58 protein-coding genes, 1 tRNA gene and 1 pseudogene (1 of these 60 running past the window's edge) are annotated in these 57,671 nt (G+C 33.9%); 29 read left to right on the forward strand and 31 right to left on the reverse strand.

Going from position 1 to position 57,671, the window contains the following annotated elements; translation table 11 throughout:
* Nucleotides 1-3 precede the first annotated feature (3 nt).
* The 5 genes from ICJ83_RS09605 to ICJ83_RS09625 all read left to right on the forward strand — a co-directional run bounded on the left by ICJ83_RS09605 (nucleotide 4) and on the right by ICJ83_RS09625 (nucleotide 4,483).
* A complete protein-coding gene (locus tag ICJ83_RS09605) occupies nucleotides 4-408 on the forward strand; it encodes a RidA family protein (RefSeq protein WP_188230168.1) in 405 nt (134 codons plus the stop codon).
* Nucleotides 408-1,847 carry an aldehyde dehydrogenase gene (locus ICJ83_RS09610; RefSeq protein ID WP_188230169.1) on the forward strand — a complete coding sequence of 480 codons (1,440 nt, stop codon included), beginning with the start codon at nucleotides 408-410 and terminating at the stop codon, nucleotides 1,845-1,847. Before ICJ83_RS09605 ends, ICJ83_RS09610 begins: the two co-directional genes overlap by 1 nt.
* A 76-nt stretch (nucleotides 1,848-1,923) precedes the next feature.
* Nucleotides 1,924-2,706 (forward strand): SDR family oxidoreductase, encoded by a 783-nt coding sequence (locus tag ICJ83_RS09615; RefSeq protein ID WP_188230170.1) that lies wholly within the window; start codon nucleotides 1,924-1,926, stop codon nucleotides 2,704-2,706.
* 106 nt (nucleotides 2,707-2,812) lie between these two features.
* A complete protein-coding gene (locus ICJ83_RS09620) occupies nucleotides 2,813-3,349 on the forward strand; it encodes a 3-hydroxyanthranilate 3,4-dioxygenase (protein WP_188230171.1) in 537 nt (178 codons plus the stop codon).
* A 120-nt stretch (nucleotides 3,350-3,469) separates the two neighbouring features.
* Nucleotides 3,470-4,483, forward strand: coding sequence for an amidohydrolase family protein (locus tag ICJ83_RS09625; RefSeq protein WP_188230298.1), 1,014 nt, complete (start codon nucleotides 3,470-3,472; stop codon nucleotides 4,481-4,483).
* Nucleotides 4,484-4,537: 54 nt separating this feature from the next.
* On the opposite strand, the gene ICJ83_RS09630 is transcribed toward ICJ83_RS09625, so the two are convergent.
* From ICJ83_RS09630 to ICJ83_RS09640, 3 genes are all read right to left on the reverse strand, one after another.
* Entirely contained in the window at nucleotides 4,538-7,387 is a 2,850-nt protein-coding gene (locus ICJ83_RS09630; RefSeq protein ID WP_188230172.1) for a thioredoxin-like domain-containing protein, read from the reverse strand.
* A 74-nt stretch (nucleotides 7,388-7,461) separates the two neighbouring features.
* Nucleotides 7,462-8,217 carry a LytR/AlgR family response regulator transcription factor gene (locus tag ICJ83_RS09635; RefSeq protein WP_188230173.1) on the reverse strand — a complete coding sequence of 252 codons (756 nt, stop codon included), beginning with the start codon at nucleotides 8,215-8,217 and terminating at the stop codon, nucleotides 7,462-7,464.
* Nucleotide 8,218: 1 nt separating this feature from the next.
* Nucleotides 8,219-10,222 (reverse strand): sensor histidine kinase, encoded by a 2,004-nt coding sequence (locus ICJ83_RS09640; RefSeq protein ID WP_188230174.1) that lies wholly within the window; start codon nucleotides 10,220-10,222, stop codon nucleotides 8,219-8,221.
* 148 nt (nucleotides 10,223-10,370) lie between these two features.
* On the opposite strand from ICJ83_RS09640, the gene ICJ83_RS09645 reads away from it, so the two are divergent.
* On the forward strand, nucleotides 10,371-11,012 hold the full coding sequence (locus ICJ83_RS09645; protein ID WP_188230175.1) for an O-methyltransferase: 642 nt from the start codon (nucleotides 10,371-10,373) through the stop codon (nucleotides 11,010-11,012).
* A gap of 15 nt (nucleotides 11,013-11,027) precedes the next feature.
* Here ICJ83_RS09645 and ICJ83_RS09650 read toward each other — a convergent pair whose 3' ends face one another.
* The 6 genes from ICJ83_RS09650 to ICJ83_RS09675 form a co-directional block, all read right to left on the reverse strand.
* The gene (locus ICJ83_RS09650; RefSeq protein WP_188230176.1) at nucleotides 11,028-12,107 is read right to left on the reverse strand and encodes an endonuclease/exonuclease/phosphatase family protein; all 1,080 of its coding nucleotides are present in this window, start codon (nucleotides 12,105-12,107) and stop codon (nucleotides 11,028-11,030) included.
* A 182-nt stretch (nucleotides 12,108-12,289) separates the two neighbouring features.
* On the reverse strand, nucleotides 12,290-12,577 hold the full coding sequence (locus ICJ83_RS09655; RefSeq protein ID WP_188230177.1) for a Sec-independent protein translocase subunit TatA/TatB: 288 nt from the start codon (nucleotides 12,575-12,577) through the stop codon (nucleotides 12,290-12,292).
* Between the two features lie 110 nt (nucleotides 12,578-12,687).
* Complete coding sequence (locus ICJ83_RS09660; RefSeq protein ID WP_188230178.1) at nucleotides 12,688-14,994, reverse strand: M1 family metallopeptidase; 2,307 nt, start codon at nucleotides 14,992-14,994, stop codon at nucleotides 12,688-12,690.
* A gap of 108 nt (nucleotides 14,995-15,102) precedes the next feature.
* The gene (locus ICJ83_RS09665) at nucleotides 15,103-15,606 is read right to left on the reverse strand and encodes a DUF6702 family protein (RefSeq protein ID WP_188230179.1); all 504 of its coding nucleotides are present in this window, start codon (nucleotides 15,604-15,606) and stop codon (nucleotides 15,103-15,105) included.
* Between the two features lie 60 nt (nucleotides 15,607-15,666).
* Nucleotides 15,667-16,467: a carboxypeptidase-like regulatory domain-containing protein gene (locus ICJ83_RS09670; protein WP_188230180.1), complete on the reverse strand. Its 801-nt coding sequence runs from the start codon at nucleotides 16,465-16,467 to the stop codon at nucleotides 15,667-15,669.
* A gap of 88 nt (nucleotides 16,468-16,555) precedes the next feature.
* Entirely contained in the window at nucleotides 16,556-17,353 is a 798-nt protein-coding gene (locus tag ICJ83_RS09675; protein ID WP_188230181.1) for a carboxypeptidase-like regulatory domain-containing protein, read from the reverse strand.
* Nucleotides 17,354-17,598: 245 nt separating this feature from the next.
* Here ICJ83_RS09675 and pepE point away from each other — a divergent pair, with 245 nt between their 5' ends.
* Entirely contained in the window at nucleotides 17,599-18,306 is a 708-nt protein-coding gene (gene pepE / locus ICJ83_RS09680) for a dipeptidase PepE (RefSeq protein WP_188230182.1), read from the forward strand.
* A 136-nt stretch (nucleotides 18,307-18,442) separates the two neighbouring features.
* Here the strand turns inward: pepE and ICJ83_RS09685 are convergent.
* Nucleotides 18,443-18,515 (reverse strand) — tRNA-Gly (locus tag ICJ83_RS09685).
* A gap of 367 nt (nucleotides 18,516-18,882) precedes the next feature.
* Between ICJ83_RS09685 and ICJ83_RS09690 the strand changes: the two genes are divergently transcribed.
* Entirely contained in the window at nucleotides 18,883-19,341 is a 459-nt protein-coding gene (locus ICJ83_RS09690) for a GNAT family N-acetyltransferase (protein ID WP_188230183.1), read from the forward strand.
* Between the two features lie 61 nt (nucleotides 19,342-19,402).
* Here ICJ83_RS09690 and ICJ83_RS09695 read toward each other — a convergent pair whose 3' ends face one another.
* Nucleotides 19,403-19,792 carry an ankyrin repeat domain-containing protein gene (locus ICJ83_RS09695; RefSeq protein WP_188230184.1) on the reverse strand — a complete coding sequence of 130 codons (390 nt, stop codon included), beginning with the start codon at nucleotides 19,790-19,792 and terminating at the stop codon, nucleotides 19,403-19,405.
* 248 nt (nucleotides 19,793-20,040) lie between these two features.
* On the opposite strand from ICJ83_RS09695, the gene gpmI reads away from it, so the two are divergent.
* The 5 genes and pseudogenes from gpmI (at nucleotide 20,041) to ICJ83_RS09720 (ending at nucleotide 24,469) form a co-directional block, all read left to right on the forward strand.
* Nucleotides 20,041-21,558 (forward strand): 2,3-bisphosphoglycerate-independent phosphoglycerate mutase, encoded by a 1,518-nt coding sequence (gene gpmI / locus ICJ83_RS09700; RefSeq protein WP_188230185.1) that lies wholly within the window; start codon nucleotides 20,041-20,043, stop codon nucleotides 21,556-21,558.
* Nucleotides 21,559-21,611: 53 nt separating this feature from the next.
* Nucleotides 21,612-22,015 (forward strand): annotated as a pseudogene (locus ICJ83_RS09705) (BT0820 family HAD-type phosphatase).
* An 80-nt stretch (nucleotides 22,016-22,095) separates the two neighbouring features.
* On the forward strand, nucleotides 22,096-22,914 hold the full coding sequence (gene map / locus ICJ83_RS09710; RefSeq protein WP_188230186.1) for a type I methionyl aminopeptidase: 819 nt from the start codon (nucleotides 22,096-22,098) through the stop codon (nucleotides 22,912-22,914).
* Nucleotide 22,915: 1 nt separating this feature from the next.
* On the forward strand, nucleotides 22,916-23,698 hold the full coding sequence (locus tag ICJ83_RS09715) for a DUF3050 domain-containing protein (protein ID WP_188230187.1): 783 nt from the start codon (nucleotides 22,916-22,918) through the stop codon (nucleotides 23,696-23,698).
* Nucleotides 23,699-23,704: 6 nt separating this feature from the next.
* A complete protein-coding gene (locus ICJ83_RS09720; RefSeq protein WP_188230188.1) occupies nucleotides 23,705-24,469 on the forward strand; it encodes a class I SAM-dependent methyltransferase in 765 nt (254 codons plus the stop codon).
* On the opposite strand, the gene ICJ83_RS09725 is transcribed toward ICJ83_RS09720, so the two are convergent.
* The gene (locus ICJ83_RS09725) at nucleotides 24,470-25,444 is read right to left on the reverse strand and encodes an FAD:protein FMN transferase (RefSeq protein ID WP_188230189.1); all 975 of its coding nucleotides are present in this window, start codon (nucleotides 25,442-25,444) and stop codon (nucleotides 24,470-24,472) included.
* Nucleotides 25,445-25,822: a Na(+)-translocating NADH-quinone reductase subunit F gene (locus ICJ83_RS09730; protein WP_188230190.1), complete on the reverse strand. Its 378-nt coding sequence runs from the start codon at nucleotides 25,820-25,822 to the stop codon at nucleotides 25,445-25,447.
* 121 nt (nucleotides 25,823-25,943) lie between these two features.
* Between ICJ83_RS09730 and ICJ83_RS09735 the strand changes: the two genes are divergently transcribed.
* From ICJ83_RS09735 to ICJ83_RS09765, 7 genes are all read left to right on the forward strand, one after another.
* A complete protein-coding gene (locus tag ICJ83_RS09735; RefSeq protein ID WP_188230191.1) occupies nucleotides 25,944-27,383 on the forward strand; it encodes an SLC13 family permease in 1,440 nt (479 codons plus the stop codon).
* Between the two features lie 74 nt (nucleotides 27,384-27,457).
* Entirely contained in the window at nucleotides 27,458-28,219 is a 762-nt protein-coding gene (locus tag ICJ83_RS09740; RefSeq protein ID WP_188230192.1) for a DUF6090 family protein, read from the forward strand.
* Nucleotides 28,220-28,229: 10 nt separating this feature from the next.
* Nucleotides 28,230-28,997 (forward strand): DUF6090 family protein, encoded by a 768-nt coding sequence (locus ICJ83_RS09745; protein WP_188230304.1) that lies wholly within the window; start codon nucleotides 28,230-28,232, stop codon nucleotides 28,995-28,997.
* The gene (locus ICJ83_RS09750) at nucleotides 28,990-29,688 is read left to right on the forward strand and encodes a DUF6090 family protein (RefSeq protein WP_188230305.1); all 699 of its coding nucleotides are present in this window, start codon (nucleotides 28,990-28,992) and stop codon (nucleotides 29,686-29,688) included. The genes ICJ83_RS09745 and ICJ83_RS09750 overlap by 8 nt, the downstream gene beginning before the upstream one ends.
* Nucleotides 29,681-30,481, forward strand: coding sequence for a DUF6090 family protein (locus ICJ83_RS09755; RefSeq protein ID WP_188230306.1), 801 nt, complete (start codon nucleotides 29,681-29,683; stop codon nucleotides 30,479-30,481). Before ICJ83_RS09750 ends, ICJ83_RS09755 begins: the two co-directional genes overlap by 8 nt.
* A 239-nt stretch (nucleotides 30,482-30,720) precedes the next feature.
* A complete protein-coding gene (locus tag ICJ83_RS09760) occupies nucleotides 30,721-31,179 on the forward strand; it encodes a Na(+)-translocating NADH-quinone reductase subunit F (RefSeq protein WP_188230193.1) in 459 nt (152 codons plus the stop codon).
* A 571-nt stretch (nucleotides 31,180-31,750) separates the two neighbouring features.
* Entirely contained in the window at nucleotides 31,751-32,341 is a 591-nt protein-coding gene (locus ICJ83_RS09765; protein ID WP_188230194.1) for a c-type cytochrome, read from the forward strand.
* 65 nt (nucleotides 32,342-32,406) lie between these two features.
* Here the strand turns inward: ICJ83_RS09765 and ICJ83_RS09770 are convergent, their stop codons facing one another.
* The 11 genes from ICJ83_RS09770 to ICJ83_RS09820 all read right to left on the reverse strand — a co-directional run bounded on the left by ICJ83_RS09770 (nucleotide 32,407) and on the right by ICJ83_RS09820 (nucleotide 44,362).
* Nucleotides 32,407-34,266, reverse strand: coding sequence for a DUF7619 domain-containing protein (locus tag ICJ83_RS09770; RefSeq protein ID WP_188230195.1), 1,860 nt, complete (start codon nucleotides 34,264-34,266; stop codon nucleotides 32,407-32,409).
* A gap of 35 nt (nucleotides 34,267-34,301) precedes the next feature.
* On the reverse strand, nucleotides 34,302-35,714 hold the full coding sequence (locus tag ICJ83_RS09775; RefSeq protein WP_188230196.1) for a T9SS type A sorting domain-containing protein: 1,413 nt from the start codon (nucleotides 35,712-35,714) through the stop codon (nucleotides 34,302-34,304).
* Nucleotides 35,715-35,747: 33 nt separating this feature from the next.
* On the reverse strand, nucleotides 35,748-36,407 hold the full coding sequence (locus tag ICJ83_RS09780; RefSeq protein WP_188230197.1) for a hypothetical protein: 660 nt from the start codon (nucleotides 36,405-36,407) through the stop codon (nucleotides 35,748-35,750).
* Nucleotides 36,408-36,450: 43 nt separating this feature from the next.
* The gene (locus ICJ83_RS09785; RefSeq protein ID WP_188230198.1) at nucleotides 36,451-37,776 is read right to left on the reverse strand and encodes a hypothetical protein; all 1,326 of its coding nucleotides are present in this window, start codon (nucleotides 37,774-37,776) and stop codon (nucleotides 36,451-36,453) included.
* Between the two features lie 33 nt (nucleotides 37,777-37,809).
* On the reverse strand, nucleotides 37,810-38,049 hold the full coding sequence (locus tag ICJ83_RS09790) for a hypothetical protein (RefSeq protein ID WP_188230199.1): 240 nt from the start codon (nucleotides 38,047-38,049) through the stop codon (nucleotides 37,810-37,812).
* Between the two features lie 151 nt (nucleotides 38,050-38,200).
* On the reverse strand, nucleotides 38,201-39,508 hold the full coding sequence (gene nqrF, locus ICJ83_RS09795; protein ID WP_188230299.1) for an NADH:ubiquinone reductase (Na(+)-transporting) subunit F: 1,308 nt from the start codon (nucleotides 39,506-39,508) through the stop codon (nucleotides 38,201-38,203).
* A 4-nt stretch (nucleotides 39,509-39,512) separates the two neighbouring features.
* Nucleotides 39,513-40,256 carry an NADH:ubiquinone reductase (Na(+)-transporting) subunit E gene (nqrE, locus tag ICJ83_RS09800; RefSeq protein WP_188230200.1) on the reverse strand — a complete coding sequence of 248 codons (744 nt, stop codon included), beginning with the start codon at nucleotides 40,254-40,256 and terminating at the stop codon, nucleotides 39,513-39,515.
* Between the two features lie 41 nt (nucleotides 40,257-40,297).
* A complete protein-coding gene (locus ICJ83_RS09805; protein ID WP_188230201.1) occupies nucleotides 40,298-40,945 on the reverse strand; it encodes an NADH:ubiquinone reductase (Na(+)-transporting) subunit D in 648 nt (215 codons plus the stop codon).
* A gap of 4 nt (nucleotides 40,946-40,949) precedes the next feature.
* On the reverse strand, nucleotides 40,950-41,702 hold the full coding sequence (locus ICJ83_RS09810) for a Na(+)-translocating NADH-quinone reductase subunit C (protein ID WP_188230202.1): 753 nt from the start codon (nucleotides 41,700-41,702) through the stop codon (nucleotides 40,950-40,952).
* A 2-nt stretch (nucleotides 41,703-41,704) separates the two neighbouring features.
* Nucleotides 41,705-42,931, reverse strand: a complete 1,227-nt coding sequence (locus tag ICJ83_RS09815; RefSeq protein ID WP_188230203.1) for an NADH:ubiquinone reductase (Na(+)-transporting) subunit B — start codon at nucleotides 42,929-42,931, stop codon at nucleotides 41,705-41,707.
* A gap of 75 nt (nucleotides 42,932-43,006) precedes the next feature.
* Entirely contained in the window at nucleotides 43,007-44,362 is a 1,356-nt protein-coding gene (locus tag ICJ83_RS09820) for a Na(+)-translocating NADH-quinone reductase subunit A (protein WP_188230204.1), read from the reverse strand.
* 171 nt (nucleotides 44,363-44,533) lie between these two features.
* Here ICJ83_RS09820 and ICJ83_RS09825 point away from each other — a divergent pair, with 171 nt between their 5' ends.
* The 3 genes from ICJ83_RS09825 (at nucleotide 44,534) to ICJ83_RS09835 (ending at nucleotide 46,509) form a co-directional block, all read left to right on the forward strand.
* Nucleotides 44,534-45,784 carry a type IX secretion system plug protein gene (locus tag ICJ83_RS09825; RefSeq protein ID WP_188230205.1) on the forward strand — a complete coding sequence of 417 codons (1,251 nt, stop codon included), beginning with the start codon at nucleotides 44,534-44,536 and terminating at the stop codon, nucleotides 45,782-45,784.
* 107 nt (nucleotides 45,785-45,891) lie between these two features.
* On the forward strand, nucleotides 45,892-46,278 hold the full coding sequence (gene apaG / locus ICJ83_RS09830; RefSeq protein ID WP_188230206.1) for a Co2+/Mg2+ efflux protein ApaG: 387 nt from the start codon (nucleotides 45,892-45,894) through the stop codon (nucleotides 46,276-46,278).
* An 18-nt stretch (nucleotides 46,279-46,296) separates the two neighbouring features.
* A complete protein-coding gene (locus ICJ83_RS09835; RefSeq protein WP_188230207.1) occupies nucleotides 46,297-46,509 on the forward strand; it encodes a putative signal transducing protein in 213 nt (70 codons plus the stop codon).
* 7 nt (nucleotides 46,510-46,516) lie between these two features.
* On the opposite strand, the gene ICJ83_RS09840 is transcribed toward ICJ83_RS09835, so the two are convergent.
* Genes ICJ83_RS09840 through ICJ83_RS09845 form a run of 3 tightly spaced genes read right to left on the reverse strand, consistent with a single transcriptional unit; the run spans nucleotide 46,517 to nucleotide 48,229 of the window.
* The gene (locus ICJ83_RS09840; RefSeq protein ID WP_223154685.1) at nucleotides 46,517-47,266 is read right to left on the reverse strand and encodes a DUF6695 family protein; all 750 of its coding nucleotides are present in this window, start codon (nucleotides 47,264-47,266) and stop codon (nucleotides 46,517-46,519) included.
* Entirely contained in the window at nucleotides 47,263-47,511 is a 249-nt protein-coding gene (locus tag ICJ83_RS17160; RefSeq protein WP_223154687.1) for a DUF6695 family protein, read from the reverse strand. The genes ICJ83_RS09840 and ICJ83_RS17160 overlap by 4 nt, the downstream gene beginning before the upstream one ends.
* Nucleotides 47,501-48,229: an NRDE family protein gene (locus ICJ83_RS09845; protein WP_188230208.1), complete on the reverse strand. Its 729-nt coding sequence runs from the start codon at nucleotides 48,227-48,229 to the stop codon at nucleotides 47,501-47,503. Before ICJ83_RS09845 ends, ICJ83_RS17160 begins: the two co-directional genes overlap by 11 nt.
* A 147-nt stretch (nucleotides 48,230-48,376) precedes the next feature.
* Between ICJ83_RS09845 and pruA the strand changes: the two genes are divergently transcribed.
* Together pruA and ICJ83_RS09855 are read left to right on the forward strand one after the other, a co-directional pair.
* Nucleotides 48,377-50,005, forward strand: coding sequence for an L-glutamate gamma-semialdehyde dehydrogenase (gene pruA / locus ICJ83_RS09850; RefSeq protein WP_188230209.1), 1,629 nt, complete (start codon nucleotides 48,377-48,379; stop codon nucleotides 50,003-50,005).
* Between the two features lie 129 nt (nucleotides 50,006-50,134).
* A complete protein-coding gene (locus ICJ83_RS09855; RefSeq protein WP_188230210.1) occupies nucleotides 50,135-51,094 on the forward strand; it encodes a tetratricopeptide repeat protein in 960 nt (319 codons plus the stop codon).
* A 2-nt stretch (nucleotides 51,095-51,096) separates the two neighbouring features.
* On the opposite strand, the gene rsmG is transcribed toward ICJ83_RS09855, so the two are convergent.
* A complete protein-coding gene (gene rsmG / locus ICJ83_RS09860; protein ID WP_188230211.1) occupies nucleotides 51,097-51,726 on the reverse strand; it encodes a 16S rRNA (guanine(527)-N(7))-methyltransferase RsmG in 630 nt (209 codons plus the stop codon).
* 144 nt (nucleotides 51,727-51,870) lie between these two features.
* On the opposite strand from rsmG, the gene ICJ83_RS09865 reads away from it, so the two are divergent.
* From ICJ83_RS09865 to ICJ83_RS09880, 4 genes are all read left to right on the forward strand, one after another.
* Nucleotides 51,871-52,971 carry a fatty acid desaturase family protein gene (locus tag ICJ83_RS09865; protein WP_188230212.1) on the forward strand — a complete coding sequence of 367 codons (1,101 nt, stop codon included), beginning with the start codon at nucleotides 51,871-51,873 and terminating at the stop codon, nucleotides 52,969-52,971.
* A 19-nt stretch (nucleotides 52,972-52,990) separates the two neighbouring features.
* Nucleotides 52,991-54,175, forward strand: coding sequence for a pyridoxal phosphate-dependent aminotransferase (locus ICJ83_RS09870; protein WP_188230213.1), 1,185 nt, complete (start codon nucleotides 52,991-52,993; stop codon nucleotides 54,173-54,175).
* Nucleotides 54,176-54,455: 280 nt separating this feature from the next.
* Nucleotides 54,456-54,617 carry a DUF1328 family protein gene (locus tag ICJ83_RS09875; protein WP_188230214.1) on the forward strand — a complete coding sequence of 54 codons (162 nt, stop codon included), beginning with the start codon at nucleotides 54,456-54,458 and terminating at the stop codon, nucleotides 54,615-54,617.
* A gap of 53 nt (nucleotides 54,618-54,670) precedes the next feature.
* A complete protein-coding gene (locus ICJ83_RS09880) occupies nucleotides 54,671-54,847 on the forward strand; it encodes a hypothetical protein (RefSeq protein ID WP_223154689.1) in 177 nt (58 codons plus the stop codon).
* 570 nt (nucleotides 54,848-55,417) lie between these two features.
* On the opposite strand, the gene ICJ83_RS09885 is transcribed toward ICJ83_RS09880, so the two are convergent.
* The 3 genes from ICJ83_RS09885 to trkA all read right to left on the reverse strand — a co-directional run.
* Entirely contained in the window at nucleotides 55,418-55,558 is a 141-nt protein-coding gene (locus ICJ83_RS09885) for a hypothetical protein (protein ID WP_188230216.1), read from the reverse strand.
* A 200-nt stretch (nucleotides 55,559-55,758) separates the two neighbouring features.
* On the reverse strand, nucleotides 55,759-57,252 hold the full coding sequence (locus tag ICJ83_RS09890) for a TrkH family potassium uptake protein (RefSeq protein ID WP_188230217.1): 1,494 nt from the start codon (nucleotides 57,250-57,252) through the stop codon (nucleotides 55,759-55,761).
* A gap of 24 nt (nucleotides 57,253-57,276) precedes the next feature.
* Nucleotides 57,277-57,671, reverse strand: partial view of a Trk system potassium transporter TrkA gene (trkA, locus tag ICJ83_RS09895; RefSeq protein WP_188230218.1) — the 3' end only. The gene runs 955 nt beyond the window's last position; only the last 395 of its 1,350 coding nucleotides appear in the window; the start codon falls outside the window, past its right edge — the gene reads right to left on this strand; its stop codon occupies nucleotides 57,277-57,279.

Raw genomic sequence — 57,671 nt, forward strand, 5'->3', positions numbered from 1 at the left:
ACTATGGAAAACGAACATGTTACACCTCGAGGTGCCTATCCACATACAAAACGTGCAGGCGATTTTATTTTTGTTTCCGGAACCAGTTCGCGCCGTCCGGACAATTCGATTGCCGGTGTTGATATTATCGACAATATGGGCACAAAACAATTAAGTATTGAAACACAAACACGAGAAGTTCTAAAAAATATTGAAAGAAATTTAGCAAAGGAAGGTGCCTCCCTTCAAGATGTTGTAGATGTAACAACTTTTTTAGTTAATATGAATGATTTTGCTGGTTACAACCGCGCTTACGCAGAGTTTTTTAACACAGAAACCGGGCCAACAAGAACCACAGTTGCTGTGCATCAACTACCTCATCCCGATTTGGTTATAGAGATTAAAGTTATGGCGTATAAAAAATTATAATGCTTAAAGTACAAAACTATATAAACGGTAATTTTCACGACCCTCTGTCAGATGAATGGCTAGATAACTACTGCCCTTCCGATGGTAAAATTTATGGCATAACACCAAATTCATCTCGAGAGGATGTTGAAAACGCTTATATAGCGGCGCAATCCGCCTTCCCGGTTTGGTCTCAAACTACGTTAGAAAAGCGAAGTCAGATTTTACTAAAGATTTCAGAATTATTAGAAAATAATTTACAAGAATTTGCAGCAGCCGAAAGTAAAGATAACGGCAAGCCTATCCATGTTGCAAAAAGTATTGATATCCCTCGTGCAGCAAGTAACTTTCGCTTTTTTGCACATGCTATTACGCAATTTTCAAGTGAAAGTCATCATACAACTGGCGAAAACGCGATTAATTTCACATTGCGACAACCACTTGGTGTAGTGGGCTGTATTTCACCGTGGAATCTTCCGCTCTATTTATTTACATGGAAAATTGCTCCTGCCATTGCTGCTGGTAATTGCGTAGTTGCAAAACCCAGTGAAATCACACCAGCAACTGCTTTTTTGTTAGGTAAACTATGCAACCAAGCTGGACTACCCAAAGGCGTCTTAAACATCGTTCATGGTTTAGGGAAAACAACCGGACAAGCCATTATTAAGCATCCAGACATTAAAGCCATCTCATTTACGGGAGGCACCAAGACAGGAACCCATATAGCAAGCGTGGCCGGCCCCATGTTTAAAAAAATGTCGTTAGAACTCGGTGGTAAAAATCCTAATATCATCTTTGCCGATTGCGATTATAATAACATGCTTGAAACTACAGTCAAGTCTTCATTTGCAAATCAAGGACAAATATGTTTATGCGGCAGTCGAATTTTTGTTGAAGCCAGTATTTACGAAAAATTTAAGGAGGATTTTGTAAATAAAGTCAAAAAATTAAAAATAGGACATCCTTCCAATAATGAAACTGATATTGGTGCCATCGTGTCTAAATCTCATTTAAATAAAATTTTAAGCTATATTGATTTCGCCAAAAAAAATCATAACATTTTATCTGGTGGTCATGTCGTATCTATTAAAAATTATGAAAACGGTTACTACATGGAACCAACAATTATAGAAGTAAACAGTAATGACTGCGACTTAAATCAGGAAGAGATTTTTGGCCCTGTAGTTACCATTATACCATTTGAAAAAGAAGATGAGGTACTTCAAATGGCGAACCAGGTAAAATATGGCTTATCAGCCACCATCTGGACCAACGATTTAACACGAAGCATGCGTTTAAGTCACCAAATAGAGGCTGGAGTCGTTTGGGTAAACACATGGATGTTACGCGATTTACGCACACCTTTTGGAGGCACAAAAGCATCAGGTGTTGGTCGCGAGGGCGGATTCGAAGCCCTGCGATTTTTTACTCAATCTAAAAATGTATGTATAAAATATTGACATAAATAGAGACTTTTAACCAGTTTTACATCCAAATAACTAACTTAAAAAGATCCCTGTTAGCACAGGAAAGCCTATGAATTTAAACTTAAAAAACAAATATGCTTTAGTATGCGGTAGTACTGCAGGAATAGGAAAGGCCACCGCTTTGGCTTTAGCCGAAGAAGGTGCTACTGTAACTTTAGTTGCCAGAAATAGAGAAAAACTAAAACAAGTAATTAGCGAATTACCTCAGGATAACAAACACGATTTTATAGTTGCCGATTTCTCAAACCCCAGAGACTTACAAGAACAGGTTATTAAATACATTGAAAATCATCATGGGTTTCATATTTTAATTAATAATACTGGAGGCCCCCGAAGTGGTGAAATAATAAATGCAAGCTTAGATGAATTTGAAAACGCTTTTATTCAGCATGTAAAATGCAATCATGTTTTAGCACAATCTACAATTCCGTTTATGAAAGAAGCCGGTTTTGGTCGTATTGTAAACATCATATCTACGTCGGTCAAAGAACCAATTCCTGGGCTTGGCGTGAGTAACACTATACGTGGCGCTGTTGGAAACTGGAGTAAAACGTTGGCAGCAGAAGTTGCTGCTTTTGGTATTACCGTAAACAATGTATTACCTGGTTTTACGGAAACCGAAAGACTTAATGAAATCATTCAAATAAAGGCAAAAAATGAAGAACGCAGTTTTGAGGACATGGCTGAAATAATGAAAAATTACACCCCTGCCAAACGTTTTGCAAAACCCGAAGAAACGGCCAACGCCATTGTATTTTTAGCTAGTGAAGCGGCAAGTTATATTAATGGTATCAATGTGCCTGTAGATGGTGGACGAACAAAAAGTTTGTAACTTTAATAACAAATAATCGCGTTAAGGATTGAGGTTTTGTTGGAGCTCCTTGCAAAGAGCGACTACCGAAAGCCTGCCCGAAAGGGAACGCCAAAAATAAATAATAATGAGCAAATTAGTTTCTCCTTTAAATTTTAAAGACTGGATTGAAGACAACCGACACCTGCTAAAACCGCCTGTTGGTAATAAAGTGGTTTGGAAAGATGGCGATTTTATTGTCATGGTTGTTGGCGGACCAAACAGCAGAAAAGATTACCACTATAATGAAACTCCAGAGTTTTTCTATCAAATTGAAGGTGATATTGTGTTGAAAATTATAGATAACGGAACGCCTAAAGATGTCCACATAAAGGAAGGCGACATCTATTTATTACCTCCTAAAGTTCCACATTCACCTCAGCGCGGTGCAAATACTGTAGGTTTGGTTATCGAATACAAGCGGCCAGAAGGCATGAAAGATGCCCTGCTTTGGTTTTGCGAAAACTGCACGACCAAACTTTATGAGGAAGATTTTGCATTAGAAAATATTGAAACTGATATGCCTAAAATATTCGACAAATATTACGGAGATCTTGAAAAACGTACTTGCCCAAATTGTGGCAAAACGATGGCCCCTCCAAAAAAGGTAAAGATTGACCAATAAAGCTTAATACATTGAAATTTTTGAATCTTTAAATATTCAATTGTGAACAACAAAAAAAGCAAACTTCGAATAAACGGACACTCCCACTTACTTCCTTACCCTGAGGAAATACCAGATTTTATGCGCAAAAAAGGCATTTTTTGGGTGGATAAAGACCGAAAATTTATGCTACAAAAAGATTGGAAACGCCCGGTAACAGATTCCAGTTTCTTTCTACATGAAAAACTGGAGTGGATGGAGCGTTTTAATATCGATCATGCCGTGGTTTTAAACCTATCACAACTTTATGGTAACGGTTTACGGGTTGAAGAAATGAAACAAGCCCTGCGTTTTCAAAATGATTTTAATGCGCGTATTCAGCATCAGCACCCAAGTAAATTTACTTGTGGTTTTGTTGTACATCCTGGTTTTGTGCGCAGTGCGTGTTGGGAAATTGAACGTTGTGTAGAAGAAAACGGCATGAATTTATTGTGCTTACCAACCCATTACATGGACACCATTGGAACCTGGCGTTGCATTTTTGATGAAGAAAACGAACCCATTTTCGAACTCGCCAACAAATATAATCTTGCTGTTGAAATTCATCCGTACGACGGTGAAAAATTTATAAAACTGGAAAACACCTCATGGCGTTTTCACCTCATCTGGATGTTAGCGCAATGCGCCGATGCTTATCATTTTTTAACCTTGAATGGGTATCAGGAAAAATACCCAAATATGCGTACCTGTTTTGCTCATGGTGGACAGTTAGCTCAAATTAACTTAGGGCGACGTATTCAAGGCTTTGATGGCAGACCAGATTTGTTTGAAGGCAAGCACCACCCCAGAAAGGCTGTGGGGCATAAAAACATCTTTTTCGATACTCTGGTACACGATACTGGTTCGTTGGAATTACTGATTAAAAACCAAGGCGTTAATCAGGTGCTTATGGGCCTGGATGACCCATACCCTCTTGGAGAAATGGAAAGTATTAAGCAATCTTCGTACCCTGGTAAAATATTAGACTTAGCGATAGAACGAAAAATTATTTCGGAGCACGACCGAGATGCGATTTGGCAAAACAATGTAATTCAATGGTTACATGGTGACGACGAGGTTGCAAAGCAAAAATTACTTGAACGTATTTTAGCATAACTACAAAAGGCTGGTTTTAACCAGCCTTTTGTCATTCTTAATTACAATGTAACCTTATTTTAAATATTTCTCAAACAGTGGTTTTACCGTGTTTGGCATTCTTAAATCACTGGTATTACGCTTAACAATATTACCTTCCTTATCAATTAATAAATAATGAGGTATTCCAGTGATATTGAATTTCGATTTTAAATAATTCCATTCGTCTGTAGAGACGCGGTAATGTTCTCCTTTTATATTTGGAATCATGTTGTTATAAGTATTCTTTGGAGAAGAGGGATCGGTGATATAAACAAAAACCACATCTTTATCTTTCAATTCTTCTTTTAAGGGTTTGATTCGCTCCATGCCCGAACGACAAGGTCCGCACCAGGTGGCCCAAAAATCAACAAACACCACTTTACCTTTGTATTTTGAAATAATGGCATCGAATACTTTATCGGCTTCGGTATTCGGAACTTCGTTATTTACATAATCGGTTTTCATTTTATTAGCTTCAATTTTAGCTTTTAAAGCTTCATTTTCGATTGTAAAAACGGTTTTAATAAAAGAATCTTCCACAAAACTTTCGGCTTCTGTTATTTCTTCTTCTGATAACGGCATATAATTACGACTTAAACTTCCAAGTATTACCTGAGCAACCATAACGTCGGCACTAAAATTAGAACCAAAATTTTCCTTTATGTTTTGTAAATTTTGATTACGGATTTCCTTTTGAACATAGTTATCTGAATAGGGCTTATATTTTTTTAAAAAATCTGTATTTTGTTTATTTCTTGCTTCTGTATAAAAGGTCTTAGCCTTTTGACGTTCATCTTCTGTTAATAAATCTTTACTGGCCATTTGCACCGCTATCTCTTCTTCTGTAAATTCTACATTTACGCCTTCAGATTTCCCAAAAGATTGAATAATATCGAAATCTAAAGGGGTTTTAAATACTTCCTTTCTTTTTTCTGGTGACAGCTTATTATAAATCGCGCCCAGCTTCATGGAGTAACTTCTAAGTATATCCTTATTAGAATTATTAAATTCTTCTTGCTTCTTAATAGCAGATGCATAATCCTTTTTAAAATTAATTTGCTCTAAAAGTAACGCTTCTTCGGCTGGGGTTAATAAGACACCTTGAGCTTTTAATATGACTCCTAATTCCTCTACGTCAGGATGCTTTACACTCATTTCTTTTCTTAAAAATCTTAAAAATCGTAATCGGTTTATGAATGTCGTATAACTACTTGTTAGTATAGCTTGCTTATTATTTAAAACTTCTGGCGTAATAAAATCAATATATTCCTTATTCATCGCTGAAGCTTCGTTGTAAGGTGTATTTCTAAACATATCATAACTTAAAGCCACTTCATAAAACCTATAATCTAATTTAAGTTTCATTAAATTATAAGCTGTTTCGCTCAAAAATTGCGTTTTATAAACACTATCCAACTGTTTTTTTTGATTTTCAATAACGTTATGGCATGCCTCTTTGTACTCGTTAAGGTTTAACTGGTCTGCCTGCTTTTGAAGACTTGCCATTTCTCGAGTGAAAACTAAAAAGCTTAAACTTGAAAAATCGGTATTTAATTGTGCTAAATCGCCCATAAAAAAGCCCTCGCCTTTTTTGCCACTATGAACGAGTTGCCATGTTTCTTTACCGGGTTCAATAAAAATAGCATTATAATACTGTGGTAAACTCACATAAACCATTTGTAAATGATAACTAGGGAAACTAACGGAAAAACTACCATCGTCGTTAATATTTATGAGATAAGAATCCTGTTTTCCTGTAAACACATTATTTACAGATACAGTTCCGGTTTGTCCTTTACTCTTATCGAAATTTCTAATGATTCCAGAATAAGTGGCTATACCCTGCTTTAATATATTTTCTGAAATATTGGTTTCTTGAACCCCCGATTTAAATTCCGGATTATTAATTTTTGTTAAGCTGCAGGTTATTAAATTCTTTTTATCGGTTCCAAAACTTACGATACCGTCGGGTTGCATTTCGGCATATATTGTTTTCTCCGCTCCATTCTTTTCTAAAGTCAACACATACCTTTTGCCTTTATGTTTAACTTTTTTATAGTTCCAAATGGCTTTATCGATTATAGCGTGATTGTAGTAAAGACTGTGAGACCACAAATTAGAGCCATCGGCTTTAAGCCAGTTTCCTCTTAATTCTGTTGGAACAATAGAATTAACAACAGCTTCTGGATTATCTGTTAATTCATTTGGATAATCAGGGTGCGATTTAAAGTAACTACCACCACCAGCTACATGACGTATCAAAAAAATATAATCTTTATTACAAACCCTAAGATGAAATATATCGTAATCCTCACCATGCTTTACTAAAAACCGATAGGTAGAAAACTTGCCTTCTCCATAATAAAATACACTTTCAATGTTATAATTTTTACCTGCATACCATATAGAATTGTTTTCTATATTGAACGTAAGTGCGTTATGGTTATTGGTAGCATACCATTTTTTCTTTAAATCCTCAGAAATTTCATGAATTGAAATATATTTACCTGTTTGGCTGTTTTCTTGTTTTGTGTAAATTATCGCGGGACGATTTAAAAATTTTAATCTTATAGAATCCTTACTTAAAATTTCTAAATTATAAGTTCCTTGTAAATCTGGCCCATTTATTTCAGGTTTTACTTCATAAACAGCACTGCTAATTTTACTAACAGTTTGATATTTACAAGCTCGAAAGCCATACTCTATAAATTCTGGGTTTATAAGTAGTTCATTATACGATCTTCGGTCCCCTGAAAGATTACTCCACTCTCCATATAAATAATCAGGTAATTTTGTTCTTTCTTGATTTTGAGAAAACCCAAAATTTGTAAAACATATTAGTAAAAGACATAATACGTTTGTTCTGCTAAAAGTTTGTTGCATTTATTATTATATTGATTTATACTTATTATTAATTACAAAAACGTACAAGATATATTTTTTGTAGTAAAAAACAACTAGTTTTCTATCCAGTTCTTAATATTTTGTAAATAACTTCTTCCAGAAGTTATTTGTGTAGTTGATTTATTTACTAGTTTAATAGTATACCGACTGTTAAAATACTTTTGAATTTCTTGGACATATTCGGTATTGATGATAATACCCCGATGAACACGTAAAAAATAATCCGGCAATTTTTCTTCCAGTTTTAACAAAGATTGTTCGGTTAAAAACTTTCCTTTTGAAGTATACACCTGTACGTAGCGCTCGTCGGATTCGAAATAGGTAACATCTTCTAATTTTATAAACACCAACTTATCATCTTTTTTCACAGTGATAGACGTCATGACTTTTTCGTCTTTCTTGTCGGTTAAAGTTTTAACCAGTTCTAAAAGTCTATGAGTGTCATTGGGTGTTCCTTTAAACCGTTTTAGTTTTTCAATCGTTTTATCTAAACGTTCCAGACGCACTGGTTTTACCAAATAATCGACACTATTGGTTTCAAACGCCTGAAGCGAATATTGGTCGTAAGCTGTACAAAAAACCACCATGGGCATATGCGCAAGATTTTCTAACAGTTGGAATCCGGTTAAACCTGGCATTTCAATATCTAAAAAGATTAAATCTGGTTTTAAGGTATCTATTAGCTCCTGCGCTTCAATTCCAGATGAAGCTTCGGCAATAATTTCGATAGCGTTTGAAAAGTTTGACAACAACTTTTTTAATCGGATTCTTGCTGGTGGTTCGTCGTCTATAATTATGGTTCTAAACATGCTATTCATCATTTAAATCCTTTTGTTTAATGGTTATGCTAATGTGCTTTTCCGGAGTATTGTTCCAACTTAACTGGGCTTTATTGCCATAACTGAGTTCCAGCAAATCGTAAACCGATTGCAAGCCGTGACCACTAACCAATCCTTCTGGAAACTCAGGGCCGTTATCAGTTACTTTTATAATGATTTGATGATTTTCTTTTTTTATGGACAATCCAATGCAAGCCTTTTTCTGAACTTTAGATGCGCCATGTTTTACGGCATTTTCAATTAAAGGTTGAATCAAAAATCTTGGTATTTGAAAACCTTTTAAACGTTCGTCGCATTCAATTTTGAATTGAAGTCGGTCACCAAACCGAATTTGCTCCACTTCCAGATAATTATTAACCATTTCCAGTTCGTCTTTAATGGTGCTAAACTTTTCACCTTTTCGGTTTATGGTGTATTTAAATAAATCGGAAAGCGCCAATGCCATATGTTCGGTTTTTTCACCATCTACGGTTGCCAATCCGGCAATAGAGTTTAATGCATTGTATAAAAAATGCGGATTGATTTGCGAGTGTAACAATTTTACCTGTGCGTTTGCATTGAGTTCCCTTAACTTAGTTAACTCTAGATCTTTTTGTTTGACTAAGTTTTCTGAGAAGTGATTGAGGTAGATTAATAGTCCTCGGCCTAAGGCCAAAATAATGGTTAATATAAATGTTGGTAAATAAAACTCTACAAAACCATCACTTACATCACCATCTAAACCCTTAATTATCAACACTATTCCAATTGGTATATTGAAAACCACTAACGTTAATATCACCTTGAAAATCAATTTCATGGTAAAAAATTCCATTTTATCAATCATGAACTTTTCAATGATTCTAAAAACTAACGCACTAAATAAGGCAAATAGAATTGTAAAAAGCCATACATATGCAAATTTTTCAAGTGAAGGTAAATCATTCCTAATTTGAGTTAAAGTATGTAAAATAACAACAACATCCACATAACATAAAAGTACAACCGTTATGGGAATTAGATAGTCTAAATATTGGTATTTAAACTTGTCTTTTTTATAAAAACTAACATACATAAGAAAAATAAAAACCGAAAAAACTATGATTGCAGCCCAAACTTTCTTAGCTGTAAAATCCTTATTTATAAAATTATTAGCATAACGCCATGTATATCTCGATTTCAAATAGTCTTTAAACTGTTTTATAAAATCATCCTCATATAGCTTATTTAATAAAAATTTATCTTCTTCAGTAAATACAGCTGTTTCTGGTATATAAGACTGTCTATAAAAAACTCCTGTTATGTCGTTTTCTTTATATTCTGCATCATCATGAGGGTAAACATAACACAATGTTCTAAGCATCTCATATTTAATATACTTCTCTCTTTTCTCTTTTGGTAATTCGTCTTTTAAATTAAACCATACCATATTAGGAAAATAAATATAATGCTCCATTCTTAATGGATTTGTTCGCTCGATACTACTACCATCATCAAATACGGTTGTTATTCTTTCCCTATAATTTATCTTGTCATCATTATTACCTCCAAATCGTAATCGAACTGTAATTAAATTTAATTTGTTAAAAGGGATATTTTTTCCTAAAAACTCTTTGTTTCTGTTTTTAGATTTAAAACGTTCGACTCTGAAATCATCTAAAGACTTTCCTATATAATTAGAAAATATGTCTATTGTTCTGTTAGGAATTACAGAACGTAACTCTTCAATGACACCTCTCACAATTAGACTATCTTCTGCTGTAGCAGATTCTATGTCAAATAAAATGGGATAATGCTTATTTAGATAATCTACCTTATAAACAAACTCTCCTTCTCCTTTTCCACTATACAAACGTTCTTTAATAAATTCCCAATTAGTATCTAATGTAGTATTCGATTTTCTAAACCTATATGGATCATTCCTTGATTTAGAATCTTTTAAAATAAAAACAGGAACAGCTATAAGTATAGCAAGTAATAGGATAAGTTTCTTCATGGTAGTAAATTTAAATATTTCTGCATCAAAGAAAACTTACAGGTACAGAAATAAAAAGGATATTCGGGCGAACTGCAAATACGGTTATTAAACTGCATTTTCATTTAAAATATCCTATTTTTGCAATCTGTTTTAAAAGCACACCCATATGTATTTTTTACCTGAAGATTTAGATGATTACGTCGTTGCACATTCTGAAAACGAACCGGAATTATTGCAACAGCTCACTCGTGAAACCTACCAAAAAATATTGCAACCCATTATGCTTAGCGGGCCTTACCAAGGTCGTGTACTAAGTATGATTTCAAAACTAGTTCGTCCTAGAAATATTTTAGAATTAGGCACATTTACAGGGTATGCCACGCTTTGTCTGGCAGAAGGCGTTCAAAATGATGGTGAAGTACATACCATTGATGTTAATGAGGAATTGGTTGATTTTCAGCGTAAATATTTTGATAAATCGGCGTACGGCCATCAAATTTTTCAGCATTTAGGCAGTGCTATCGATATAATTCCGTCACTGAATAAAACTTTTGATTTGGTTTTTATTGATGCCGATAAGCCTAATTATGTGAATTACTTTCATTTGATTATCGATAAATTAAACCCGGGAGGCATCATCATTTCAGACAACGTCTTGTGGCATGGTAAAGTGGTTGAGCCTTTAGACCCAAAAGATCACTCAACTAAAATTGTACTGGAATACAACACGCTTTTAAAAGAGGATCCAAGAATTGAAACCGTTTTATTACCCATTAGAGATGGGCTAACGATTAGTAGGAAAAAGTAATAGTGAACACGTACCTTATGGAGTATTAATACCTCTATCACCTGTTTCTTTTTTACCCTTTTTAATCATCCTGTTCATTTCAGTTTTTTCGGTAGTATCTATCGGTTCAATATCATTATTTTTTAAAATTTCCTTGTTACTGGTTATTGAAAACCGGCAATATAATGGCAAATGATCCGAGCCTATATGTTTTAACGTTTTAAATGTATCGACCATAATGTCGGGCGAATGAAAAATTTGATCTAAAGGAATTCTAAACCATTTGTATTTAGCGTGAAATGTTGTTACAAAACCACGTCCTTTTCGAACATCAATAAGTTGAGACGCCTTTTGAAACAATCGATTTGTATATCCCCATGTTACTTGATTAAAATCTCCCGAAACCACAACCGAACCTTCTAACTGCCTGATGCGTTTCGCTATGCTCATAAGTTCGCCGTCGCGTTCTTTGGATGTTGGTTCTTCTGTTGGACTTGGTGGTGGCGGATGTACTCCAAAAAAATGAAATCGATAACCTTCTTCAGTTTCTAAAAATGCTTCAATACTAGGGATATCTTCCGACACGAAGTAATTCGTTTTAATCTGTACTACTTTTAAATTCGTGTAAAAATGCATGCCGTAAGTATTGGAAAGCGGAATATTATGATGATTTGCGTAAAGCCTTTCAATGGGTTTCATACCATGCTCCCAGGCTTTATCAGTCTCCATAGTTAATAAAATATCTGGGGCAACCTGATTTACCAAATCAATTAAACCGTTATAATTTTTATTAAACTGATACACATTAAAAGCAATTAAAGAAATAGGTTTTGATTTTTTCTGAAATGAAGGTTTATGCTTTTTATACAGCACGGTGTAAGGCAAAAAATGTGTGGTAAGGTAGCTATTTACTAAAATTAAAAGAATAATTAAAACGCTTACATAATGGGATTCCTTAAGCAAAAACATTCCAAAAAGAATCGTTACGCTAATTAAAACAAACAAATGAAATTTCATAAAATCAACACCTCTCACGAGCCAATGCTGATTTTTACTTAAAGGTAGTAAGGCAGCTACAATAAGGAGTATTGATATTATGTAGAAAAGGGTTTGCATAAGTATTTCTTACCCTAATGTAATATTTTATAGTAACAAAATAAACACAAATTAAAATTAAAGTTAGAATCCATGCAAAATGGAAATCCAAAATTTGAAAAATGGAAAATACCTTTTTAACAAAATCCAGAAAATTAATTGAATTTTTCGAAATTAGTGAAAGTAAAAAACGTTATTGGATGTTACTTTTGGCGCTTTACCGAACCAGCAAAATCTTCAACATCATCTTTTACACTGTCTATTTCCTTTTTAATGTCGGAAACCATAGAAGTATCGATGCCACTATTTTCGGCGCCTTTGGTTATTTCGTGTTTAATATCGTTGGTTGCGTTTTTTATGGTACGCATTCCTTTACCTAAACCACGTGCAATTTCAGGAAGCTTATCGGCTCCAAAAACCATAATAGCAATAAATAAAATAAATGCTATTTCTGCCCCGCTTATAAATAAAAATGTTGCTTGTTGTATCACGTTACAAATATAGTGAGTTGTTTGGCAGATTAAAAAATATTATTGAGGTAAAATATGTTAAGAGTTTCGTTAAAAAAAAACCAACGCGTTTGCGTTGGTTTTTTCTAAATTTATGATTTAATCTTTTGTTTAAACTGATCAAATTCTGTTTTTACTTCTTTTTTAGGCCATATATTGTTTGTTGTATCAACATCGGCTGTTTCTTCTTTAGGATCAATTTCGATACTTACAATTTCCTTATCAGAGGCAATAGCTTTACTTACTTCGTTATCATTAAGTCTCCAAATTTGAGCAGGATAAGTTACTGTTTCCGATGTGCCATCAGCATAGGTATATTTTGCAATAATTGGCATAACTAAACCTCCTGGCTTTTCAAATGTGATATTATAAAAGTACTTTGGCTCTTTAATATTTTTACGTTCTTCTGGGGTAAAATTATCCATTAAGTACTCATTTAAAGATGTAGAATTTTCAACAACAGTACCATCTCTTAAATCTTCAGAGTAGTCCTCACTGCCTTCTTCCACCATAAATACTAAAGGCACTAAATTATTTACAGAACGTCCCGTTTTTGCTAAATAATCTTTTATGTATTTGTTAGGTTTAGATGATACAAAGTATTTTTTAACGTCTTTAATACCTATATCAACCCAATCGGTGGTGTAAAACCATCCTCTCCAGTACCAATCCAAATCGAATGCCGAAGCATCTTCCATGGTTCTAAAGAAATCTTCTGGGGTCGGGTGTTTAAACATCCAACGCTGAGCGTACTCTCTAAAGGCATAATCAAACAATTCTGGCCCCATAACGGTTTCTCTCAAGATATTTAATGCCGTAGCTGGCTTACCGTAAGCATTGTTACCAAACTGATACACATTAATACCTTTACTCATAATAGGCGCAATGAAATTTTGGTCTCCCCCCATATAAGGTACAATCATTTTTGCAGGACCGCGATCCGATGGAAAATGGTCATGTCCTGGCGATAAGGCTTCTGGATATTTTTTACCAAAATCCTGTTCTGCCACATATTGAACAAACGTATTTAATCCTTCATCCATCCAAGTCCATTGACGCTCATCACTGTTTACGATCATTGGGAAGAAATTGTGTCCTACCTCATGGGTAATTACTCCCATCATGCCGTATTTTACACGGTCGCTGTACGTACCATCTTCTTCAGGTCGTCCGTAGTTCCAACAAATCATAGGATACTCCATACCCTGCTCTTTAGCGTGTACCGAAATAGCTTTATGATATGGATAGTCGAATGTCATTCTTGAATAAGATTCCAGAGTGCTTCCAACTACTTTTGTAGACCAATCGCCCCATAATGGGTTTCCTTCTTTAGCATATAATGATACTGCCATAACATCACGATCTCCAATTTTCACGGCCATCATGTCCCAGATGTATTTTCTAGATGTAGCAAATGCGAAATCGCGAACATTTTCTGCTTTTAATTTCCATGTTTTTGTTTCCTCTGAAAACTGACTTTCTTTGGCTGTTGCTTCTTCTTGAGTAACAATAACCACAGGCTTATCGTATGATTTCTTTGCTTGCTCATAACGCTCCATCATTTTCTTAGAGAACACGTCTTTACGATTCATTAATCGCCCTGTACCATCTAAGATATGATCCGCTGGAACTGTAATGTTAACTTCGTAATCTCCAAATGGTAAAGCAAATTCCTCACGTCCCCAGAATTGTGTATTCTGCCAGCCTTCAACGTCATTATAAACCGCCATTCTTGGAAAAAATTGCGCTATAATGTATGTTCTATTACCATCCTTTGGGAAGTACTCGTATCCTGAACGTCCGCGTCCATCAACATGGTCGTTTATATTGTACCACCATTTTACATTGAACGAAAATTTATCACCTGATTTTAAAACTTCAGGTAATTCAATACGCATCATGGTTCTGTTAATCATATGTGGTAATGGATCTCCGCTTGTATCAGATACTTCTTCAATATTAAATCCACCATCAAAACGCTCTTTCATAAACGTTGATACAAACTGCGAAGGACGCATAACATCAGATACCCCAGAACCTTCGATAAGCGGTGTTTTTGAGTCTTTCGCTCTCATGTTCTGATCTAACTGCACCCATAGATATTTTAAATCATCTGGTGAATTATTGGTATAAGTTATCGTTTCATACCCCGAAATTTTTTGGTTTTTATCGTCTAATACGATATCCATTTTATAATCGGCTTGTTGTTGATAATATGCTTTCCCTGGTGCTCCAGATGCCGATCTGTACATATTAGGGGTTGAAAACTCATCATACAACTGTCTGAATTTATTAGTATTTGTATGACCTTTTTTAATATCCTGTTTTTCAACTTCTTGAGCAAATACTGTTGCTGAAATAAAAAGTACGGACAGTAAATAATACTTAATTTTTACCATTTGATTACTGTTAATTTTTAAATGAATTGGTCTTTTGATAACAAATCATTGACTTATTATCACAAAAAACGCCAAAACGTAGTAAATTATAAAATTTCAACCGATTATTTAGTTAAACTTTAACAATACACTCGACTTTTGTGGAAATAATATGACGCTTTTTTGTTTCGAATTTATTTTTGTTTTTACGATATTTTGTTGATCATTAAACACATCAAACAACAACTCGTTCTTAATATCTATATTTTGTATTGATTTTACATGCTCAATTTCAAGATAACATTTAACAAGATCTACATCATAAGATTTACCGATAAAATTAAGCGTTGCAGGTTCATCGTTAATTTTAATAACCAGTTTTTCTTTCAAATACTTTTCTACATAGGCATCAACCGAATTCGGTTCATCCTCTCCCGCAAGAGTAATATTTTTATCGTAACGCTCTCTTAACAATTTCTCAAAATCATCTATAAAAATTCTTGAAATTATTTGCACCGACTCTTTTTCCTCTACATATTCTATTTGTGTTACACTTACATAATATTTGTGTAGTCCGGTAAAAGCGACGCACGTTAATACTAGTGCTAAGAGTGATAGTTTTAAACCTTTCATTTGCTATGTATTATAAATTGCGAAAGTACGTTTTTATATGAATTCAAAAAGTATTCCAAATTAGTTTTTTGTTTCATTTCTATTTTCCAGGTACGCTCTGTATTTTGCTCTTAAAAATAGAAGTATTTCAAAATCGGTTTGATTTTTACAAAGCTTGAGAAAATCGGGGTCATCAGCACAGAAATATAAAAATTCCATTCGGTAAGCCTCGTCAAGTGGGTTAGATATAAAAAAATCTAATGCCAATCGGGATTTTATTTTTCGCATGAGTTTATCGCGTTCCTCGTGGTCCACGCGAGTTTTAAGCATTTTTGTTCTTCCTGTAATGGCGTTTAATAAAGGATCTAAAGAACCTCCTCCTAAAAGCATACCCGGTAGCATTCTAGGTTTAAAATCGCCAGCTTGACTTAGCCTTCGTTCACTTTGAGTTTTTATTCTTCCTGTATATCCGGGAATGCCAACATCGTAAAAATTAATAGGTGGTTTCCCTTCAACATTTTCTATATCCGAAAATAAATTTCCTGTCAACACCTTTCCTACCACAACTTCATCCAATTGATTAACCTTTTCGTCCAACAGCACCCTTAGCGCTTTAAACAGTATCAATTGATGGTCTACAACCACTCGTTTTTCTAAATGTTGAACAGATGAAAACACAAGCGTATCTTTCAATTTGGCCTTAATTTTAAACTCGCCCTTAGCATTGGTTATAGCATAAATATTTTCGGTTTTATTAATAACATGAATATTTTCTACTTCCTCAAAACTCGTTACCACACCCGACAATTCTACTACCTGCGCATATCCAAAGTATGATAAAATCAAAAAATAAAAGCAAGCTAAATTTGAAAGTGTGGGCATCAATAATTTTTAAATTATAAATAACGCTCAGCAACTCTTAAATAAATTTAAAAACGAAGGTAAACTTTTGTTAAAAAGATCTTTAACTCTATTTTGTCGCTAAAAACTCCACACTTTTATCATGCAAATGCTCTAAAAACTCCATTTCTTTGCCGTAGCTTAGTAAAGAATAATCGAAATCGCTGGCTTGGACATAATGAATAAATTCTTCCACGCGATGTTCAGGAATGTTAAAGTTATCGGTTAAAAAAGTCGAACTGAAATAATATTTAACAGACTCAATAGGTACTTCCGGAATGCCTTTTTCTTCCTTCTCAGGAGTTTTTGAACGAAATAAAGGCAGTAATAACTGATCCACCACATTTACAATATTTAAACCATTTACCATGGTAATGTGCTGGGTAGGGGTCGCAATGTTTTCTGCTGAAGATTTGTAATCACGCTCAAAACTAAACTCATCCTGATGTTTAATTCCAAAATATAACGCATCCAATTTCGGAGAGAAGTTTTTAGTAGCCTCTATATCGGTTTTAAGATTGCCGGATAATTTATTAGGCAAAATAATTATCTCATCTAGTTTGTTTATTTCTTCAATTAAAAAGATTTTCATTTTTAACGAAGACATAATAGCTTCATTCACTTGAAATTGCAAATTCTGAAATTGCAAAGCACTTACTTCAATAACATCATTTAAACGTACTTCTAAAGTAAACTCTCCTTTTTCATCGGAAATCACACCTTTATTCGAGGAGGCATTAAATATGGTTATTCCGTAAACATCTGAACTTTCAACAATAATCTTACCTTGGACTTCAAGCCGTTTAAAATCCTGAGCTTGGACCGCATAATTTATTGCTACAAAGACAAATAATAAGAGTTTTTTCATGACTTTAGATTTTTTCGGTTCATTAAGACAAAACATTAATTTTAAGGATAACGTTTAATCTCCTCCCATAACAGTAAAAACATTATGGTCTCTTAAAAATAATACTTTAGCATGAAACTTACTACGAAATCCAACAGAATATTTTATGTAGTTTTGCCTAACATAACAAGGACACTCACCCGACCGTTTTTATGTTAGTTACTTAAATTCCAAAGGTATTCCGATTCAATATAAAAATGACTGAAATGAAAAATATAATAATTGCCAGCACCTCAACAGTTCACGGTAGTGGTTATCTGGAGTATATAATGAAAGAACTTGACACTTTCTTTAGTACTGCTCAAACTATTTTATTTATTCCGTACGCCCGACCTGGAAGTATATCGCACGACGAATACACTGCTACAGCAAAAAAGGCCTTTAGCCAAATCAATAAAACCGTTAGAGGCGTTCATGAATTTGAAAACCCAATTGAAGCTATTAAGCACGCCGATGCTATTTTTGTAGGAGGCGGCAACACATTTGTACTAACAAGCCAGCTTTATAAAAACAACCTTATTGAAGCCATTCGAACAGCTGTAATAAACGGCACTCCATATTTAGGAACAAGTGCTGGAAGTAACATATGTGGTTTAACGATTAGAACTACTAATGATATGCCTATTGTATATCCGCCAAGTTTTAATGCACTGGCTTTGGTTCCCTTTAATTTAAACCCGCATTACTTAGACCCAGACTCCAATAGCAAACATATGGGAGAAACTCGTGAAACTAGAATTAAAGAATTTCACGGATTTAATCCACAACCAGTGGTTGGCTTAAGAGAAGGCAGTTGGTTACATGTACAGGAAGACGCCATTATTTTAAGAGGAAATTTAACCGCTCGAATTTTCAAAAAAGATCAAAAGCCATATGAAATAGCCCCAGGATCTAACTTAAACGACCTTAAATAAAAGAAGCTTCACAAATGTGAAGCTTCTTTGGGAAGATTATTATATTTTTGATTAACACTTAAAAAATTAAAACTCTCCCTTTAATTTTGAGAATAAAAAAAAGCCTCGTCAGGACACCGATGAGGCTTTTATTTTGAGCGGGAGACCGGGTTCGAACCGGCGACATTCAGCTTGGAAGGCTGACGCTCTACCAACTGAGCTACTCCCGCATTGCGGTTGCAAATATATAAAAACGCATTGTTATTTTACAAGAAAAAAATGCAACTTTTTTTAAAAATAACAAGCTCATATTTTAAAGCATTGATTCTGAAAGCGCTTATTAGTTATTTATTTTAACATAGAAGTAATTAATTTTTCCCTTTTGAAGCCTATTTCTTTCATATCAATACAGATGTTCACTAAACCATTAGGCTCAGCTTAACTTTACAAAGGTCTTTTGAATTTATTTATAATTCAACACTATTATTAACCACATAACCCACCGCTTAGTTTCGTTAATTTCTTAAAAATTGCTCTAAACAGCACTTTTTTAAATTCAATTTTAATTAAGTTTGAAGATGCTATTCGAAGATTATTATGTCTAAAAAACTCAACTATCCTATTAAAACTATTAATGCTTCTGAAACTATTGCCGTAAGGCATCCTGTTTTAAGACCAGGTAGACCTGTTGAAACATGCCATTTTGATGGAGACGACCAAACGACAACCTTTCATTTTGGAATTTACAACAACAACACTTTGGTTGGTGTAGTTTCCTATTTTAAGAACAACTGTAAATTACTTTCTAATGAAGAGCAATACCAACTTCGTGGCATGGCCGTGTTAGAACCATTTCAAGGTAAAGGTCTGGGAAAATTATTAGTAGAGCATGGAAATACCTTCTTAAAAAACTTAGAAACCACAGTAGTTTGGTGCAATGCGCGCGAGATAGCTTTAAATTTTTATAAAAAGAATAATTTTAAAATTATTGGAGCTCCATTCGAGATTAAAGATATTGGTCTGCACCACATAATGTATAAACCTTTACTCAAATAAAAAAAAGCTCTGGTTACCCAGAGCTTTTTTTGCGACTAACCCAAATAATTAAGTGTTATAATTATTTTTTGGATAATGCCATGTCAATTACTTTTTCGGCGTCTTTAGCTCCATGTAATTCGGCATATTTTTTTGCTGTATAACCTTTAGGGCATTTAGATTTTAAATTAGCACCTTCAGATATTAATAGTTGTAAAATTTCAACACGGTTGTATTTCGCCGCATACATCGCTGGCGTCATACCATTCGATTTTTGATTGACATCCTCACCTCTAGCTATTAACTTTTTAACGGTAACAATATCGCCTTTAGCAATGGATACACAGAATGAATTAACTTTTAAATAGGCTTCTACTTTGTTCGGAGTAACATTAGACTCTGTACTAGTAGCATTTACTGACACAATTGAAAAGCATAAAGCGATAGCGGATAAAATGATTGTTTTTTTCATGATGAAAGAATTTTGATTTGATTAATGATTTGTTTTTTGATTTACTTAATAGACGACACTTTGTAACATATGTTACATTTAAATTGTTTTATTAATTGATTTTAACATATCATTCACATTTCTTTAACGTAATCTGAAATTTTTAAATATCCTTTAAAAAGGAATATTTAAAGTTGTTTTAAAAGCTTTAGCCATTCATTTTTTAACAAACTTCAGTATATTTGGAAGCTGTAAAAAATAAACAAACCATGAACAAAAAAGTTATCTTAATGATACTTGATGGCTGGGGAAACTCTCCAGATCCTAAAGTTTCTGCAATCGACAATGCCAATACACCTTTTATAGATTCATTATACACAAAATACCCATATGCCACTTTACGAACCGATGGTTTACATGTAGGTTTACCCGAAGGACAAATGGGAAACAGCGAAGTAGGCCATATGAATCTTGGTGCTGGTCGAATTGTATATCAGGATTTAGTAAAAGTTAATTTAGCAGTTGAAAATAAAACTTTAAATACTGAAAAAGTCTTGGTTGATGCCTTTGATTACGCAAAAACGAACAATAAAGATGTTCACTTTTTGGGATTACTAAGTGACGGAGGCGTACATTCACATATTAATCATCTTTTTGGATTAATCAACGCGGCCGACGAATATGGTTTAGAACACACCTACATTCACGCATTTACCGATGGCCGTGATGTCGATCCTAAATCAGGTTACGGATTTTTAACCGAATTAGAATCTCATCTTGAAAAATCAAAAGCGAAACTTGCTACGGTAACCGGTAGATACTATGCAATGGATAGAGATAAACGTTGGGAACGTGTTAAGTTGGCTTACGACGCTATGGTTAACGGTATTGGTGAGAAATCTACTAACGTAACCGACAGCGTTCAAAAAAATTACAACAATGATGTTACCGATGAATTCATCAAGCCGATTATAATGACAGAGTCCCAAGGCGAACCTGTTGCAAAAATAAAAGATGGAGATGTTGTTATCTTCTTTAACTTTAGAACCGATCGTGGTCGCGAGTTAACCGAAGCATTATCGCAAACCGACTTCCATGAACAGAATATGCATAAATTAAACTTGCATTACGTTACACTGACAAATTACGACGACACCTATAAAAACGTCAATGTAATTTTCAATAAAGATAATTTAACCGATACATTAGGTGAAGTTTTAGCAAAAAACGGAAAGAAACAAATACGTATTGCTGAAACTGAAAAATATCCCCACGTGACCTTTTTCTTCTCAGGGGGACAAGAAAAAGAATTTGACGGTGAAACACGCATTTTAAGAAATTCTCCTAAAGTAGCAACCTACGATTTACAACCAGAAATGAGTGCTTACGAGTTGCGAGATGCCTTAGTTCCTGAATTAGAAAAAGGAGACGTAGACTTTGTATGTTTAAATTTTGCAAACGGCGATATGGTGGGACATACCGGAGTTATGGAAGCTGCCATTAAAGCTTGTGAAGCCGTTGATGAATGCGTTAAAGATGTTGTTACCACGGCACTTGATAACGGTTATACCACCCTATTAATTGCCGACCATGGAAACTGTGAAACCATGATTAATCCAGACGGCACGCCGAACACAGCGCACACCACAAACCCTGTTCCAGTTGTTTTAATTGACAACGATTTAAAATCAATTAAAGATGGTATTTTAGGAGATGTTGCTCCAACGATTTTAAAATTAATTGGTGTTGAGCAGCCTGCTGCCATGACACAACATCCATTGGTATAAATTTCAAAAGGTAAATTGTACATTTTGTTTTTAATGATAGGTGTATAATTCCAATGAATTTTAATCTTCGACTTATTAGCGCTATCAATTTTGATGGCACTATAGTTGAAGATGCTTACCCAGATATAGGAAAGCCGATGCTTTTTGCTTTTGAAACTTTAAAATTACTTCAAAACAAAGGACATCGGCTTATTTTATGGACTTACAGGCATGGTGAAAATTAGATGAAGCCGTTGATATTTGTACATTATAAGGAATTACGTTTTATGCTGTAAACAAAAACTATCCTGAAAACATATTCAATCTGGAATCGAGTCGTAAAATTCTTGGCGATATATTTATAGATGATAGAAAAATTGGTGGTTTTCCAGGCTGGAGTGAAATTTTTCAATTGCTTACTAACAAGAAACTTCAAAATCTAGAAAAAAGGAAAGGTTTCTTTAAGCTTTTTAAATAAAAAAACTCCTTTTAATTATTAAAGCTATATAAAGGCGTTCCCACTATTTTAAGTATCTTTGCCCATATTTTTTTTGACACATGATTCAGATTAAAACCAGAGAAGAAATTGAATTAATGCGCGAGAGTGCCTTAATTGTATCGAAAACTTTAGGTGAAGTAGCCAAAGCCATCAAACCAGGCGTAACTACTTTACAACTTGATAAGATTGCAGAAGAATGCATTAGAGACCAAGGTGCTGTACCGGGATTTTTAGGCTTATATGATTTCCCAAACACCCTTTGCATGAGTCCAAATTCGCAGGTAGTTCACGGTATTCCTAATAACGATCCTTTAAAAGAAGGCGATATTATTTCTATAGATTGCGGCGCTTTAAAAAATGGATTTTACGGGGATCATGCTTACACGTTTCCAGTTGGAGAAATCGATGCAGAAACCGAAAAATTACTTCAGGTTACAAAAGAATCACTTTATATCGGTATTCGAGAATTCAAAAAAAACAATCGTGTTGGCGACGTAGGTTTTGCTATTCAAAAATATTGCGAAGATCATGGTTATGGTGTGGTTCGTGAATTGGTAGGACACGGATTAGGAAGAAAAATGCACGAAGATCCTGAAATGCCTAATTACGGAAAAAGAGGTCGTGGTAAAAAATTTGTTGAAGGTATGGTTGTTGCTATAGAACCTATGATTAACATGGGAACACAGCGTATTAGGCAACATAACGACGGTTGGACCATTACCACTTTAGATAATAAACCAAGCGCACATTTTGAGCATGATGTGGCCTTAGTTGATGGCAAACCAGAATTACTATCAACATTTGCTTACATCTATGATGCTCTTGGTATTTCATCAAACGAAGAAGACGAGTTTAGACAAAACGCATTAGTTCTTTAACATGACCCAAATTGAACGTATAGAACAAGAGCTAGAACCTTTAACAGCTCAATTAAACAATCATAAGTTATATAGCACACTAAATAGCATAAACGATGTGAAGACCTTTATGGAGCAACATGTTTTTGCCGTTTGGGATTTCATGTCGCTATTAAAATCGCTTCAAAATCAATTAACCACAACCCGCCTTCCTTGGGTACCTGCTGTAAATCCTTCTACATCGAGATTTATTAATGAAATTGTATTAGGAGAAGAAAGTGATGTAAACGAATTAGGGGTACCTAAAAGCCATTACGAAATGTACTTAGATGCCATGTTACAGGTTGGAGCAAGTACAAAACAAATCAACACATTTATTGATTTCATAAAACAAGGACTTTCTATCACTGAAGCAGGCTTGAAGGCCAATCTTGAATCAGAAACCTTAAACTTTATACAGTTTTCATTTGATGTTATCGACACCAAAAAACCACATGTTATTGCATCGGCTTTCACTTTTGGGCGTGAAGATGTGATTCCCGATATGTTTTTTCAAATTATAAATCAATCGAAAACAGCAGACAATACGTACAGTAAATTAACCTACTATTTAAAGCGACATATTGAATTAGATGGCGATGAACATGGTCCATTATCTTTAAAAATGATTGAAGAATTATGTCAGGAAGACGCTCAAAAATGGGAAGACGTTTTAGCTACAGCAAAACAAGCCTTAGAACATCGCATTGCGCTTTGGGATAGTATTTCTAATTTAATTCTTAATAATAGTTTAGTTGAAGCCTAAGTACATTTGAAAACCCTTTTTAAAATAATTCTGAATATTATTCCTAGGCCAATATTAATTAGGTTAAGTTATATTATTCGCCCTGTTTTTGCTTTTTTTCTAAAAGGAAATAAATATATAGACCCTATTGATGGTAAAGGTTTTAAAACCTTTTTACCTTATGGCTACGGCGCTCAACGTAATAATGTATTATCGCCATCAACCTTAAGTTTAGAACGCCATCGGTTGTTATGGTTATATCTTAAAAACGAAACTAAGTTCTTTAAAACTCCTTTGAAAGTGCTTCATTTTGCACCGGAACAATGCTTTTTAAAACGCTTTAAAAATTTAAAAAATTTAGACTATACTACTACTGATTTACTATCGCCTATTGCCGATGTTAAAGCTGATATTTGTGATTTACCATTTAAGGATGATGAATTCGATGTCATATTATGTAATCACGTATTGGAACACATCCCTGACGACACCAAAGCCATGCAGGAATTATATCGGGTTATGAAACCTGGTGGTTGGGGAGTTTTTCAAATTCCGCAGGATTTAAGTCGTGAATTTACTTTTGAAGACAATAGCATAACCGACAAAAAGGAACGTGCTGAAATTTTCGGTCAATACGATCATGTGCGTGTTTATGGCCGGGACTACTTTAATAAATTACGAGAAATAGGGTTTATTGTGGAAGAAGTAGATTACACTTCGAGTTTCTCTGAAAACAACATTGAAACTTACGCTTTGGCTAAAGGTGAAATTATTCCAGTGGTTAGAAAATAATTACTTCTCTGGAAAACCATTTAAACTTAAAGTTTCAAATTCATGATTGTTATTTTCAAAAATTAAGAACACTTTTAGCTCTGGGTGGGACGCTAAAAATGATTTTATATTATCGATACCCATCGCTTTAAAAGCTGTCGCGTACGCATCGGCTGTCATACAATCTTCTGCAATCACCGAAACACTTAGCAAATTTGTTTTACTCGGATACCCCGTTTTAGTATTAATAATATGTGCGTATTTATTCCCCTTATCATCAACTTTAAACTTTCGGTAAGTTCCAGAAGTTGCCATTGCTTCATCCTTTAAGGTAATTGCCTTTAAGATCGACTGTGAGCCATCAAAATGAGGCTGCTCTACTCCTACTTTCCAAGGCAGCTGCTTTTCAATGTTTGTTCCTCGAGTTCGAATTTCCCCTCCTATTTCTACCAAATAATTCGTTATTTGTTTGCTTTCTAAAAACTGGCCAATAACATCTACACCATACCCCTTGGCTATGGCATTAAAATCTATATAAGTTCCCTTAGGCTTATATAAAGTAGTGTCTTCTAGTTTTGCTTTATGAAAACCAACCGAGAGCATTAAACTATCTATTTTAAGACTGTCGAGATTTACTATTTTCCCTTCAGGACCAAAATCCCAGGCATTAACTAAAGCTCCAATAGTTGGATCGAAGGCGCCATGAGTTTGTTCATAGATTATTTTTGAAGCATTAAAAACGGTTTTAAAATGCGCATCGACCAAACTATCTTCATTTCGATTAATTTTAGAAATATCAGAAGTAGATATATAGGTTGACATCGACTTATTGATTACTGAAAACAAACTATCAAATTGAGGCTGATAATTTACTTCTGAATCGTATAAAACTGAATAAGTCGTACCAAAAACAGCCCCTCGTAGTTTTGTGTTTTTAACGGGCGTGGTGCAAGACAAAAAGAGTGCTGCTATAATGGACGCTAAAAAGAATTTCATTTAATTAAGATTTGTTTCAATAACCTGAATGCCATTATATTCCATTAAATATTCCTGATTTAGATAAATAGGCATTTTTTCACCTTCAACATTACCTATACCTACACCAGCATATAAGACTTTCGCATTTTTTTCGCGTGCATGCTCTTTAAAGGTTTCCATCCAAACCACATCGTAATTGTTCGGGTTATCTGGTAAAATAACCGCTCGAACTATAACAAAATAATACTGGCTATTTTTATCAATACACACAAATTGGGGATACTTTTTAAGTTTACTATTTACCGCTATAAATTCAAAACCACGCTGCTCAAGGTCTTTTCCAACGTGATTCATAGCTAAATTATGCAAATCTTGTTCTGTTAATGGTTTACTCATAGCACAAAAATAATATTAAAATTCCGCCCACCCTAAAATTAAAAAATGTTTAACTTTAAAGCACTTACTAATTATATCCTTATTATTATTGACCGCTTTTTTTTTGTAAAAAAACTCAATTATGCCACACCACCCAATATCGAAACGCATAGGACTTATACTTGGTCCATTACTGTTTATATGTTTTAATATTATTTCAATTCATTCGATTTCCGAACATGCCAATTATGTCATAGCAACAGCAATTTGGATGATCTGTTGGTGGATTACTGAAGCTGTATCTATTTCGGTTACAGCACTCCTTCCTTTGCTTATCTTCCCTTTATTCAAAATCATGCCACTGGCCGATGTTGGGGCTAATTATGGGAGTCCGATTATCTTTTTATTTTTTGGTGGATTTGTATTAGCATTAGCTCTCGAAAAAGTAAACCTTCATAAACGTATTGCGTTAACGATTATAAATAAAACAGGTTCCACCCCAAACCGTGTCATACTAGGGTTTATGATTGCAACCGGATTTATGAGCATGTGGATTAGTAATACAGCCAGTACTGTCGTGATGTTACCCATCGCACTTTCGGTTATTCACCTCTTAATAAATGATCGGGATGGATATACAAAAAATGATAAAAATTTTGCTTTAAGTGTGATGCTAGGCATCGCCTTTTCTGCAAATGCAGGGGGTATAGCCACTGTTATTGGAACACCGCCAAATTCTGTTTTAATAGGTTTACTTGAAAACGAATATAACATCGAAATTTCCTTTTTAAAATGGATGATTATTGGTTTACCTTTTTCTATCATACTCATAAGTATTATCTATTTGATAATGGTTAATGTGTTTTTTCCATGTCATAACTTAAAGTTTAATACAGAAAAAGATTTTATTGATAAGGAGCTGAAAAAACTAGGTAAAACAAATCCCAGAGAAAAACAAGTACTTACCATATTTGCCATAACGGTTTCCCTATGGATTTTTAGAAGCTTGATAAACTCTTTAATTCCTTCTTTAGAACTTTCGGACACCATGATTAGCATGTTTGGAGCCATTGCGCTATTTGCTATTCCATATAATTTAAAACAAGGTGAATTTATACTAAATTGGAGTGACACTGAAAAACTGGCTTGGGGAATACTCATTTTATTTGGTGGCGGATTGGCATTAGCAAAAGGTATGTCAGCAACCGGAATCGTAGATATAGTTGCAAATACCATTGCTACGAGTAATATAAGTATTCTGGTAATGGCTTCCCTGCTTATCATTCTGATGCTTTTTATGACAGAACTGATGAGCAATGTTGCGTTAACGGCAGTCCTTGCTCCAGTGGTTGCCGGTATTGCTATCGGTTTGGATATTCCAATGCTTTATTTACTTATTCCTGTTACCATCGCCAGCAGCTGCGCTTTTATGCTTCCCATGGCAACACCACCAAACGCAATAGTTTTTGCTAGTGGTTTTGTTAAGGTAAAAGATATGGCTAAAGCGGGTATTGTTTTAAACCTTATTTCTGTAATATTGCTTATAATTCTTTTTAAATGGATATTGCCTTTAGTTTTTTAATTTTTTAGTAAAGTGTAACAAAACGTAAGAATAATACACTAACTTACAATAAGTTACTCCTTTTAAAAAAATAAATGCTAAAACTTTTTAGAAATATCCGTAGATCTCTTATCAACGAAGGCAATACCAATAGATATTTAAAATATGCATTTGGAGAAATTGTTTTGGTAGTTATAGGTATTCTTATTGCATTACAAATTAATAACTGGAATGAGGTTAGAAAAAACCATAACGAAGAAAAAGTTATTCTAAAAAGTCTGCAAGAGAATTTAGTTCTGGCAAAAAAGCACTCAGAATTATTAATATTAAATGAAAAACAGTTAAAAACATCCTTACTTCTTGTTCTTAACATAAATTACACCTCTCAAAACGCTGAAATAACAATAATTTCAGACTCTATTTTTAATGATGCTTTATGGAACTTAGAAAGCGACCTTCCTATACTAAATATTTACAATAACCTAAAATTCACTAACAAACTTAGTCTTATTAGAAACCTAAGACTTAAAGAGAAATTCGCAAATTTTGAAGCCGATTTAAAAGAATTGGATAATATGATAGAAGATAGATTGAATGTACAACAAATTCGGATTGATGCTATTGTCGAAAATGATTTAAACTTTGTTCCCTTAATAAAATCTAACGTCCCTGAAATTAATATAGAAAACGAGTCAAAAAACGATTACTCACAAATACTTAACAATAGAAGAATAAGAAATCTTTTGTCTATAAAATTAACGATGACCCAAGATGTTATTAAATATAGAGAAACACTTAATAACGAAATAAAATCACTAATAACAGCCATAACATCTGAATTGAAGAAACTCAAATAAAGTCATACAAATGATTAAATTCTTTCGAAACATCCGTAGAACACTTCTTAACGAAGGTAAAACCAATAAGTATATAAAATATGCTATTGGCGAAATTGTGCTTGTAGTTATAGGCATTCTTATCGCTTTGCAAATTAATAATTGGAATGAGAATCGAAAAACCACAAATAAAACCCAGAAATACTATCATGGAATCCTCTCGGAATTAAAAGTAACTGCAAATGCTATAGAAGATTTTCAAATTTATTTAGATTCTACAATTCAAAAAAACAAAAAAATCTTGCAAATTATAAACAGTAAGAATCAGGACTCTCTTCTCCTTTTAGAACATTTATTAGGGGAGATTGCACTTGCAAATGGTCTACCAGTAAATTTATCGCTACCTATAACAGATGAGTTTATAAATCAAGACTTACAAAGTCAGATTAAAAACGACTCTCTAAGAAGGAGTTTTTGGCGTTTTATTTATGCAAGAAAGTTTATTAATTCAGTAGGAAAATACAGCGAAAACCAATATGCAACCAGTATAGAACCTTACTATATAAAACACATAAATTATAGCCAAATAGCAATTACTAAATATAAAAAAGGCTTAGTAAAAGGAGGACCAAACACAGATTATAAAGCCCTTGGGGCATCCTTGGAGTTTTGGAATATTGCCTCCTTAAAACTAGAATCTTATACCGCGGAAAAAGAAGTTTTGGATAATTTTATATCAAGAATAAATACGCTTATAAAAATTATTGAGAGTGAATTAAAACAAGACTCTCATGATTAAATTCTTTAAAAACTTTAGAAAAACGCTTATCAACGAAGGCAAAACCACCAAATACTTTAAATATGCCATTGGCGAAATTGTGCTTGTAGTTATTGGAATTCTTATTGCCTTGCAGATTAATAACTGGAATGAAAACCGATTAACCAAAATAGTAAAGAGCAACTATTTAAAGCAAATAAAAGCCGAACTTATACTAGATGTTACTAATTTTAAGAAAGATATTCGCTCAATAAAAACCTACACAGAATACCTTAATAAGGTTAGCGAAGGAAACTATAATAACATAGACTTATCGCTTTTACTTAATTACTTATGTAGAAATCTTGAGCCTGGAAATTGCGGAATCTCATTTAATAAAATGCTAGAATCCAACACGTTCGAAGAAATCGATGGTGAAACAATAAAAGAAAAACTACAAACATATTATTTAACCAATTGTGCCGAGTACAACAATTTAACTGCATTTCATTCTAAATTTATTTCCGAAAATATTGAAGGACCACTTCTATTAATCTTGAATCATAAAAAGGGATTTCTTGTTGACCCAAAGGAGGTGATTGAACAGCTGGAAGTTGGAAAGTTAAAATCTATGATTAACTGGCAAATCTCTTATCTAAATTACTACATACCTTCAATTAACAAAAATATTAGCCTGGCAGAAGAATTAATTCAATTAATAAACCATGATTAAATTCTTTAGAAACATTAGAAAAACGTTTATCAATGAAGGCAAAACCACCAAATACATTAAATATGCCATTGGCGAAATTGTGCTTGTAGTTATTGGAATTCTTATTGCCCTTCAAATTAATAACTGGAATGAAATAAGCAAAGAAAAACAACTCGAAGCATTGTACCTAAAAAATATGTTGAATGATCTTAAAGACCAAAAAAACTCCATAGAAACTCAAATCGATTATGAAAAATCTTTTTTTAAAGCTAGTAACACCATCATAAAAAACTACCAACAGGACAACACTTTAAAAATTGACAGTATGTTTTTTAAACATGCTACTATTTTAGCTTCAAGAAAAACCTTTATAATTACAGATCCCACATATACCGATTTAATATCTTCTGGAAATATTAACGTATTAAAAAACGTAGAATTTAAAAAACGGCTCATTAATTATTATCAAGAGTTAAAGCGAATAGAAAAGGTTATACATAACAATAACGCTTTATTGGTAGACCAGAACTATTTATTCAACTATAATAAAATTGGTTACTGGTATGAACCTAATATTATTGAATATGATAGTACAAATAATATATTAGATGAGGGTATAACAATACAAAATTATCAAACAGAACTTCAGGATTTATCTAAAAAGCAATTATTAAAAGGTGAAAACAAACTTGTTTTCATGAATGCTATTTATTTAAGAAATACAATCGCATTAGGAAATTTCGAATTTTTAAAAGAAATCCAGTACAGTACTCAATCTCTAATTACAGATTTAAAAAAGTTAAATAATGATTAAATTTTTTAGAAACATTCGCAAATCCCTTATCCAAAAAGGCAAAACTAAAAAATAGATTGATTATATATTTAAAAGCGAAGACCATCTTAAAAAATGCGTAAGCTTCTTAATTTATAGCAAATATAATTATCTCCCTATGCTAGAATACTACCAAAAAACAGCGGTTGATATTTTAAAGACTTTAGATGAAAAACTAGAACAATCCCCTTAGTGTAACACATTTTTCATTAACTTTAAGTATGAAAACATTAAATACTCGTTTAGATAACGCCATAAAAAAATTATACACGGCATTTCACAACAACACGCTTCATCCAGAATGTTGCAAACAATGTGCTGTTGGAAATATTTTAGACAATTCCGATAGTTGGAAACACTTTTCAGATGAACATGGCTCTACAAAATTAAATTATGTTGGTCGAGTTAATGAAGCCTTCGGAAAACGTTTTAATGGTTATACACCTTCAGAATTATTACAAATAGAAGTTACTTTTTTAAAAGCTTGCGGATATCAACTTCCAATTCATTATAAAAACACAAAACCCGACACGCCAACCGATAAAGATGTATTATTTAATGGTTTACAAGCTGTTATTGAGTTTCTTTGTAAATTAGATAATAATCTAAACGTGATGGATTACACTAAAATTTTTGACAAAATTAAATGTGATTTTATAGAAAAATCACCTGTAAAATAACTTTTGTTTCAATTTTTTATTCCTGAATACAACGTAACACTTTAACAAAACGGCATCTAAAAAGTAAAACTATCCCGATGAAATTCGTATTTACTTTGGCAATCTTAATGTGTTTACAAGATGTTCTTCATACAAAACAACAGTCAACGAAAATTTTACTTTAACCGTTGATAATTGTCAAACGATAAAAAATTCCCAATATCAATTATGTCTAAATACCGTTTCAGATTCCAGGTGTCCTGAAGATCTTTCCTGTGTCTGGACTGGAAATGGCGAAGTTGCGTTAATATTAAAAAATAAAAATGAACAAACTCCTTTCACTTTAAATACGCACACAAACTTTCAGCAAGACACAATTATTAAAGGTTTTAAATTTGAATTAATTAATTTATATCCATATCCAAAAAGTAATACCCAAACATCACTAAACGACTATGTGTTAGAAATAAAAATAACCAAGGAGTAATAGATCTTTAGAATTTAACGCCAAACACTTGTTATTCAATAATTACCATTACTTATAATGTTTTCATATATTTAAGTTCCCTAACGAATTACTAACCAATTTTTTATGAAAACAAACAACTTAATTTTATCTGTCGTATGCAGCTCTATTCTCCTTGCCTGCATTTCTAAAGACAAAAAAGAAACAACAGAAATTTACGAACCCACCATCGTAAAAGATGTCACCATCGATCCAGTAAAACGAGGCGAGCATTTAGTTAACGCGATTGGATGTCATGATTGCCACACACCTAAAAAATTCACTGAAAATGGCATGGAATTAGATTTAGACCGACTTTTGTCTGGACACCCCGCTGATGAAGTACTTCCTCCATATGACGAAACCACTGCCAAATCGTATTTATTATTTAATATGGGCTTAACGGCAGCAACAGGACCATGGGGTACATCATTTGGCGCTAATTTAACACCACATGCAACGGGAATTGGTTCGTGGAATGAAGCCCAGTTTTTAACAGCTATTAAAAAAGGGCTATACAAAGGCATGGAAGGCAGCAGACCACTTTTACCGCCCATGCCTTGGCAATCCTATAAAAATTTACCTGACGATGATTTAAAGGCTATTTTTGCATATTTGAAAACGATAAAACCTATTGAAAATTTAGTACCTGCCAATATTCCTCCGAAGATGAATTAATTTAATTCTAATCCATAAAAAAAGCCAACTCAATTGAGTTGGCTTTTTGTTCCAATAATGTAAACTTAATTTATTTTTAAAAATTTAATAGGTTTCCGATTTGAAATTTTTAAAACATAAAAACCATGACTTAAATCTTGAACATCAATTTCATTGTTGAAAACATACCCCGATTTTATTGGTTTACCTAATAAGTCTGAAACAAAATATTTCGTTTGATTTATGCTTTTGCCTTTTAAATGGATTTGGTTTTTAACAGGGTTTGGATAGATATATAAGCCAGAATAGTCAGCATCTAAAATATTCATCGTTGTTTCAATTTGCGTTGAAGCCGTATTGGTAACAATGGGCAAATTATAATCGAAAAATATACTAGCTTTGGCCTCAATAATATCGCCCGTTGTAAAGCTTGATAACGGTTTCGCTTTATAAAGCACCCAACCATGGCTGTTAGGTTCATCTGTAGTGCTATCGGCTAAATTTATATTATCGAAATTAAAATTAACCTGGTTTCCATTACTTATGGACGTTGAAAAATCGTGCGATGCATATAGAGGTTGAAACGTTGAGATGTCGATATGACTGTCCAAAACTGTTTCCACATTAATATTTATTGCTGAAGCTTTTCCTGTATTTTGAAAACGAAGTCTAAAATATAAATCTTCTGTCGCCTGACTAGCAGTTATATAAGGCCCTTGTAAGATGGCGGCATCGTTGGGATCGTAAGAGCCAATGGTCGTTTGATTTAATGTAAAGGTATTATTTGTTGGATTTGCATCGCCAGAAATTGGGTTTACTACAGCCGTAAATGCCAGATTTTCACCATTGTTTACCGTTGGCGGTGTGTTGATATTAAAATCGACATAAATTTGTCGCGACTCGAAGGGCTGTAAATTAGTATAATTCCAAGTTAAACTATTTGTGGATTGTGAATCTTGCGTTGGGTTGGCATTTAAAAAATTGACCTTGGAATTTTCGAATGACACATCTAAGCTCCCACTTATAGTTGTGTTTCCTAGATTACTATAAATGATTTTATAATAAGTATTAAAACCTGGTCGTGCGTCGGAAATTGGAATAATATATACATTTAAATCGTAACCTGAAATGGAAGAAGAAACGCAAAAATTTTGATTAGTCGTACTTTGATAAGCAGAAAAAATGTTGGCATAATTTACTGGTGTTGAAAATAAGCTATTTGATTGCATTTTTGTATCGACAGACTCCAATTCATTAAATGCAAAAAAATAATTTCCGTTATTATCGGTTTTGGCATAATATGTTTTCCCTGAAGGATTCAATGTAGACTTCAAAAAAATATTTGATAGGTAAATTGTTGATGACGCACAGTTATCTGCATTAGTATTATAAGACACTTTACCAGATAAAGTATTCACAGTTGAATTTTTTGTTATCCATAAATTCTCAAACCAAAAGTTTTCTTCTGAAATTGGTTGTCCTGCCAAAACTCCTAAAACACCAGAATATTCAATATAATATGAGCCGGAGGTATTTACTAAAATTATATCGGTTTCTCTACACCTTCCTCCTAGACAGTCTAAATCTAAATTTTTAACAATATTTCCATCTTCATCTTTTAAATTGGCTGAAATTAATGGAGGTGCATCCCATTCACCCATCAAAACATCAAAGTAAGTATGGGTATATTCCATTGTATAATTATAAACTTCCGTGGATAATAATGTGAAAACATCAGATTTAACCGTAAATGTTGCATCAACATTTGAAGTATTTAACAAATAAAACAACCCAGCCATACTAGTCTCACTATTCAAACTAACATTACCCGTTACAGACCAACTTTGATTAATATTGTCAAAAAATCCATTAGGTGGTGTTTGAGCCTTAAAAGTATTAATAACCAAAAGCATAATAAACCCTGAAAAAAGTAATTTTGTTTTCATAATATGTGCGTTAAAAATTAAAAATGTTTTTGCTATTAATTTTTAATAAACTTTAGGGTTTTTGTTCTGTTTCCTTGAATAATCTTAATTAAGTACATGCCCTTTTGATATCGCGAAATGTCAATAGAATTACCTTTGGAATAAGTACCATTACTTATTATTTTCCCATGTATATCGTATATTTCATAGTTAAAATCCATTTCATAAACTCCTGAAACATTAATTGAAGACGATGATGGATTTGGATATAATCGAAGACTATAATCGTTGGTTTTCACTGCCACATCTTCTACCGACAACAAATAAAAATCAACACATAAACAATCCTCCTGCAAAAAATAATAGAACTTATTTTCACAGGGCGTATAACTTATGGCAATGGGGCAATTATTATCAAAATAATCGACTATTCTTGTTACAACCCAATCACATGCCAAAGGCGCATTATCTACCGTTTCATCGTTTAAGCCAAATTGATTTGTTAAACCTACTCTATTGATATTTGGAAATATTCCTGAAGTGACACCTCCATTATTTTCATGAAAGTAGACGCGCCCTCCATTACCCATAGTACTACTGTATAGTGGATCAGAAATTAAGACATCGTTATCGCCATCGCAGTCAACATCGTAAATTTCTGGCACTGGGTAACTACCGCTATTTCCAAGCAGGAATATATTACTAATAAAAGAGTTTCCAGGATTATAAATTTGTGGTGAAGCCAATGAAAAATATGGTGAGGTCCCTCCTGTATTTTCAAAATAAGCAACGCCATGAAACCATCCTTGACTTAATAATATATCTGGAAGGTTATCGTTATTTAAATCACCAATATCGAAAAACCAATCGACTGGTGGATAATCTACACCCGAAGTCATTAAAACGGTAGTTGCTGTCGCAGGAAACACGCCCGAACCATTATTTTGATAATAACTAATTCTGTATACCGCAGCACCGGCATCATATTCATGTAAAATAAGGTCGTTTACGCCATCGCCGTTCCAGTCGTATAATCTGTAAGATTCCGTTGAATTGAGAATATTAAGAGATACTCCCGTACTCGGATAGTTAGGAATCATTCCTGCACCAGCCGAATTTATTAAAACATTTAATTTTCCAAAGCGATCCGCGTAAAGTATATCGATATCGCCATCATTATCAATATCGCCATATTCTTTATCGCTTACTCCTCTATTAACCTTTAATTCATCTTCTACCGATAAGGGAAATAAATCTGGTGCAGCTTCCTTATAAGGACTAAAATTCAGCCCCAAACAAATGGGATTATAAATATTAACCTCCGTCATATTTGTAGGTCTTATTATTTTATCTCCTGCATCGCAATTAACCAAATAGGCACTATTTACAATTTTACTATTATGAGACATTATTTGATTAATTGGCATAACGCCTTCAAAAATTATCTCTGTAGATTCACCTATAAGCAATGGGTTTAAATTCTCGTAAAAAATGGTTCTCGTTCAATTAGAACTGGAACTATTTCCGGTCGAAACTGTATTGCAATTAAAATTAGCCTGAGATGTTGTTGAAGATGGGGTGTTATTTAGAAAAGACACATTAAAATCTGGGGCACTTCTGTTAATCACGTTAACAAACGAAAAGTCACTTCCTCGATTTAATGTTGTTGGAAAATACACATCGTTAACATCTGGCAATTCATCTATAACCTGATATTGAAGAACATCCTTATTACCTAGGTTGGTTACAGATATTTTATAAAAAACTCCATCGTCGCATTGCGGTCTAAAGGTTACTATGCTACTAAAACTTAATAAATCTGTAGAAACTTCTTTAGTAAACTTTAAAACAGACGACTCTTTTATATTTACCTTAGCTTTTTCGGTTGTTAAAGTGTTGGTTCCGTTATCACTTAAAGTAGCGGCATTATCTATATTTCCCGGTGGTGTAAAGGCCTTTACTTTAACTTTAATAATTACACAATAACTTGGAGCCACAGGATTTAAACAACCGTAATCGACACCAAACGTATTACAAGTTTGATTTAGGCTTACATTGTTCCATGTTAAAGTTTGTCCGCTTTGAGTAAAATTAGTCCCTATTGGCATATTACTGAAAACCACTGATAAAAATTCGTATTTAGCATCTAGCACATCTACCAATTGACCATTAAAATTTAAACTACCGTTATTTTGAATACATAATTCAAATTCTAATTCGTCTGTAGGTGTTAATTAAATCGGTAACAAAAGGATCGTTCGTATTTGCCTTTCTTACACGTTTTAATGCGCATAATTTAACTTGAGGATCTTCAATAGTAAAATCTATGCAACTGTCTTGACTTAATATTTCATTTACATTATTAGGTGTATCTATAATTGCGCCATCTAAATGCGCACAATTACTAACAATAGCTCCTGTTGTTAATGCTGAATCTATAATAAAATCAATAGTGATTTGAACTGTATCATTGGGGTATAATAAGGTGTTCGAATCGGCTTTTAACAATACCGTATTGGTAGTAGCGCTTGACCAAACACTTGGAGTGCCTCCAAAACCAATATCCAAGGGAAACGTTGTTGCGAGGCCACCGTTAAAACTAATATCGAAATCTGTACTGGTCGAAGCGCTATTTATTGACCCAAAAACACTTACATATTTCGGAATTATTTCGCTTGGCAATTGATCGGTTATTTCTACAAGTGAAATGGGTCTATTATCATTATTACTAAATGAAATCACATATTTACCTAAACACCCAGGAACGGGGTTAAAAACCTCTACACTTTTTTCTAATACGGAACTTAAATTAGCTCCGGGCAAATTGTCGATTGCAATAACATTTGCGGTATCATTACTTAAATTTGTTTGAGGAGTTTCTCCCAAAGGTGTTCCATTTAATTCTACCGTATTCGGTATTACCTGTCCATTGGTAAGAGCACATCCACTATAATCAACTTGGATAACAAATTCTGCATACTCATAAGGAATATTTCCATTTAAATCATTATTAAGAACAATGGTATTTGTACTTGAATTAAGTACACCTGGACCACTTAAAAGTGTCACTGAGGCACAGGGTAATGCTATTTCAGAAATACTTACATTGGTCAAGTTTAGCATTCCAAAAATTGCCCCTTCATAAAGAACATCCTTAGTAATTCTAATTTTATAATTTGCTACGCCACCACTGGTCGAAATATAATAGTTACCGTCGCTACCAAATACGGCTGGGAAAAGTGGTTCCTTTGTTATTTTACCCCAAGGGTTTATGGCTGAAGCCACGCTAGTTAAACCCGTATCTGAGCAAAAATTTTCAATGCTGGAATTACCTCCACCATAACTTGCACAAATGTTATTAGTTACAGAAAAACCATTTGGCGTAACACCCGCACAAAACCGAACTGTAATAGTAAACGACCCAGATTTTACATTACTAGGTATATTAAAAACAACGGTAGGTAAACTACTAGTATCTATTAAACCCGAAATGTTGTTAGGGTTAGAAACTACATTCCCAGAGAAATCCAAAAATGAAGGATCTGCAACAATATCGGTAGCAGATTAACAAAGCCCATTTGGAAGAACATCTGTAATCATTAAGGTTTTACTCTGATTTAAATTTTGAAAGTCAATACTATAATTAAAAGGTTCTCCTGTTTCTATGGATGAAACCTGCACCGTAGACTTATTTATTATAGCCTCACTAGTACTATTATTTATTGTAATGGTTTGACAGTAGCTTTCAGAAAAAAAACCAATAAATAGAATAGAGAAAAAGATTTGAAGGTAATTTGATTTCATAAAAATAATATTTCTAATAAAGGTCTTCTAATACCTCATTTAAAAGAATATTAATTTTATTAATGGAATGATTGAATCTATAACCTGTATAATTGAATCCATAAAAAAAGCCAACTCAATTGAGTTGGCTTTTTTTATATTAAGGTTTTGATTATCCTCCGAAGTCATCAAATCTGATGTTTTCATCAGGGATACCAAAATCTTCTCCCATTTTTTGTACCGCTTTATTCATTAACGGTGGTCCACAGAAGTATAATTCAATATCCTCAGGCGTATCGTGTTTACTTAGGTAGTTATCAATTACACAATTATGAATGAACCCTACAAAACCATCACCTGGAGAATCGATATCTTCTTTTACTTTCCAGTTATCTTCTGGTAAAGGCTCAGAAAGCGCTAAGAAGAAACGGAAATTAGGGAATTCCTTTTCTAATTGATAGAAGTGATCCAGGTAGAATAATTCTCGTTTAGAACGACCTCCGTACCAATAGGTAACTTTACGTCCAGTTTTTAACGTTTTAAACAAGTGATATAAGTGTGAACGCATTGGTGCCATACCAGCTCCACCACCAACATAAAGCATTTCTGCTTCAGATTCGTTGATAAAGAATTCACCGTAAGGACCAGAAATCACAACTTTATCTCCTGGTTTTCTCGAGAAAATATAAGACGACGCTACTCCTGGGTTTACGTCCATCCATCCATTTTTATTTCTATCCCATGGCGGCGTAGCAATACGCACATTTAGCATGATATCGCGACCTTCGGCAGGGTAAGACGCCATAGAGTAAGCACGCTCTACAGTTTCGTCATTTTTCATAACTAATGGCCATAACCCAAATTTATCCCATTCTGCCTGAAATTTGTCTGGAGTTTCATGCTCCTCAGGATGCGCTGTAATATCAATATCAGAATATTTAATCTCACACTGTGGAATTTCGATTTGAATATACCCACCTGCTTTGTAATTCATATCCTCAGGAATACGTACTACAAACTCTTTAATAAATGAAGCCACGTTGTAGTTACGCACCACTTCCGCTTCCCATTTTTTAATACCAAATACCTCTTCCGGTATAGTGATATCCATATCTTGTTTTACCTTAACCTGACATGCCAAACGTGCTCCATGTTGTAACTCCTTACGGGTAAAGTGAGGAGTTTCGGTTGGAAGTGCTTCACCTCCACCAGCATTCACGTGACATTCACATTGAATACAAGTTCCACCACCACCACATGCTGATGGTAAAAATATTTTTTGATTTCCTAAAGTAGATAATAAACTACCTCCTGAAGCAACTTCGATTTCCTTTTCGCCATTAATAGTAATCTTTACCGGCCCAGAAGGCGATAACTTTTGTTTCACTACTAATAGTAAAGTCACCAATAAAAGCGTAATGACTAAGAACGCTGCTACCGTTGCTACTATTGTTCCTGTTGTACCTGCTGCTAATAAAATCATCTTAATTATTTGTATTGTTAGCTAACTCTTCTTTCGCTGTTTCTGCCGCGTTCAAGGCAACTTGGTCATTTGATCGTGTTTCCTCTTTAACTGAAGCTGTTTTTTCTTCTTTCTTAGCCTCATCATCTCCACCTGTTAACATACCACCAAAACTCATGAATCCAATGGCCATTAAACCCGTAATGATGAAGGTAATACCTAAACCACGTAAGGCTGGCGGCACATTTGAATATCTGATTTTTTCGCGTATCGCAGCAATAGCAAGAATGGCTAAGAACCATCCGATACCTGAACCAATACCGTAAACTGTCGCTAAACCTATAGTTGGGATTTCACGGGATTGCATAAATAACGAACCTCCTAAAATAGCACAGTTTACCGCAATAAGAGGTAAGAAAATACCAAGTGAGTTGTATAAGGATGGTGAGAACTTCTCAACCACGATTTCAACTAATTGTACCATGGTTGCGATGGTAGCAATAAACAGGATAAATGATAAGAAACTTAAATCGTAAGCGGCATAGTCTTCACCTAACCATTTTAATGCTCCTGGTTGTAATATATACTGATCCAGTAACCAGTTAACCGGCACTGTAACAGCAAGTACAAAGATAACCGCAGCACCAAGTCCAACAGCTGTTGATACTTTTTTAGATACTGCAAGGTAAGAACACATTCCTAAGAAAGTGGCAAATACCATGTTATCTATAAATATTGATTTTAAAAATAATTCTAAATGTTCCATTTTTTTTCAATTATGAATTCTGAATTCTGAATTCTGAATTATTAATGATCTTCTATTAATGCTTTGTTTCTAGAACGTTGCACCCAAATAATGATTCCAACAACAATTAATGCCATTGGAGATAATAACATAAAACCGTTATTTTCATACCCTATAGCGTATAACCCTGTTTTTTCAATTGGATCGCCTAAAACCTTAAAGCCTAGTAAAGTTCCTGAACCTAACAACTCTCTAAAGAATCCTACGATTACTAAAATTAAACCATAACCAGCAGCATTACCAATACCATCTAAAAAGGATTTCCATGGGCCATTTCCTAAAGCAAACGCCTCAAAACGTCCCATAATAATACAGTTTGTAATAATTAAACCTACGAATACCGATAAGGTTTTACTTAACTCATATGAGAATGCTTTTAATACTTGATCTACTATAATTACTAAAGCTGCAACAACAACCAACTGAACTATAATTCTAATTTTTGAAGGAATGATGTTTCTCATTAAAGAAATAACAACATTTCCAATACCTAATACAGCCATAACAGAAATAGCCATTACAATTGATGCCTTTAACTGCGCTGTAATTGCTAAAGCTGAACAAATACCTAATACCTGAATAGTAATCGGGTTATTATCTGCTAATGGGTCTGTAATTAACTTTGCGTCTTTTTTTGATAAAAGTCCCATACGATTATTTAGTTTTTAAATTATCAAAATAAGGTTTATAAAGCTTTAAATCGCTTTTAATCATTGCTGAAACCCCATTACCTGTAATTGTTGCTCCGGCAATAGCATCAACCTCATTATCTGTTTTATCCTCATTTGTTGGATCGGCATTTCCTTTAGCTACATCAACACCTTTAAAGTTTCCGTTAGCATCTAAAAGGTGCTCTCCAATAAAATCGTCCATAAAGAAACGCTCTTTAATATTCGCTCCTAAACCAGGTGTTTCACCTTTATGGTCAAAATAAGCTCCTTGAATTACCATGTCTTCATTAACTGAAACATAGCCCCAAATCGCATCCCAAAGACCTTTACCATAAATTGGAATTACGTAATATGTTTGTCCGTCCTTTTCCCCAATAAATAACGGTAAGTTACGTTTTGAAGGGTCGCCACCTGCTGCAGCCTTATCCTTTTTAAGATCGATTAAATAGGCTTGATCATCTTCTGAAACATTGCCATCTTTAATCACCTCTTGTTTAGTAATATATTTTGAAAACAATTCTGATGCTTCTGAAGTTGCAACAAAGTTTGCACTTCCCTCATCATTATTGTTTACTCCCATCGCGTACAAAATATTTTGTTGCTTTTCTATACGCATGTTTTCTGAAATTTTCGGTTTTAAAGAAGAAGCTGTAAATGCTAATAAGGCTCCTACCACTACTACCATCGCTATCGCAAATAGAATAGTATATGAATTTTTGTCTGTTCTATTTTCCATCGTTATGCAACTTTAGCTTTTAAACGTTTCATTCTTTTCTTCACATTACCTTGAATCACGTAGTGATCGATGGTTGGAGCAAACACATTCATTAATAAAATGGCTAACATCACACCTTCTGGGTAAGCCGGGTTAAATACACGAATTAAAATAGATATAAAACCTACTAAAAATCCGTAAATCCATTTTCCTTTATTGGTTTGTGAAGCTGTAACCGGATCGGTGGCCATAAATACCGTACCAAAAGCAAAACCACCAATCATTAAGTGGTGCCAAAACGGCGTGTTCATCAATCCGTAAAATTTACTACCTTCTCCAATTATACCTGCATCGGCAACCTGGTTAAAGATTAATCCCATGACAATGGCTCCTAAAGCTGATGACAACATAATTCTCCAGCTACCAATTTTTGTAAAGATTAAAAACAGTCCGCCTAAGAGAATTAATAACGTTGAAGTTTCGCCAACCGACCCAGGAATAAATCCTAAAAACATATCAGCCGTTGAATACGCAAAATCTTTTCCTTGTGCCAGACTTCCTAGAATTGTTTCGCCAGATATAGCATCTAAATTTGCTCCAGCTGCAATTTCGTTAGCGCGCTCTACAGCACCTTCAACCCATACTTTATCTCCAGACATCCAAGTTGGATACGCGAAGAATAAAAAAGCTCTAATTGTTAAGGCTGGATTAAGAATATTCATCCCTGTACCTCCAAATACTTCTTTACCTATAACAACACCAAAAGCAACAGCTACAGCTAACATCCAAAGTGGAATATCAACAGGAACAATTAAAGGTACTAACATACCGGTAACAAGATATCCCTCTTCTACTTCGTGCTTTTTAATGATTGCGAATAAGAATTCAATTCCTAAACCTACACCATAAGACACAATAACTAACGGAAGAATTTTCCAGAAACCTATTGAAAAGTTAGCTAAAGTCCAGAATTCCGAACTAAAGAAACCTCCAGAAACCGCATCGATAGCACCTGTGGCTAAATGATGCTGGTACCCTGCGTTAAACATTCCGAAAATTAAACATGGTACCATCGCCATAATTACGGTGTTCATGGTACGCTTTAAATCGTCGGCCACCTTAATGTGGGTACCTCCGTGGGTAGTCTCATCAGGCAAGTATAAAAAAGTATGAAGCGCATTGAATGCCGGAGCATACTTACTGCTTCTAAACTTTCTTTTTAAAACATGTAATTTATTTTTTAAACTCATTTTTTATAGTTTTCATTCTTTATTAAGAAAAATGAATAAGATTTTATTTTTCGTTTTGACTTACAAACCGATTAATTATCCAATCTCTTTTAGCATTAAGTCTAAACCTTCTCTAATAATTTTTTGATGCGGTTGTTTTGAAACACAAACAAATTCTGTTAATGCAAAATCTTCAGGAGCTACTTCATACATTCCTAAAGCTTCCATTTCATCTAAATCTTTATACATACAAGCTTTTAAAACTTGTAATGGATAAATATCTAAAGGAAAGACCTCTTCGTAACCACCTGTTACCACAAATGCACGATGCTCACCGTTTGTATTGGTATTTAAATCGTAAACTTTTTTAGGGTTTAACCAAGAGAATGTTAATGCTCTTGAAGTCGATATTTTATTAAACACGGGCTTATTCCATCCGAATAATTCATAATCATCGCCTTCTGGAATTACGGTTATTACATTGCTGTAATAATCAAGAGCCCCATCTGGTTTTATATGTTTTCCACTTAAAACGTTTCCTGATATAATACGAGGATGTGCTCCCTGAGCAACACCTTTATCGTAAATCATAGTAGCTACTTCGCTACCTATTTTAGTTTTAAAGTAACGTGGTTTTTCAATTTCAGAACCTGCTAAAGCAACTATGCGCTCAGCATTAAATTTACCTGTCAATAATAATTCACCGATAATAACGAGGTCTTGTGCGTTTACTGTCCAAACAACTTCCCCTTTATTTACAGGATCAACTTTGTTTATTAACGTTCCAACATTTCCTACTGGGTGCGGTCCAGACACTTTATGAAGTGTCACTCCTGTTAATCCAGCTAATGGCGAATTGGAATTAGCGCCTACCGACACGTGAATTTTACCACTAGTTAATTTACCTAGCGCATTAATAGCAGCCTGCAATTCAGTTTCTTTTCCTTTTAAAGTAAAATCCAAATCCGCTGCTAATGGTGCACTGGCGTAACCAGAAATAAAAATCGCCTTTGGTGTTTTAGACGGATTTGCAACCACATCGTAAGGACGCTGCTTAATGAACGGCCAACAACCTGAAGCTAAAAAATGCGCCTTAACCGCATCGGGTTGAGCCGCATCTATATCAAACTTACCGTTGTCTTGATACACTTGTTCGCTGTCTACTTCTATTTTAACAGCATCTACTCTACGTTTCGGTCCACGAACCACCTCGACTACAGTACCAGAAACAGGAGACACAAATTTTACAGCCTCATTCGATTTATCGTAAAAAATCGTTTCACCTGCTTTTAATTTGGTTCCTTCTCTAGCTATAAGTTTTGGAATTACGCTGTGGAAATCTTCGGGTCTAACGGTGCAAAATTTACTGATAACTGCTTGCTCTACAGTTTTTTCAGCTTCACCTTTTAAGTTAATATTCAGACCTTTTTTAATCTTAATGTCGTTTGACATACGCTATATAATTGAATTTTGTTGTCTAAAAAGCGACGCAAATTTACTGAATTTCTTTAGGAATAAAATACAATGTCTTGGCATAGTTTGTTATTTGTACAGATTCTAAATAACGAAATATTGCTCAGGCATGAAAATTGTATATATTTACAGAAATATTAGCGTAATTCAATGAAAATTAATAGCTGGCTCGTTTTACATATTTTCCTTTTTTCCTTTCTTGGATTCTCTCAAGTTGAAGAAACAAATCCGCCAGATTACATCAAAACCATCAATTTTAAAGGCAATACTCCCGAAACACAATTACCCATATTACGGCTTGGCGAACATCTCATTTTAGAATTTGACGCCCTAAATGGCCTAGAGGAAGATTATTATTACAAAATTGACCATTATAATTACGATTGGACACCTTCGGTTTTATTAAAATCTGAATACCTAACTGGATTTGACAATCAGCGTATTCGAGATTATGAAAACTCGTATAATACCTATCAAATTTATTCCCACTACAAGCTTAGTATTCCCAATCAATTCACTAAAGAAATAAAACTTTCTGGTAATTATATACTTTCCATATTTAACAGCTATAATGAGCTCATATTTTCAAGGAAATTTATGGTTTACGAAGAACAATCTGGGGTTGGCGTAAGCATTAAACGCTCAAGATCCATCGAGCATTTAGATGAAAAACAGCGTGTAGACATTGTTATAAACCCAAACGGATCAGCATTTAACAACCCCATGCAAACCGTTAAGGTTATGATTGTTCAAAACAACAATTTAAATACTGCTATTTTAGGACTAAAGCCACTTTACACCATTGGAAAACAACTCATATATAAATACGACACCGAAACCAGTTTCTGGGGAGGCAATGAGTTTTTGTATTTTGAAAACAAGGATGTCAGGGGGGCAAATACAGGAGTGCAGCGAATAGATTTAAAAGATGTTTACCACAATTACTTGTTTACAAACATTCCAAGATACAACAGGCCTTACACGTACAATCCTGACATTAACGGCAATTACGTAATTACCAATATAGATGCAGAAAACCCTAGTATTGAAGCTGATTATGTATGGATACATTTTTCGCTCGTCGCAGACGACAATTACAGAAACAAAAACATACATGTATATGGCAACTTTAACAATTACGTTATTGAGGATAACACACAATTAATTTACGACGAGAGCCGCGACATATTTTCCACTTCTTTATTACTAAAACAGGGGTTTTATAATTATAAATATGTTGTTGTAAACAGTAATAACACCATCGATCATGGGGCTGTAAGTGGTAATTTTTATCAAACTGAAAACAACTACAAAGTAATCGTTTATTATCGTGATTTGGGCGCTCGATATGATAAGATTATTGGTGTAGGCGAAGGAAGCTCAGTTAATATTTCTAACTAATCCTTACAGTTAAACTACTTTTTTTCATACAACGTGTAAAATATTGTATTTAACAACTATTATTTCTTATTTTAGCATTAAAACAATACTTTATCATCTTTTTATCAATGGTTCACTTAGTTACAAGAGGCATAAAAATATCGGTAGAAACAACCTACGAAGGATCTTTTTACCGAGACTATAAAATTCAATATGCTTTTGGCTATACTGTAACGATAGAAAACCAAAGTCAAGATGCTGTTCAGCTAAATTCCAGACATTGGGAAATTTACGATGCCTTAAATAATATTGAAATCGTAAACGGCGAAGGTGTTATAGGCAAAACCCCAATTATTCAACCTGGAGAATCGCACACCTATAATTCCGGTTGTTTATTGTCATCCCCTTTTGGCGCTATGAAAGGGTTTTACAACATGCTAAATTTCACAACATCACGCATTTTTAAAGTGACCATCCCTACCTTTAAATTAGAAGCACCATTTGCGATAAATTAAATCTAAAACCCTAAAAACATGAAGTTTATCACTATAAAAAAATCTCATTTTGAAACCGATTTACTTATTCTTAAAGGTAGATTAGAATCAGAAGGCATTGTTTGCTTTTTAAAAAATCAATACACGACTCAAACTATGAACTACATGCCCACCTTCGAGGTTGAACTACAAGTTTTAGAAAAAGATTTAGAGCAAGTTCAAAACCTCATATTGGAAATAGAAAATAATTAACAAATGATTAGTGCACTCTTTCGAATCTGAAAAGTTCTCCTTTCTGTTTAACATGAAAGAATTTACAATTTGAATAATGCACAAATTCAAAATATTCATCATAATTAAATTCTGGATTTTCACTTTTAAATACAGCATCAACATCAATTTTCCCATAAGGCGAAATACGTCTGAATTTAAAATGAAAAGGATGCTCCAAATCATGTAACTCAAACCAGGCTCCCGCAGCTATACCCGACAACCACTGGGCTTTTTCATGAACACCACGAACTGGTTTAGGATGTAAAGTTCCAGTAAAACTTGGATTAAAATTAGGCAATCGATCTAAAAAACAGCGAACATTTTCACTAAATTGAGAGCCTTTAAACCGGTAAACAACACCTTGCTCCGTAACTTCAAACACCTGATTTTCTGTATCGGCTAAAAGCACATTACCGACTGTACTCGGCGTAAACCACTTCGATCGAACTAATCGTCGCTTTATTTTATAGTTCGTCACCGAATTTATCAAAGTATCAGTTACAAACCGGGCACAATTACAAGCATCTTTTATAAAAGCAGCATATCTTATAAATTCTTTCTTTTGCATTTTGGTAATATGATGTCTTGCGCTTATGTAATCTATAGCAGTACAAACCGACGCCACCAATTTACCATCGCCATGGGTTAATTTGGGGTGCGTTCCTAAAAATTTCAATATATCATGTAAATTAAGAATCTTATCATTCTCAATAACCGCCTTTAATGGAAAATTCAATCGTTATCTGTATCACGTCCCCGAACACGACCAGTAGGTTCGGGTGTTATGTACCTACCAAAATCGTGATATTCTAAAATGCCTGTTGACTTATTAATTAAAACTAAAGCGGCATGACCTGCTCTTAAGTAATTTTTTCTTCCGACACCAATAAATCGCAATAGCGGCGAAAACCATTCTTTAGAAACCATAACTATTGTTTCTGGATAGGCCAAAGTTAAAATGATACCTGTACTATTCTTCATCAACTGTTTGAGGAAGTTTAAAAGTTTGAAGATAACTGGCATTGTTTTGCAAGTTTTCGTAATACATTACAACCCCATGATTCAACTTTTCAATTTGAGTTATACTTGTTGTTTTTACAAAGCCACGGTTCATAACAACCCCATAATCTGATGAGTCATCTCCGCCAACTTTATGAAATTCTAAAATGCTTTTTGATGTTAATTCACTCTCTGAGACAAATGCATCAAACCACTTACAACGCTCCTTTTTCATAACATCGGTATATAAAGTTGTCGACGACCAAATGTGTTCTTTTAAAGGTAAAGATTTTAAATGCGATTCTACCCCATCCCAGACCAATTCATAAAACGATAAACCATCAGTCCAATCAACAATAATCATAGTAAACGGTTCAATATCGTTCAAATTATATTGCTTTATTTCTTCCTTAAAAAACTCAAAAGATAATACATCTAAAGCTACAATACCGCGACTAAGGCGATAACTGGTTTTTCGTTCATGCAAATCGAAACCACCATTTAAGACACATACAACTCTGTTAAATTCGCTAACTCCTACCCAAGTACCACCAGATTGTTTGTCCTTTGGAAATAGAAGTTTCGTGTTATTTTTTGAATAAATTTTTGGAGGAAATGAGATTCTTTCAGGAGCCTCATCTCTGTTTGAAGTTAAAACAAAATTATGTTCCCCGATGGGAACTAACGTTACTGTACACATGTAAATTATAGTCTGCTATCTATTTTGCAACTTACAAAATTCTACGAAATTTTAACAGGTTTTTGACAATTCCTTCACCAATAAACTCCTTTAAAAATCCTAAATTTGCAAGGAACATAAAACATACAAAACTAAAACACTCGTAATATGGGAAAAGGATTTTTCAACGTACCAGTTGCTGTTAACGAACCAGTTAAATCATATGCGCCGGGAACACCGGAACGCGATGCGGTATTAGCTGCATATAAAAACATGTATAATAGCACTGTTGACGTCCCGTTATACATAAATGGAGAATACGTAGAAACTGGAAACACCAGCACTATGTCGCCTCCTCACGATCACCAACACATTGTTGGAACGTATCACTTAGCGGAAAAATCTCATGTGGAAGATGCTATTTCTACTGCTTTAGAAGCAAGAAAAGAATGGGCTTTAATGCCATGGGAACAGCGTGCTGCCATCTTTTTAAAAGCAGCAGAACTTGTTGCTGGCCCATACCGTTATAAAATTAATGCTGCAACCATGATGGCGCAGTCTAAAAATATATTTCAAGCTGAAATTGACTCTGCTTGTGAACTTGTAGATTTTTTACGTTTTAACGTACAATACATGACTGAAATTTACAGTGAACAACCAAAGAGCACCAGCGATGCCTGGAACCGTGTTGAATACAGACCTCTTGAAGGGTTTACTTACGCTGTAACACCATTTAACTTTACAGCTATCGCTGGAAACTTACCAGCTTGTATGGCTTTAATGGGTAATGTGGTAGTATGGAAACCTAGTGACAGCCAAGTGTATTCGGCTAAAGTTATCATGGATATTTTTGAGGAAGCTGGTGTACCACCAGGAGTTATTAACGTTGTTTTTGGAGATCCGGTAATGATTTCAGACACTGTATTATCACACCCAGATTTCTCAGGGCTTCATTTTACAGGTTCTACATTTGTATTTAAAGAACTTTGGAAGCAAATTGGTAATAACATTCACAATTATAAAACATACCCAAGAATTGTAGGAGAGACAGGTGGTAAAGATTTTATCATGGCTCACAAATCGGCAAACCCGAAGCAAGTTTCTACAGCCATAATTCGTGGCGCGTTCGAATTCCAAGGGCAAAAATGTAGCGCAGCTTCAAGAGCCTACATCCCTTCTAATATATGGGACGAAGTTAAATCTTTAATTATCGAAGATGTGAAATCATTTAGCATGGGATCACCAGAAGACATGAGTAACTTTATTACTGCTGTTATTCATGAAGGTTCTTTTGATAAATTAGCGAAATATATCGATCAGGCAAAAGCCGATGCCGATGCTGAAATCATTATTGGTGGTGGTTATGATAAAAGTAAAGGTTACTTTGTTGAACCTACTGTTATTGTTACAACAAACCCGAATTATGTAACGATGGAAACCGAATTATTCGGCCCTGTTATCACCATTTATGTTTACGATGCAGAAAAATACTCTGAAACTTTAAAACTTGTTGACGCTACAAGTGAATATGCTTTAACTGGAGCTATTCTTTCGAAAGACAGATATGCTATTACTGAAGCAACAACTGCTTTACAAAACTGTGCTGGTAACTTCTATATAAATGATAAGTGTACAGGTGCCGTGGTAGGTCAACAACCTTTTGGTGGTGCGCGTGCCTCAGGAACCAACGATAAAGCTGGTAGCCCACAAAACTTATTACGCTGGGTGTCGCCACGTTTAATAAAAGAAACATTTGTAACACCAACAGATTACAGATATCCATTTTTAGGAGAATAAAATTTTTCCATTATGATTATAAAATAAAGCTCATCGAAATGATGAGCTTTATTTTTTCTATTAAAAATTAATTATCTTTCAACAAACTTTTTAAACATAAAAAGGCATATTTTTTGATAATACATTTTTATGAAAAAAACACTTTTAACCCTAATTTGCATTTCCTTAACCTTGTCATGCTTTAGTCAAGCTGGCAGACTTATACGTGAAGCCAGTAGAACAACTAATCTAGAAGAACGAATTAAACTTTACAGCGAAGCTATTGCTTTAGAGCCTGATAATTTAGACGCTTATTTCCTTCGAGGTCTAGCAAAAAATGATCTTGGTGATTTTCATGGCGCCATTATCGACTATTCGAAAATCATTTTATCTAAACCCGACCCAGATACTTATTTTAATCGCGGAAATTCTCGATACGCTTTAAATGATTACTTTGGAGCAGAACAAGATTATGAGAAAGCCTTCGAAATGGACTCCAATTTTATCGATGCATTATACAGCTTAGGATGTGCTCAATACGAATTAGAAAAATACGAAGAAGCTATAAAAACGTTTTCTAAAGTTATTAGAGCGATTCCATTAGATACAGAAGCCTATTACCGTCGTGCAGACAGCTTTAAAGCACTTAAAAATTATCCCGCAGCTTTAAATGATTATTCATTAGCAGTTAAAATCGACCAAACCTCATTAGCATACTACAATAGAGGTGTATTTTTGATGAGTATTAATTATTATAAAGATGCATTAAGTGATTTTAAAGTAGCTTTAAGACGAGACAAAACAAACACTTTAGCTTATTTTTTTAAGGGGACTGCCAATTTATTATTAGGAGAACACATGACTGCTTTAGAGGATTATAATACTGCTATTACGTTCGACTCAAAAGATTTTGACGCGTTGATTGGGTTATCCATAACATACTATAAACTGAATGATTATGAACAAGCTGAATTATTCTTTGAAAAAGCGAAAACAATTTTAGCACCTAACCAAACCGCAACTGAAATCACTCCATTTGAGGACACCTATTGGTACACGAATCAATATTATTATTTTAAACAAATGTTTGAAAAACTAAACAAACTTTAATGTTAGCCTTTATATTTTATTGGTAAATGCACCACTTTTTTAGTTTCAAAAAAGTCTTCTGCGTAATAATCGCTTAAATTATAGATTGTAGCTGTTTTGTAATCCTGAAGTTCATCGGTTAAGTCGCCACCTTTTAAATATAAAATTCCATTTTTTAAATTGTGGTTTTGTGTTTTTGCGATTTTTCCTTTAATCCAATGCACGAAAGTTGGCATAGCAGCTACTGCCCTGCTAACGATAAAATCGTATGTTTCATCTATTTCTTCAACACGACTATGGGTTGTTTTCACATTGGTAAGTCCTAAACCCTCCACAACCTCATTTACAACCTTAAGCTTTTTTGCTATACTATCGACCAAATGAAACGAACACTCGGGATAAAGAATAGCCAAAGGAATTCCCGGAAAGCCCCCTCCTGTACCTACATCCATAATTTTACTTCCATCTTTAAACCCGATCACTTTAGCAATACCTAACGAGTGTAATACATGTCGTAAGTACAATTCATCTATATCTTTTCTAGACACAACATTGATCTTTAAATTCCAGTCCTGATATAAACTTTCAAGTAATTTAAATTTATCAATTTGATCTTGGGTTAAGTTTGGGAAGTATTTAAGTATAAGTTCCATTCGTGTTAAATTTTCAACAAAAATATACTTTTTAAACACATATTTTTACAAAAAAACGTTATAAGTTCAGGTCGTTTATACCTATCTTTGCCGAAGGTATGATAGGCAAATTTTTCATTTAGTAATCATATTAAAATTTAAAGAATGTCAAAACAATCACTTTCCTTTTCAAGAACAGATTCTGCTAAGTTTTTCAGAACACTTAACAAACGTGTAAACGAATACTTCAAAGAAAACAATGTAAAACGTACTGGGAATTGGAAACTATGGGTTAAAACTATTGTCATGTTTTCAATATTTTTAACGCCTTACTTTTTATTATTAACATTAAACATCCCAGGTTGGGCGCAATTGCTATTAACCATTGTTATGGGAGTAGGAATGGCCGGCGTAGGCATGAATGTAATGCACGATGGCAACCATGGATCCTTTTCGAATAAAGAATGGATAAACCGTTTAATGGGTAGCAGTATTTATATACTGGCCGGAAATGTTTATAACTGGCAGGTACAACATAATGTACTACACCATACATACACCAATATTCACGGTATGGATGAAGATTTAGAAGCTGGACGCATTTTACGTTTCACAGAACATTCAGAATGGCGCTGGCATCACAAATTTCAGCATTATTACTCGGTTTTGCTTTACGGTTTATTAACCCTAAATTGGGCTATTACTACCGACTGGCAACAAATGCGACGTTACATGAAACGTAAGTTATCTTATGGAAAATTCCCAAATCCAGTTTGGAACTGGAGCAAATTGGTTATTTCTAAATTAATTTACATTGCGATTTGGATCATACTTCCTATGTTAATTTTAGATATTGCATGGTGGAAAATTTTAATTGGCTTTTTTATCATGCACTATACAGCAGGACTTATTTTAAGCGTAGTATTTCAGTTAGCACATGTTATGGAAGAAGCCGAAATGCCTTTACCTGAAAAAGATGGTACCATGAAAAATACCTGGGCTATTCATCAATTAAAAACAACCGTTAACTTTGGTGCAAAAAGTCGAATTATCAACTGGTTTACTGGAGGTTTAAATCACCAGATAGAACACCATATCTTTCCACACATCAGTCATATCCATTATGATAAAATTGGAAAAATCGTAAAAGAAACAGCAAAAGAATTCAACTTACCATATAACGAATATAAAACCACACGTAAAGCCATTCTTGCTCATTTTAAGCATTTGAAAGAAATGGGAGCAAAACCAGCTTTACAAGTCTAACCAAATTATTAATTACTAAATGCAATTACTATCCGATAGAGTTCTTAACATGGCTACGTCTGCGACTTTAGCTATGGCAGCAAAAGCAAGAGAACTAAGAAATGAAGGCAAAGATATAATAGGTTTAAGTTTGGGTGAACCAGACTTCGATACGCCAGAATTTATTAAGGAAGCCGCTATTCAGGCGATTAACGACAATTACAATTCGTATACACCTGTTGATGGCTACGGCGAGTTAAAAGAAGCTATTATAACAAAATTTAAACGCGATAACAATTTAACTTACACACCCGCCCAAATTGTGGTTTCAACAGGAGCTAAACAATCTTTAGCTAACGTTGCAGCCGTTTTAACCAATGCTGGTGATGAAGTGATTATGCCATGTCCTTATTGGGTAAGTTATGCGGATATTGTAAAATTATTTGACGGTGTACCTGTAGAAGTTGTAACCAGTATAGCTACAGACTTTAAAATGACGCCTGAGCAATTGGAAGCTGCAATAACGCCAAAAACCAAAATGATTTGGTTTAGCTCACCTTGTAACCCGAGTGGATCTATTTATAGTGCTGAAGAATTAAGAGCCTTAGCTGATGTTTTAGTAAAATATCCAAACATTTATGTAGTTTCAGATGAAATTTACGAACACATAAACTATGTTGGAGGTCATGCAAGTATGGCACAATTTGAAGATATGTACGATCGTACCATTACAGTAAACGGTGTTTCAAAAGCGTTTGCGATGACTGGTTGGCGTATTGGATATATTGGTGCTCCAGAAAAAATTGCGCGTGCTTGTAATAAAATTCAAGGACAAATGACTAGTGGCGCAAACTGTATAGCGCAGCGAGCTACTATCACTGCTTTAAATGAATCTCCAAATCGTGTAAAATACATGATTGATGAGTTTAAAGTACGTCGAGATTTAATATTAGGACTTTTAAACGAAATAGAAGGATTTGAAACCAATACACCTCAAGGTGCATTCTATGTATTCCCTAATGTTTCAGCTTTCTTTGGAAAAACAATAAAAGGAAAAACTATAAACAATGCTTCCGATTTATCTTTATTCTTATTGGAAGAAGCTCTTGTTGCTACAGTTGATGGAGCTGCTTTTGGAAACCCAAACTGTTTACGTATTTCTTATGCTGCTTCACAAGAGCAAATTATTGAAGCGATCAAGCGTATAAAAGAAGCTTTAAGTTAAATTTTATTCAAATTATAAAGCATTTAAAGTCCGAAAGTTAATCTTTCGGACTTTTTTGTTGATCATACATCCAAAAAATTATTCATTTTATCATTTGTAAGTAAATATTACGTATCTTTATACTTACCAAAACACCTCCCTTTCTTAAAATCTCCAATCAGTTTTTAACATAAATACGTACTTAATATTCATTTTTAAATGTATGTTCCATAGAAAACCTATTACTTACATACTCTAGGAATATTAAAAAATATAAACTGTTTAACTAAAACCATAAACTATGTTACGCTGGACAATAATATTTATCGTTATTGCAATTATTGCTGGAATTTTCGGCTTTGGAGGAATTGCTGGCGCATCTGCTGGAATAGCAAAAATCTTATTTTTTGTATTCATCGTTTTGTTCATTTTATCCCTCATAAAAGGTGTTTTAAAAAAATAAAAACAACACATACTAACTAAATCCTTATTCATATGAAAAAATTAGCTTACTTCTTGATTCTAATACTAACTGCAGGCACTGTATTAATTGGCTGTAGAGACCAAAAAACCACCGGCGAAAAAATTGAAGATGGACTAGAAGAAATCGGAGACGGAATCGATGATACTGCCCATGACGTTGAAGACGGTATTGAAGATGCCGCCGATGATATTGAAGACGCAGTAAATTAAATACCTAATTAACACTAATTAAATTACATTAAGCCCGGAAAATATTTTCCGGGCTTTTGTTTTCAATAATATTATTAGTAAATTTAATCTTACAAAAAAAATAATAATCCCTCACTTAATTTTATAACCATTTACTTAGGGTTTTCCTTAATTCATTTCATTACAACGTTACGTCGTTTTAATATAACATCAAATTAGTTGGCTTTATATAATAGCTATTATATGCCAATTCATCTGAATTTAACTAATAAATTAAGTCTTTAGTTTTTATGCGTCATTGGCGAATAACTTCTCTTTTAATTACAATTATTTCCGGCATACTATGGTTTATTAGCGACGCCGGTACCTCATCTCTTGTTGCACAAATTCTTTGTCTTTTGTTTAGTCTTCTATTCATTTTGCTCGCTATTAAATTCATAATCAAGAAATAGCACAACAAAGCACTCTATTATAACAGTAAGTACAGTGAAAACCGATAACTAAAATACCTAAACATGTTAATACACCATATATAAAATGCATTTGCTTATTGTATAAAATTAAATTTTGCCTAATTCTTTACAAGTCAGCTTATGTAGCATTTGGGTATTTCTTAATATTCACATTTGCATAACTACCTTGTAGCGCTTTAGATTCTTTACGCTTAGACACTAAATCCCTATTGTTTTTTAATGAACTGTTTGCAGCCATCATAGCTCCTTCTCCTCCCATAATTTCTAAATATTAACATTGAAACATAAAATCATTTATGGATCATTGAAGATTAATAATTATCCATAAAAAAAGCTAATTTTCTTATTAGAAGTAAAATTCTTTTAAATATTCCAAGTTTGTAACAATATAGGTCACGAACAGAAGTCAGTTTTTAAACTTAAAATATAAGAGTTTAAAAAACTATTAGTATATCTGCATTAACGTGTTCTCCAGAAAAAAGGTGAAAATAAAATAAGAACTGTAAAAAGTTCTAAACGTCCAATTAACATTAAAAACGAAGACCACCATTGCGCCAAAGGCGGTAATTCTGCATAGTTATTCACAGGGCCAAAACTACCAAGGGCAGGACCAATATTACCTAAACTAGAAGCAGACAAACCTACTGCCGACATATAATCGATGTCGAACATAGAAAACACCAATGCACCAATGATAAATGACAACATATATAAAATAAAAAAAGCTAAAACATTAAATACAATATCACCAGAAATAGCTTTGGTATTATACCTAACAGGCAATATGGCATTAGGATGAAGTGCACGTTTAAATTCAAGAAAACCGTTTTTTATCAATATTAAATGACGTACTACCTTAACACCTCCTGAAGTACTTCCTGCAGACCCCCCGAGAAACATTAATCCGAAAAAGAATACGAGTAAAAATGGTGTCCAAAGGGTATAATCTGCCGTAATAAATCCAGTAGTGGTAATTACAGTTAACACTTGAAATAACGCATGCCTAAAAGCACTTTCGGCTTCTCCCCATACCATAGGGTGATGAATAGTAGATATTGAAACATCCGCCCTTAGATAAATAATGACAGCAGCAATAATGGAAAATACAGTAATAAATTTAAAATAAAGCTTAAATTCTTCATCCTTTATAACTTTTTGAACACGCCCCTTAAAGGCAAAATAACTAAGAACAAAGTTAGAGCCTGCCAAAAACATAAATAATATAACGATGTATTGAATTATTGGATTATCGTTCCAGTGTGCTAAACTTGCGTTTTTAGTTGAAAATCCCCCAGTTGAAACCGTGGCCATGGAATGATTAATAGCATCGAAGAACGTCATTCCTGCAAGCTTTAAAAAAATAGTTTCTGCTACAGTATATCCAAAATAAATTAACCATAAACGTTTTGCTGTATCGGTTATTCTTGGATGTAATTTATCGGCACTAGGGCCTGGTGCTTCAGCAGCAAACAACTGCATTCCACCAATACCCAACAATGGCAAAATGGCTATCGCTAAAACAATAATCCCCATACCACCGATCCAATGTGTTGTACTTCGCCAAAATAAAACGCCCTCAGGGATAGCTTCTATATCATTAAGAATAGTAGCTCCCGTAGTGGTATAGCCGGACATCGTTTCAAAAAATGCATTCGTAAAACTTGGAATACTTTGAGTTATTATATAGGGTAATGTGCCCGATAAAGACATGATAATCCACCCAAAAGCAACAACAATGTAACCTTCACGCTTATTCATTTCCTTAGTGTGCTTACGTGTAAGTAACATAACCAAAGCCCCTATAATGAGTGTTAATATACCTGCCGTAAAAATTTGAAATGTAACTCCATCGTTACAAATGAAACTCACTAAAGTTGCTAACAACATAAACCCGCCATTAAACAGCAAAAGCAAGCCTAAAAAATGAAAAATGATTTTATAATTTAATTTCAATGTCCGACAGATATTTGAGGATGATTAGATAAATAATTTTTCGACCCGTTTGATTGATTGTAATAAGCTGCACACAACTACCCTATCTCCTTCCTTAATTTTAAAATCCCCTAAAGCAATCATGCCAACACCATCCCTAATAACGCCACCAATAATGGCTTCTCTTGGAAAATCGATGGTTTTAATAACTTTATTGCAAACGGCCGAGGTAGACTTTACTTCAAACTCCAGTAACTCTGCATTTAAGTTACTTAATTTGGTCATTGCTACAACTTCTCCTTTACGAATGTACCTAAAGATATTGTTTGCTGCTAGTAGTTTTTTATTTATTAAAGTATCAATACCTACCGATTGAGAAAGTTCAAAGTAATCCATATTCTCAACTAAGGCTACTGTTTTTTTTACGCCTTTAGATTTTG

The organism is Aestuariibaculum sediminum (genome assembly GCF_014596945.1).
GTDB lineage: Bacteria > Bacteroidota > Bacteroidia > Flavobacteriales > Flavobacteriaceae > Aestuariibaculum > Aestuariibaculum sediminum.

Bases quoted from the DNA above. Each gene is read 5' to 3' on its own strand.
- ICJ83_RS09605 (WP_188230168.1), top strand. From the start codon at position 4: ATGGAAAACGAACATGTTACACCTCGAGGTGCCTATCCACATACAAAA.
- ICJ83_RS09610 (WP_188230169.1), top strand. From the start codon at position 408: ATGCTTAAAGTACAAAACTATATAAACGGTAATTTTCACGACCCTCTG.
- ICJ83_RS09615 (WP_188230170.1), top strand. From the start codon at position 1,924: ATGAATTTAAACTTAAAAAACAAATATGCTTTAGTATGCGGTAGTACT.
- ICJ83_RS09620 (WP_188230171.1), top strand. From the start codon at position 2,813: ATGAGCAAATTAGTTTCTCCTTTAAATTTTAAAGACTGGATTGAAGAC.
- ICJ83_RS09625 (WP_188230298.1), top strand. From the start codon at position 3,470: ATGCGCAAAAAAGGCATTTTTTGGGTGGATAAAGACCGAAAATTTATG.
- ICJ83_RS09630 (WP_188230172.1), bottom strand. From the start codon at position 7,387: ATGCAACAAACTTTTAGCAGAACAAACGTATTATGTCTTTTACTAATA.
- ICJ83_RS09635 (WP_188230173.1), bottom strand. From the start codon at position 8,217: ATGTTTAGAACCATAATTATAGACGACGAACCACCAGCAAGAATCCGA.
- ICJ83_RS09640 (WP_188230174.1), bottom strand. From the start codon at position 10,222: ATGAAGAAACTTATCCTATTACTTGCTATACTTATAGCTGTTCCTGTT.
- ICJ83_RS09645 (WP_188230175.1), top strand. From the start codon at position 10,371: ATGTATTTTTTACCTGAAGATTTAGATGATTACGTCGTTGCACATTCT.
- ICJ83_RS09650 (WP_188230176.1), bottom strand. From the start codon at position 12,107: ATGCAAACCCTTTTCTACATAATATCAATACTCCTTATTGTAGCTGCC.
- ICJ83_RS09660 (WP_188230178.1), bottom strand. From the start codon at position 14,994: ATGGTAAAAATTAAGTATTATTTACTGTCCGTACTTTTTATTTCAGCA.
- ICJ83_RS09665 (WP_188230179.1), bottom strand. From the start codon at position 15,606: ATGAAAGGTTTAAAACTATCACTCTTAGCACTAGTATTAACGTGCGTC.
- ICJ83_RS09670 (WP_188230180.1), bottom strand. From the start codon at position 16,467: ATGCCCACACTTTCAAATTTAGCTTGCTTTTATTTTTTGATTTTATCA.
- ICJ83_RS09675 (WP_188230181.1), bottom strand. From the start codon at position 17,353: ATGAAAAAACTCTTATTATTTGTCTTTGTAGCAATAAATTATGCGGTC.
- pepE (WP_188230182.1), top strand. From the start codon at position 17,599: ATGAAAAATATAATAATTGCCAGCACCTCAACAGTTCACGGTAGTGGT.
- ICJ83_RS09690 (WP_188230183.1), top strand. From the start codon at position 18,883: ATGTCTAAAAAACTCAACTATCCTATTAAAACTATTAATGCTTCTGAA.
- ICJ83_RS09695 (WP_188230184.1), bottom strand. From the start codon at position 19,792: ATGAAAAAAACAATCATTTTATCCGCTATCGCTTTATGCTTTTCAATT.
- gpmI (WP_188230185.1), top strand. From the start codon at position 20,041: ATGAACAAAAAAGTTATCTTAATGATACTTGATGGCTGGGGAAACTCT.
- map (WP_188230186.1), top strand. From the start codon at position 22,096: ATGATTCAGATTAAAACCAGAGAAGAAATTGAATTAATGCGCGAGAGT.
- ICJ83_RS09715 (WP_188230187.1), top strand. From the start codon at position 22,916: ATGACCCAAATTGAACGTATAGAACAAGAGCTAGAACCTTTAACAGCT.
- ICJ83_RS09725 (WP_188230189.1), bottom strand. From the start codon at position 25,444: ATGAAATTCTTTTTAGCGTCCATTATAGCAGCACTCTTTTTGTCTTGC.
- ICJ83_RS09730 (WP_188230190.1), bottom strand. From the start codon at position 25,822: ATGAGTAAACCATTAACAGAACAAGATTTGCATAATTTAGCTATGAAT.
- ICJ83_RS09735 (WP_188230191.1), top strand. From the start codon at position 25,944: ATGCCACACCACCCAATATCGAAACGCATAGGACTTATACTTGGTCCA.
- ICJ83_RS09740 (WP_188230192.1), top strand. From the start codon at position 27,458: ATGCTAAAACTTTTTAGAAATATCCGTAGATCTCTTATCAACGAAGGC.
- ICJ83_RS09745 (WP_188230304.1), top strand. From the start codon at position 28,230: ATGATTAAATTCTTTCGAAACATCCGTAGAACACTTCTTAACGAAGGT.
- ICJ83_RS09750 (WP_188230305.1), top strand. From the start codon at position 28,990: ATGATTAAATTCTTTAAAAACTTTAGAAAAACGCTTATCAACGAAGGC.
- ICJ83_RS09755 (WP_188230306.1), top strand. From the start codon at position 29,681: ATGATTAAATTCTTTAGAAACATTAGAAAAACGTTTATCAATGAAGGC.
- ICJ83_RS09760 (WP_188230193.1), top strand. From the start codon at position 30,721: ATGAAAACATTAAATACTCGTTTAGATAACGCCATAAAAAAATTATAC.
- ICJ83_RS09765 (WP_188230194.1), top strand. From the start codon at position 31,751: ATGAAAACAAACAACTTAATTTTATCTGTCGTATGCAGCTCTATTCTC.
- ICJ83_RS09770 (WP_188230195.1), bottom strand. From the start codon at position 34,266: ATGAAAACAAAATTACTTTTTTCAGGGTTTATTATGCTTTTGGTTATT.
- ICJ83_RS09790 (WP_188230199.1), bottom strand. From the start codon at position 38,049: ATGAAATCAAATTACCTTCAAATCTTTTTCTCTATTCTATTTATTGGT.
- nqrE (WP_188230200.1), bottom strand. From the start codon at position 40,256: ATGGAACATTTAGAATTATTTTTAAAATCAATATTTATAGATAACATG.
- ICJ83_RS09805 (WP_188230201.1), bottom strand. From the start codon at position 40,945: ATGGGACTTTTATCAAAAAAAGACGCAAAGTTAATTACAGACCCATTA.
- ICJ83_RS09810 (WP_188230202.1), bottom strand. From the start codon at position 41,702: ATGGAAAATAGAACAGACAAAAATTCATATACTATTCTATTTGCGATA.
- ICJ83_RS09815 (WP_188230203.1), bottom strand. From the start codon at position 42,931: ATGAGTTTAAAAAATAAATTACATGTTTTAAAAAGAAAGTTTAGAAGC.
- ICJ83_RS09820 (WP_188230204.1), bottom strand. From the start codon at position 44,362: ATGTCAAACGACATTAAGATTAAAAAAGGTCTGAATATTAACTTAAAA.
- ICJ83_RS09825 (WP_188230205.1), top strand. From the start codon at position 44,534: ATGAAAATTAATAGCTGGCTCGTTTTACATATTTTCCTTTTTTCCTTT.
- apaG (WP_188230206.1), top strand. From the start codon at position 45,892: ATGGTTCACTTAGTTACAAGAGGCATAAAAATATCGGTAGAAACAACC.
- ICJ83_RS09835 (WP_188230207.1), top strand. From the start codon at position 46,297: ATGAAGTTTATCACTATAAAAAAATCTCATTTTGAAACCGATTTACTT.
- ICJ83_RS17160 (WP_223154687.1), bottom strand. From the start codon at position 47,511: ATGAAGAATAGTACAGGTATCATTTTAACTTTGGCCTATCCAGAAACA.
- ICJ83_RS09845 (WP_188230208.1), bottom strand. From the start codon at position 48,229: ATGTGTACAGTAACGTTAGTTCCCATCGGGGAACATAATTTTGTTTTA.
- pruA (WP_188230209.1), top strand. From the start codon at position 48,377: ATGGGAAAAGGATTTTTCAACGTACCAGTTGCTGTTAACGAACCAGTT.
- ICJ83_RS09855 (WP_188230210.1), top strand. From the start codon at position 50,135: ATGAAAAAAACACTTTTAACCCTAATTTGCATTTCCTTAACCTTGTCA.
- rsmG (WP_188230211.1), bottom strand. From the start codon at position 51,726: ATGGAACTTATACTTAAATACTTCCCAAACTTAACCCAAGATCAAATT.
- ICJ83_RS09865 (WP_188230212.1), top strand. From the start codon at position 51,871: ATGTCAAAACAATCACTTTCCTTTTCAAGAACAGATTCTGCTAAGTTT.
- ICJ83_RS09870 (WP_188230213.1), top strand. From the start codon at position 52,991: ATGCAATTACTATCCGATAGAGTTCTTAACATGGCTACGTCTGCGACT.
- ICJ83_RS09875 (WP_188230214.1), top strand. From the start codon at position 54,456: ATGTTACGCTGGACAATAATATTTATCGTTATTGCAATTATTGCTGGA.
- ICJ83_RS09885 (WP_188230216.1), bottom strand. From the start codon at position 55,558: ATGGGAGGAGAAGGAGCTATGATGGCTGCAAACAGTTCATTAAAAAAC.